This is a genomic window from Campylobacter sp. 2352 PW (assembly GCF_024723575.1).
GTDB lineage: Bacteria > Campylobacterota > Campylobacteria > Campylobacterales > Campylobacteraceae > Campylobacter_D.
This window is the reverse complement of sequence record NZ_JANQCX010000005.1, coordinates 57672-113196: the sequence shown is the minus strand read 5'-3', so window position 1 is coordinate 113196 and position 55525 is coordinate 57672. Positions and strand designations below refer to the sequence as shown.

Genomic DNA, 55525 nt, shown 5'->3' with positions numbered 1-55525 from the left:
TTTAGATTTATTTAGGAGTATTAATGTTTAATGATGTACATTTTTCCATCATGATAGCCACCGGTGTCATTTTTTTGCTTATGATAGCGATTTTAAATTCTATGCTCTATAAACCTTTGATTAAATTTATGGATTCTAGAGATTTAACCATAAAAAATGATGAAGAAAAAATGAAAAAAAATTCTGATGATGTTTCAAATGTAGAAAGTGAATTAGAAAAAATTCATATCCAAACAAGAGATGAAATCAATCAAATCAAAGCAAAAGCAATAGAAGAAGCTAAAATAAAACAAGAAAAAGAATTATCAACAAGAAAAAGAGAATTAGAAGATCAAATGCTTGTTTTTCTTAAAAGTCTAAGAGAAAAAGAAAAAGAATTAAAAGAAGAAATGCGTTTAAAAATGCCAGAATTTAAACAAAGCTTTAAAGACAGCTTGAGTAAAATTTAAGGAAGATAAATGTTGAAAAAAATTGCATTGTTATCAGTACTTCCTTTTTATGCTTTTGCAGCAGGTAATGGAAGTGGTGAGTATGATATTATTCCAAGAGCGGTGAATTTTGTTTTATTTGCTGCTATTTTGTATTATTTCATAGCAACACCTTTGAAAAATTTCTACAATGGTAGAATTGCAAAGATTGCATCTAGAATGAATGAAATTCAAGAAAAACTTATTGCAAGTAAAAATCATAAATTAGAAATGATGAAAAAATTAGATTTAGCCAAGCAAGAAGCTGTTAATGCAATTGCTTTTGCAAAAAAAGAGGCAGAAATTATTACTGAAAAAATCGAGAATGAAACAAAAATGGAAATTAAAGCTCTAGAAAAAACTTACGAAGAGCACAAAGAATATGAAATAAGAAAAATGGAAAAAGAAGTTGTGCAAGCAGTTTTAGAAGAAATTTTTGAAGATCAAAATTTACAGCTACAACAAAAAGAAATTTTAAATATCATGATGAAAAAGGTATCTTGATGGAAAAAGTAATTGCTAAAACATATGCAAAGGCAATATTAGAAAGAAATGATTTTGAAAATTTTTATTCTAATTTGTTAGAGTTAAGCTCAGCTTTTGCATCTAATAAATTTATAGATATTTTAAATTCATACGAAACAAAGCAAGACAAAAAATTAGAGTTAATACTTTCATTATTGAATAATCCAAGTGATGCTTTTAAAAATTTTATAAATTTGATTGTGGATAATAAAAGAGAAATGTTAATTCCAGAAATCACTAAAGAATTAAGTGAACAAAAAGCATCAAAAGAAAATACATTTTTAGGACAGGTTTACTCAAAAGAAAAATTAAGCGAAGAAGAAATTAAAAATTTAGAGGAAAAACTTAGTCTTAAATTTAATGCAAAAATTAGATTAGATAGTAAAATAAGTGATAATGACAGTGTAAAAATTAGCTTAGATGGACTTGGATATGAAATTTCATTTTCAATGCAAAGCTTAAAAGCTAAGATGAATGATTATATATTAAAAGCAATTTAAGGAGATTTGATGAAATTTAAAGCAGATGAAATTAGTTCTATTATAAAAGAAAGAATTGAAAAATTTGACTTTAATCTTGAAATAGAAGAAACCGGTAAAATTATTTCAGTTGCCGATGGTGTTGCTAAGGTATATGGCCTTAAAAATGCTATGGCTGGAGAGATGGTTGAATTTGAAAATGGCGAAAAAGGAATGGTTCTTAACCTTGAAGAATCAAGTGTTGGTATTGTTATCTTAGGTAAAGGACTTAGACTTAAAGAAGGAAGTTCTGTAAAAAGATTAAAAAAACTTTTAAAAGTTCCAGTTGGAGATGCGTTAATAGGACGTGTTGTAAATGCTTTAGGAGAGCCAATTGATGCTAAAGGCGTAATTGAAGCGAGCGAATATCGTTTTGTAGAAGAAAAAGCAAAAGGTATTATGGCTAGAAAAAGCGTTCATGAGCCATTACATACGGGTATTAAAGCTATTGATGCTTTAGTTCCAATTGGTAGAGGACAAAGAGAATTAATCATCGGTGATAGACAAACAGGTAAAACAACTGTAGCAATTGATACAATTATTAGTCAAAAAGGTAAAGATGTTATTTGTATTTATGTTGCAATTGGTCAAAAACAAAGTACTGTAGCTCAAGTAGTTAAAAAGCTTGAAGAATATGGTGCAATGGATTATACTATAGTGGTAAATGCGGGTGCATCAGATCCTGCTGCGTTACAGTATCTTGCGCCATATGCTGGGGTAACTATGGGTGAATATTTTAGAGATAATTCAAGACATGCATTGATCGTTTATGATGATTTAAGTAAACATGCTGTTGCATATCGTGAAATGTCTTTGATTTTACGTCGTCCTCCAGGTCGTGAAGCTTATCCAGGAGATGTGTTCTATCTACATTCAAGATTGCTTGAAAGAGCAAGTAAGTTAAGTGATGAGCTTGGCGCGGGAAGCTTGACTGCACTTCCTATTATTGAAACTCAAGCAGGGGATGTTTCAGCTTATATTCCAACCAATGTTATTTCAATTACAGATGGTCAAATTTTCTTAGAAACAGATTTATTTAACTCAGGTATTCGTCCTGCGATTAATGTTGGTTTATCTGTATCTCGTGTTGGTGGTGCTGCGCAAATTAAAGCAACAAAGCAAGTTTCAGGTACATTAAGACTTGATTTAGCTCAGTATAGAGAATTGCAAGCTTTTGCACAATTTGCAAGTGATTTGGATGAAGCTAGTAGAAAACAACTTGAGCGTGGACAAAGAATGGTTGAAGTTTTAAAGCAACCTCCATATTCTCCTCTTTCACCAGAAAATCAAGTTGTGATTATTTTTGCAGGCACTAAAGGTTATTTAGATGATGTTGCAGTTTCGAAAATTGGAGAATTTGAAGCAGCTTTATATCCATTTATTGAGGCTAAGTATCCAGAAATTTTTGAGCAAATTAGAACTAAAAAAGCTTTAGATAAAGATTTAGAAGAAAAACTAGCTAAAGCATTGAGTGAGTTTAAAGCAAACCATATATAAGGTTTTTAAATGTCTAATTTAAAAGAAATTAAAAGAAAAATAAAAAGTGTTCACAATACACAAAAGACAACCAATGCGATGAAGCTTGTCTCTACTGCTAAACTAAGAAAAGCAGAAGAGGCAGCTAAAAAATCAAAGGTTTTTGCTCAAAAAATCGATGAAGTTTTATCAGAAATTGCGTTCAAGATCAATCAATACGATGGGCTTGATGACAAACTTCCATTTTTTAGAAAAAAAGATAATATAGAAAAAATGGATATTATTTTTGTCACAGCCGATAAGGGTTTGTGTGGTGGATTTAATATTAAAACCATTAAAGCCGTAAATGAAATGCTTGAAGATTGCAAAACAAAAAAAATCAAGGTAAGATTAAGAGCTATTGGTAAAACAGGTATAGAATATTTTAATTTTCAAAATATAGAAATTTTGGAAAAATATTTAGATACAAGTTCAAGTCCAGATTATGATAAGGCTTGTGCTATTATCCAAAAAGCTGTTGATGATTTTGTAAATGGTGTGACAGATAAAATTGTAATCATTCACAATGGTTATAAAAATATGATTTCTCAAGAAATTCGTATTAATGAGTTGTTGCCAGTAGAAGCTATTGTTGGCAAAGAAGAACAAAAGTCTGAATCTTTAATGGACTTAGAACCAGAAGATGAAGAAATTTTAAACGATTTGTTAAAAACTTATTTTGAATATAACATGTATTTTTCTTTAGTTGATTCTTTGGCAGCTGAACATAGTGCTAGAATGCAAGCCATGGATAATGCAACCAACAATGCAAAAGCTAGAGTTAAGCAACTTAATTTAGCTTATAATAAAGCAAGACAAGAATCTATTACCACCGAGTTGATAGAAATCATCAGCGGTGTTGAGTCAATGAAATAAATTTAGGAGTGATGATGCAAGGTTTTATTTCTCAAGTTTTAGGACCAGTGGTTGATGTTGAATTTAAAGACTATCTTCCACAAATTAATGAAGCTATTATTGTTAATTATGAATTAGAAGGAAAAGAATGCAAGCTAGTTCTTGAAGTAGCTGCACATTTAGGTGATAATAAAGTAAGAACCATCGCTATGGATATGACGGATGGTCTTGTTAGAGGTTTAACAGCTGTTGCAACTGGAAATCCAATTAGCGTTCCAGTAGGCGAAAAAGTTCTTGGAAGAATTTTTAATGTAACGGGTGATTTGATTGATGAGGGCGAAGAAATCAATTTTGATAAACACTGGTCAATTCATAGAGATCCGCCTCCATTTGAAGAGCAAAGTACAAAAAGTGAAATCTTTGAAACAGGTATAAAGGTTGTTGATTTGCTAGCTCCTTATGCTAAGGGTGGTAAAGTTGGTCTTTTTGGTGGTGCAGGTGTTGGCAAAACCGTTATTATTATGGAGTTAATTCACAACGTTGCATTTAAACACAGCGGATATTCGGTTTTTGCAGGTGTTGGCGAAAGAACTCGTGAGGGTAATGACCTTTATAATGAAATGAAAGAAAGTAACGTATTGGATAAAGTTGCATTGTGCTATGGTCAAATGAATGAACCACCAGGAGCAAGAAATCGTATTGCGTTAACAGGTCTTACTATGGCTGAGTATTTTAGAGATGAAATGGGACTTGATGTTTTAATGTTTATTGATAATATTTTTAGATTTTCTCAATCAGGTTCAGAAATGTCAGCGCTTTTAGGAAGAATTCCTTCAGCTGTTGGTTATCAGCCAACCCTAGCTAGCGAAATGGGTAAGTTCCAAGAAAGAATTACTTCAACCAAAAAAGGATCTATTACTTCAGTTCAAGCAGTTTATGTACCAGCAGATGACTTAACAGACCCTGCACCAGCAACAGTTTTTGCACACTTGGATGCAACAACAGTTTTAAATAGATCAATTGCTGAAAAAGGTATTTATCCAGCTGTTGATCCACTTGATTCTACTTCAAGAATGCTTGATCCACAAATTATTGGTGAAGAGCACTATAAAGTAGCACGTGGAGTACAATCAGTATTACAAAAATATAAAGATTTGCAAGATATTATTGCTATTTTGGGTATGGATGAGTTAAGCGAAGAAGATAAATTGATTGTTGAAAGAGCAAGAAAAATTGAAAAATTCCTATCTCAACCATTCTTCGTTGCTGAAGTTTTCACAGGTAGCCCTGGAAAATATATCAGCTTAGAAGATACAATTGCAGGATTTAAAGGTATTTTAGAAGGTAAATATGATGATTTACCAGAAAATGCTTTTTATATGGTTGGTAATATAGATGAAGCTATAGCAAAAGCTGAAACACTTAAAGAAGTTAGCAGAAAAGACGTTTGTTTAGATAATTGTAAAGTGGATAAGGCTAAAAAAGGTTAATTTATGCAAGATTTAATATCTTTAGAAATCATTACACCTCTTGGTATGATTTATCAAGGGGATGCAAGATTGGTAGTTCTTCCTGGAAGTGAGGGTGAATTTGGTGTTTTAAAAGGACATGCATCTTTAATCTCTTCTTTAAAAGCAGGAATTATAGATATAGAAAAATCAGATTCAACTCATGAATTAGTTGCTATTGATTCAGGTCATGCAAAAGTTTCTGAAACTAAAGTAAGTGTTTTAGCAAAAGGCGCTGTATGGGTTGGAGGAAATAGTGATAGTGAAATAGCAAAAAGATTAGAAGAAGCAAAAGATTTAATTAAATCTATGAGCAGTGATAGTATTGCACTTGCTTCTACTTTTGCTAAAATGGATAATAATGTAAGGCAAAAATAGTGGATTTTCAAGCAATTTTTCATTTTTTTGAAAATACAAGCTTAATCACTTATATAGTATTAGCTTGGCTTTCGGTGTATTTTATACTTAGTTTTAGTATATTATTTTCAAGGTTGATGCTTATTAATAAATGGACTCAAAATGAAAGCCAAGCTTTAGAAGCTTTAATGAGAGGCGAAAAAGATTTAAGTCAAAGTGCATCAATTTTAAAAAAATGTGTTGAAGTTGATGAAACAAAGATGAATATTTATAAAAATTCTGTAGAAAAAAAAGCCACAATAGGATTAACTTGGCTTAGTATTATCGCTTCAACCTCTCCTTTTATAGGTCTTTTTGGCACGGTTATTTCTATACTTGAAACTTTTGGTGGCTTAGAGATGCAAAATTCTTTAAGCATTATAGCTCCTAAAATCAGTGAAGCTTTAGTGGCTACAGGTTGTGGAATTTTAGTGGCAATCCCTGCATATAGCTTTCATTTGATTATCAAACGCAAAGCTTATGAGTTGATTAATATCTTAGATAGTGAAATCAAGGTGCTGGTAAGTTCTATAAAGGCTTAATTTATGTTTTTAGAAGAAAAACCTGAACTCAATATTACACCTTTGGTAGATATTATGCTTGTGTTGCTTGCTATTTTAATGGTAACAGCACCAAGTATCACATATGAAGAAAAAGTTCAACTTCCTCAAGGTTCGCAAAAAACTTCAAGTGCGCCAAATATTAAAAGTTTGATTATAACAATTAATGCAAAAAAAGAAATTTTTATAGGAAAAGATAAATTTGATTTTATAAGTTTTGCGGATAATATGAATGCTTTAAAAGTTCAGTATAATACTCAAGAGACAGTTTTTATCAGAGCGGATAAGAATCTAAAATATGATGATGTAATGAGTGTTTTAAGAACAATGAAACATTTAGGTTTCCAAAAAGTTGCTTTGCAAACTGAGTAAAAAATGGAAGAAAATTCTACACATAATCTTAAAGCTTTTATTTATGCAACTTTAGTTTATTTTTTTGTTGTTTTTTTGGTATTTTTTAAGTTGGTTGAGTATAAACCAAAAGCCATTGAATATACTGATGATCCTAATAGTTTTATCAATATAGAACTTGGAGATAGCATAAATCAAAATCAAGTAAATATGATACAAGAATTACAAAAAGAAAATCTACAAAGTTTATTTGAAGAAAATCTTCTACAAAAATACACTACCAATAAAAGCGTTAACACCCAAAATATAGAACAACAAGCAAGTGTTTTTAATGAGTTGTTTGGTAAAATAGAAGACTATCAAGAAGAAAAAACGACTAAAGTGCAATCTTCTATGCCTTCAAAAAAACCTACTTTTGCCCAAAGAGAAAAAATCAATGATTTTTCTAAGCAACTCAATGAAAATTTAAAAATAAATCAAGAATTAGGTCAATCTGTCATGGAGCAAAAAGTAGGGGTTTATGATCAATTCTTAGGCGCTGTTAGAAAATATCTTGAAGATAGATGGAGGATTTATAATCCTAGTGGTAACTTAAGTATAGAAGTAGAATTTGTAATTGATAATAATGGTTATTTTTACCTGTTAAACACTACTAGTGCACATAGTGATAATTTTGATAAAAAAGCAAAAGAATTTTTACAAAATTTAGAAGGAAAATACATAACTTTACCTCCAAATGGTAAAATAAGAAAAATTAAAATGCAACTTAGTGATATAATTGAGTTTAAAACGGAGAAACAATGAAAAAAATACTAGTATTTTTATTTTTTTGTTCAGTATTATTTGGACAAGATGCAACAATATCTGTTGTTAATAAAGGTATGCAATTGCCAAAAATTTATATTAAAGATCAGTCTAAATTGAATGATTTAGATCTTAAAAAAAGTTTTTATAACATGCTTGTTAATGATATAAAAGTAAGTTCAAATTTTGAGATAACTCAAGATGAAAAACAAGGTGATTATATTTTTTCTTATATATTAAATAAAAACGGCAAACTTTTAGATATTGATGTTGAAATCTTAGCTGCAAATGAAACTAAAACAAGATTTTATGAACAAATTCTTTCCATCGAAGAGTATCCATTTTTAGCACATAGAAGTGTTGCTCAAATGAATAAAAAGTTAGGTTTTGCTCCGGTTGATTGGATGGATCATAAAATTTTAATAGCTAGAACACAAGGTAGTAAGCAAAGTGATATTTTATTAGCAGATTATACTTTAACTTACCAAAAAGTATTGATTTCAAAAGGTTTAAATTTGTTTCCTAAATGGGCAAATAAAGAACAAAATGCATTTTATTTTACTGCCTATGAAGATGAGATTCCAACTCTTTATAAATATAATATGAAAAATAAAAATATAACAAAAATTATTGCTAGCAAAGGTATGATGGTTGCTTCTGATGTGAGTGATGATGGTAAAAAAATTTTACTTACCATGGCTCCAAAAGACCAACCTGATGTATACTTGTATGATGCAGATTCAAAAAATCTGACACAAATTACAAACTATATGGGTATTGATGTAAATGGCAATTTTGTTGATGGTGATAAAAAAATTGTATTTGTGTCTGATCGCTTAGGCTATCCAAATATTTTTATGCAAAATTTAGATTCAAATTTAACAGAACAAGTTGTTTTTCATGGTAAAAATAATTCTTCGGTTTCTACTTATAAACACTACATGGTTTATTCTAGTAGAGAAGTAAATCAAAGCGGAGTTTTTAATCTTTATTTAATGTCAACCCAAAGCGATTACATAAGACAACTCACTGCAAATGGTAAAAATCTTTTTCCAAGATTTTCAAGTGATGGAGAAAGTGTTGTGTTTATTAAGTACTTAGGCTCTCAAAGTGCTTTAGGTGTTATTCGAATTAATGCAAATAAAGCTTTTCATTATGGCTTAAAAGTGGGTAAAATTCAATCAATTGATTGGTAAAATACTAAAATCATATTTTTTTTGTTATAATTAAATTATGATTTTTAAATAAACAAAAGGGGAAATCAATGAAAAAAATCATTTTTGCTTCAATTACTGCATTTGCTGTTATTGTAAGTGGTTGTGCTACTAAAAACACTAGCGTTAGTAGTTCAAGTAGTGTAGATGGCTCAAAAGGTAGCGGTGGATCTGATAGATTTGAAAATCTTGAATCTTTAAATTCTGTAGCAAATGTATATTTTGATTTTGATAAATTTAATGTTAGATCAGATATGCAAAAGGTTATTGCAAATAATGCTGAAATCTTTAATAAAGAAGCTGCTAATGCTGCAATAGTAGTTGAAGGAAACTGCGATGAGTGGGGGACTGATGAGTATAATCAAGCTTTAGGTTTAAAAAGAGCTAAAGCAGTAAAAGAATCTTTAGTAGCTCAAGGTGTTAGCGCAGATAGAATTAGCGTTAAAAGCTACGGAGAAACTAATCCTGTATGTACTGAAAGAACAAAAACTTGTGATGCTCAAAATCGCCGTGCAGAATTTAAATTATCAAAATAAGTTTTAAATAAATGAAATTAAAATTATTATCAGTAGCTCTTTTAGGAGCTACTTTTTTACACGCTGAAATTTCAGCTTTTGATGCAGGAAAAGTAGATACAAAAACACCTTATGGTTTAACTCAAAATGAAAAATTACAGTATGAAAATCAAGAACGCCTAAGAGCACTGAATGAATATTATACAAATTTAACAAGTAAAATAAATACAGCAGTAGAGAATATAGAAGGATTGCAAAGTGTAACAGAGGGTTTGAATGCTCAATATTCAAAAGCTAACACAAAATTGCTTTCATTAGAAGAAACTTATCAAAATTTTGACGCAAACATAACTCAAGAAATTCAAAATTTAAGAGCTTATGTGGAGGAAAATAGGCAAATTCAAGAAAAAAATCATCAAGAAATTCAAAAAGTTTTAAGTGAAATTACAACTTTGATTAATAAAATCAATGATGATTATATTTCAAAAGAAGATATGAATAAAACCATAACCTTCTTTCAGTCTGAAATAGCTAGAGTGCAAAATCAGACAAAAATTACTCCGGTTGTTCCTGTTGTAAGTGATGATAATAAAACCGAAGAAATCATTCAAGATGTAAATGAAACTCAAGATGAAGTGATTGAAGTAAAAGATGATAGTTGGAAAAAATTGCAATCTAGTGAAATTTTGAAAAAAGCGATAGAAGAAACTAATAAAAATCAATTTGAGGATGCAAAAGAAAAATTTGAACATCTAATAAGTATTCACTACAAACCTGCTAGATCTACTTTTTGGCTTGGAGAGATAAGATATAAACAGCAAGATTACGCAGGTGCTTTGGGATTTTATAAGAAAAGTTCTGCTATAAGCACTAAAGGCGATTATGTACCAAAATTACTTTATCATACAGCTATTAGCTTAGATAAGGTTGGGGATCCAAAAAATGCAAATAAATTTTATAAAGCTTTAAAGACAGCTTATCCTGATAGTCCTGAAGCAAAAGTTTCACCAGATAGAAAATAACGAAGGAGATAAAATGGCTATAGAGAAAAATAGTGTAGTTTCAATGTTTTATGAGTTAAAAGATGTAAATACTAATGAAGTTTTAGAATCAAATATTTATGCTGAACCTATTTCTTTTATTTTAGGTAAGGGTCAAATTTTAGAAGGATTAGAAGAAGAAATTCAAAAGCTTAATGCTCCTTGTAATGCTGATATTATGATAAAAAAAGAAAATGCTTTGGGTGAATATGATGCCAATGCATTACAAACTTTACCAAAAGAGCAGTTTGCAGGGATTGATTTGCAAGTTGGTATGGAGCTTTTTGGCGAAGGTGAAGATGGTAATACGGTAAGAGTAATTGTTAGAGAAATTACTGAAAATGAAGTTACTATTGACTACAATCATGCTTATGCAGGAAAAGACTTGTTGTTTTCAATCAATATCGTAGATGTTAGAGCTGCAAGCGAAGATGAAATTTTAACAGGAATTATTGCAGGTAGTAGAAGTTGTGGATGTGGTGGTGGAGGACATCATCATGATCATCATCACGGACATGGTGGTGGTGGATGTTGTGGTGGCCATGGGCATGGTGGCGGCGGTTGCTGTGGTGGTCATTAATGAATAGCGCATTTATTTTCCCAGGTCAAGGCTCTCAAAGTGTTGGCATGGGTTTGAGTTTTTATGATAATTCTAAAAAAGCAAAAGAATTATTAGATAATGCTAGTGATTTTTGTAAAATTGATTTTAAAAATTTGCTTTTTAAGGAAAATGAAAATTTAAATAAAAGCGAATTTACACAAATGGCCATAGTATTAAACTCACTAATGGCTTATGAAGCTTTGAAAGAGCAAGTTGATATAGAAGCTAAGTACAGCTTAGGTCATTCGCTAGGAGAATTCAGTGCTTTAGCAACCCAAGATGCATTTAGCTTTTTAGATGTTATAGCGCTTGTTAATAAACGCGGTAAGTTTATGCAAGAAGATTGCTCTAAAATAGAAGCTGGTATGATGGTGATTTTAGGACTTGAAGATAAAGTGGTAGAAGAACTTTGTCAAAAAGCATTGAGTGAGAAAAAAAACATTTTTGCGGCTAATTATAATTGTGATGGACAAATTGTAGTAGCAGGTTTAAAGCCTGATTTAGCTTCTTATGAGAGTGAGTTTAAAAATGCAGGAGCTAAAAGAGCTATGCTTTTGAACATGAGCGTTGCAAGTCATTGTCCATTATTAAAAAATGCGTCTTTGAAACTTACAAAAGAATTAGAACCTATTTTAAAAGAGGGCTTTAAAAGCGTAGTGTCAAATGTTAATGCAAAAGTGTATAATGATAAAAATCAAGCTCTAACGCTTTTAAGCGAGCAACTCATCAAGCCTGTTCTTTATAAACAAAGCATTAAAGCAATAGATGAAGAAGTAGATTTTTATATAGAATTTGGTGCAAGTGTGTTAAAGGGATTAAATAAAAAAATCACTCAAAAAGAAACTTATGCCTTAAGTAAAATAGAAGACATTGATGAAATTTTAAAGGTAATTAAATGAAAATAGCTATTTTAGGAGCTATGCCTGAAGAGGTTACTCCTTTACTAGAAACATTAAAAGAGTATCAAACGATAGAATATGCAAATAATACTTATTATCTTGCAAAATATAAAAATCATGAATTAATTATTGCTTATTCTAAGATAGGGAAAGTAAATTCCACTCTTAGCGCGACTATTATGATAGAAAAATTTAAAGCTGAGCTTTTACTCTTTACAGGTGTGGCCGGTGCTTTTAATCCTAGTTTAGAAATAGGGGATTTAATCTATGCTACAAAATTAGCTCAATATGATTTAGATATCACAGCTTTTGGACATCCGCTTGGCTATGTTCCTGGTAATGAAATTTTTATAAAAACAGATGATAAGCTAAATAATCTTGCCATAGAAGTTGCTAAAGAACTTGGTGTTAAATTACAACCAGGTGTTATCGCTACAGGTGATGAGTTTATTTGTGATGAGAATAAAAAAGTAAAAATTAGAGAAATTTTTAATGCAGATGCTTGTGAAATGGAAGGAGCTAGTGTGGCTTTGGTGTGCGATGCTTTAAAAATTCCATGTTTGATTTTAAGATCTATGAGTGATAAAGCAGGTGAGAAAGCTGAATTTGACTTTGATGAGTTTGTAGAAAAATCAGCTAAAATTTCAGCTAATTTTGTTTTAAAAATTTGTGAGAAATTATGATAAATCTTAGTAAAAAACTAATCAGAGAAGTAGCTAAAGCTAATGCTAAATTTTCTTTAATAGGAGACAATGATAAAGTTTTATTAGGGCTTAGCGGTGGGAAAGATTCGCTTGCCTTAGCACATCTTTTAAAGCGTATGCAAGCACATGCGCCTTTTAAATTTGAACTTAAAGCAGTAACTTTAAGCTATGGCATGGGTGAAGATTATACCAAACTCCATAATCACTGCAAAGAACATGATATTGATCATGAAGTGATTGATTCTAATATTTATGAAATTTCAGGTGATACGATTAGAAAAAATTCAAGTTTTTGTAGCTATTTTTCAAGAATGAGGCGCGGTGCTTTATATACTTATGCTTTGGAAAATGGTTTTAATAAATTAGCTATAGCTCACCATTTAGATGATGCGGTAGAGAGTTTTTTTATGAATTTTATTTATAATGGCTCTCTTAGGAGTCTAGCTCCCAAGTATAAAAGCAAAAGAGGTGTAGAGGTTATTCGTCCTTTGATTTTTGTAAGAGAAAGACAATTAAGAGAAAATGCTATTAATAATGAATTAGAAGTAATTGGTAATGAATTTTGTCCTGGCATGAAATTAAGTGAAAAAAATGTAAAATTTCCTCATGCAAGAGAAGAAGCTAAGCAGCTTTTAGCAAATTTAGAAAAAGAAAATCCAAAATTATTTACAAGTTTAAAAACTGCATTTGAAAATATCCACACGGATAGCTTTTTTTATGGTCAAGGATAATGGCTAATCTTTTAGTTGTTGTTGATTATCAAAATGATTTTATCGATGGTAGCTTGGGCTTTGAAGAAGCTACCAAGATAAAAGATAATATTCTTGCTCTTTTAAAAAATCATCAAGGTGATATTGTTTTTACTTTTGATACGCATGATGAAAATTATTTAAAAACTCAAGAAGGAAAAAATTTACCTACTTATCATTGCATTAGAGATACTTTAGGTTGGCAAATGCCAGGTGATTTTGATGTGTATTTAAAAAATGCAAAAAAAATATTTTATAAGAATGCTTTTGGTAGCTTAGAATTAGCCAATTTTTTAAAACAAAATTATTATGAAAGTATAGAATTTTGTGGTCTTGTTTCACATATGTGTGTATTTAGTAATATTATTTTAGCTCAAAGCGCTAGCATTAACTCAAAAATTATATTACATAAAAATGCAACAGCGAGTTTTAGTAGGTCTTTGGAAAATAGTGCATATGAAATTTTACAAGCTTATGGCATAGAACTTTTATAAAATGCAAGGGTATATTTTACACACTCAGAGTGTAAAAGATGAGGATTTAATCGTTTATCTTTTAAGTACTAAAAAAGTTATTAAAAGTTATAGATTTTATGGCATGCGTCATTCTAATATACTAAGTGGGTATAAGATTGATTTTGAGCTTGAAGAAAGTTCGAGATTTTTACCACGTTTAAAAGATGTTTTACATATTGGTTTTTCTTGGATTTTAGATAGAGAGAGAATGTTTTTTTGGCAGGAATTTATTAGACTTTTTTATTTGCATTTAAAAGATGTTGAAGAAATTGATAGTTTTTACTTTGAACTTTTAGAAGACTGTGCTAAGCGTTTTGAAAAGCAAGATTGCAAACGTGTTATAGTGGATGCTTATTTAAAAATTTTAGATTTTGAAGGGCGTTTGCATAAAAGTTTTGTATGTTTTTATTGTGATGAGTATATTCAAAAAAATGTTGTACTAGTAAGAGCTTTTTTACCCGCTCATAAAAAATGTGCTTTTGGTTATGAGTTTAATGCTAAAGATCTTGTAAAATTATATAGGAGTTTTAATTCATCGCATTTTAGCGATGAATATATTGATAATTTATATAAAATTATCAAAGAGGGTTTTTAAGGGTAATATCATACATCATAATGACTTCTTGTCTTAATCTTGCAATGATATTTGCACTATCTTTGTGTATATTTTTTGTGATAGTATCTTGGCTATTTTTAATATTTTCAAGCAAATTTTCAAGTTCTTTTTGAGAATTTTGTAAACAAGTTTTTATACATTTTGGTTGGGTTTGTTGTAAAACTTGCTCGAAATTTAAACTTTGATTGTTAAGCTTTGAAGCATGTGCTGCTAAATTATTTGCACTTGTTCTAATGCCACCTAATGCTTTGTAAATCCCTTTTGAATTGATATGAGCTGCCATGAACCTTCCTTGTTTTATGGTATCTCTTCATTCATATTGCTTGATAGTTTACAAGCAAAAATCATTCCTTATTGAAAAATTCTTGAATATATTTTCGCATAATTTCTGCATCATTAATGCGATTAACACAATCTCTAAAATTAGAAGCATCATCATAGCCCTTAGAATACTCATGTAAGTGTTTTCTAAAGATGCTTATGCCTTGTTCTTTATAATGCTTTAACATTTCTTCAAAATGTGCAAAAATGATTTTATTTTTCATAGCCTTTTCGATTTTTTTGCCAGTTTTTATCTCATAAAATATCCAAGGTTTTCCTACACTTGCACGCCCTATCATCAAAGCATCACAATTTGTTATTTTAAACACCTCTTTGGCATTATCTTCACTAATATCACCATTTGCAACTAAAGGAATTTTGATATTTTTTTTGGCTAAAGCTATGGCTTCATAATCAGCATTTCCACTATACATTTGTTTTCTAGTGCGACCATGCATACTGATAAAATCTACTCCAGCATTTTCACACGCTTTAGCGATGGCGATGGGATCTTTTTTATCAAATCCTAATCTTACTTTGACACTAGTTAGTTTTTTGTTGCTTGTTTTTTTGATAAGTTCTAAAATTCTTTGTAATTTATCAAGATCTTGTAAAAGAGCACTACCTGCACATTGTTTTATAACCTTATTTACAGGACAACCACAATTAAAATCAATCCCATCTATAAAATCAAAACGATTTAAAATTTCTACCGCTTTGCAAATTACACTTTCATCTGAGCCTGCAATTTGAACTATGTAAGGATTTTCAAGTTCAGCTTTTTCTAGCATTTTAAGAGTTTTTGAGCTCTCATATACTAAGGCATTGGAACTTATCATTTCACTAATAGTTACATCAGCCCCAAATTGTTTAACTAAATTTCTCAAAGGCAAGTCTGAAAAACCTGCCATAGGAGCTAAAAATAAAGGCTTTTTACTAAAATCTATCATTGTATTAATTTTTCAAGTTCTATTTTTTTATTATGTTCTCTTAAAAAGAGCAAGAGTCTAAAGTCTTTATGTTCATTTTGATCATTTCCTAATTCATTAAGCAATTCATCATACATACCAAATTCTGCCAAAGTATAAAAATAAGCTCTTAAAGCTTGAGAATAATTATCTTTTAACTTTTTAAATAAAGCAATTAATACTTGAGGTTCTATTTTTTTACAAAGTATTTTAGCACAGCGTAAATATGACTTATCATCTAAAGTATTCATACTAAGTAAAACTTCGATTTCAGCGTGATTTAATTCTAAGTTTTCTCTTTCAAATCTATCCAAAAGCAATAAAATATCATCTTGGTTTTTTTGAGCTTTTAGTGTTTTAATCTGACTATAAGGCGCATTTTCTAATACCATTTTATAAGCAAAAATTTCTAGCTCACTAGCTAAGGTATCTTTGTTTTTGATAAAAGAAAAAGCATAATTGCTATCATTTTGAAAGCGATTTTTTTCATTTAAAATGAAAATTTCATTATTTGAATCTAATTTGTATTTTTTTAATTCTACAAATTCTTTTTTTTCTAAGTGTTCAAAAATATCAATAATTTCATCTATTTTAGGATTTTGAATTTTTTCTTTAAAACAAAGAGCTTGCGTATCTTTTGCTATATTTTGAAATTCTTGAGTTTTAAATTTAACCTTGCTTGCTTTTTTTAAAAAAATATCAATAATAAAATTTTCATAATTTTTACTATCTTTAATTAGATTTTTATATTGTAAATGTTTTAAAAAGCCATAAAAACTCATATGTGCTAAAGCTAGTATCATCAAAAATAAAGCAGGCAAAACAACCCATAAGCTAATAGGCAAATTTAATTCAAAAGTGGAAATTGTAAAAGTATAATTTCCTAAATTTAGATTATAAACTAAAGCTGCGATGATTAGAAGATAAACTAAACTTGCAAAGAAAAATAATCTAATTTTCATAGCTCTTTCCTTTTTTCTAAATTTTCACGACAATTTATGCAATATTTTGCGTGAGGTTTAACCTTAAGTCTTTCAGGATGAATATCATCTTCACAATATTCACAAATACCATAAGTATTGTTATCTATTTTGCTTAATGAATGTTTAATTTCTTCTAGTTCAGCTTTTAAATTTTCATTGATTTTAAAGTCGATATGAGAGCTATTGTCAATTTGCTGTAAATCAACTTCATCCCTAGGTTCACTATCTTGTAGATTATGGATATTGTCTATATTGCCTTGAAGTTCTTGTAAAATTTCTTTTTGTCTTTGAAGTAATATATTTTTAAATTCTTCAAGATTTAATTCTTGCATAAACGCTCCTATTTGTGATATGGGTGATTTGTATTAATGCAAAATGCACGATAAATTTGCTCTAAAAGCATAGTTTTAGCAAATTTATGTACCAAGGTCATTTTGCTAAGAGCTATACTTGTATGCATATGTGCGATAAATTCTTGCTCAAATCCATAAGCACCGCCTATAAAAAATGTAATTTCATTTTTATCTTGCAATAATTTTGCAAATTCTACACTTGTAAATTCTTTACCCTTTTCGTCTAATGCTATACAAAAACCTTTTTTATAAGGACTTAGTGCATTTGTATAAGATTTTTTTGCTTCTATGGCGTTAGTGTTTTGTGCTTGATTAATTTTGTTATTAAAAACATATATATCATTAAAACTACAAAATTTCTTAATAAGCTTAGTATAATACTCATCTATCTTGCTAAATTCATCATTATTATTTTTTTGAATGCTCAAAAGATTAATTTGCATTTTTAGTTTTTAGAAAAAAATCTTAAAAAGTCTGCTATAAATTTTTTATGTTCACTTCTTTCTACAATCGCATCAATCAACCCATGTTCAAGTAAAAATTCAGCCTTTTGAAAGCCTTCTGGTAAATCAGCTCCTATGGTTTGTTTAATTACCCTAGCTCCTGCAAAGCCTACTAAAGCACCAGGTTCAGCCATGATGATATCTCCAAGCCAAGCAAAAGATGCGCTTACTCCACCCATAGTTGGATCAGTTAAGACTGAAATATAAGGAAGTTTTTCTTCTGCTAATAGCTTTAACGCTGCACTTGTTTTGCTCATTTGCATTAAAGAATAAGTGCTTTCTTGCATTCTAGCTCCACCACTTGCACTCACTATAACAACAGGGGTTTTTTTCTCAATAGCTCTTTCAATAGCTCTAAGAATTTTTTCACCTTCTACTGATCCTAAGCTTCCACCCATGAAAGAAAAATCAAAAACAACTAATTGAGTTTTTATCCCATCTATGGTGCATTCCCCGCTTATTATGGCGCTTTTTCTACCTGTTTTTTCTTCATTTTCTGCTAATCTTTTTTTATACGATTTGCTATCTACAAATTTAAGTGGATCGATTGCATGTAAGTCTTTATCCATTTCCACAAAAGAGCCTTCATCGCTAAGTAATTCAATGCGTTTTAGAGGGTTTAATCTCATATGAAAATTACATTTAGGACAAACATTATAACAAGTTTCTATTTCTTTATAATACATTAACGCATGACAAGAATTACATTTTACCCAGTGATTTGGAGCTTCACTTGGAGCGGCTTGCTTGCGTCTTATACTAGAAAAAATATCTAAAAAATTCATTATCTCTACCTAAAATAAAATTTCAAAATTATAGCAAGATTTTATTGCTTTTAAAATCTTGCACCCAACATAAACTCAAATTTGCTCAAATCGTCTTTTGAGCTAGTATTAAATGGCTTAGCAAAAACTAAATTTAAAGCACCTAGCGGGGTTAACCACTCAAAGCCAACGCCTGTGCTCCATCTTTGAATTTGACTTAAAGAACTCTCTCCTATAGCACCATAATCAAAAAATACACTACCTCTAAGTTTGATTCTATCAAAGATTGGAAAGCTAAGTTCTACAGAATTTGCAAAAGCCACTGTACCACCTGTTTCATCACCCCATTCATTTTTAGGACTCACGCTTCTTCTATCAAAACCTCTAATAGTTCCTATACCACCAAGATATAATTTTTCATTGATAGGTAAATAACCTTGATCCCATACTTTATAAAAACTTGCTTTATAACGATAAATCAAATCCCAACCTATAAACTCTTCCAAGCCTTGATAATAATTAAATTTAGTAGTAGAGCTTATAAATTCTTGATCCCCACCTAAGCCTGCATATTCAAGCGAAGTTGAGGCGATAAAACCTGATCTTGGCAAATAATAATCATCTGTATTGTTAAACACTATCGAAGGAGTGATGGAACTTTTATAAGTTTTTCCAAGTTTATATCCTTGAGCGATTAAGCGATCACTTAAATGATAAATATCACTTTGTTCAAGATTATAAGTTAAATCTATGCTTGTATATCTTCCTAAAGTTTTACCAACGCTTATGTCAAAACCATAGTTTCTCTCATCATAGCTATCCCATTCTAAACGATCTGAATATAATGATCCTCCAAGAGAATAATCACTATCATTTACTCTAGGATTTCTTAAAGATACTCTACCAGAAAGTGTATCATCACCTTTGTCTATACTCACACTTCCTTTCATACCAGAGCCTAAGATATTTGCATCAGATAATGAAGCGCTAAGTAAAATTCCATCACTAGTTCCATAGCCAATACCACCTGAAATGGCTCCAGTTGAAGCTTCCTTGACTTCTACTATCAAATCAATATGCGTATCATCTACTCTTTGTTCTTTAATATCTACATTTTCAAAATATGCAGTTCTTCTTAAGGCATTTCTTGAGTCTATTAAATCAGTTCTATTGTAAAGATTACCTTCGGTTAGGTAAAGCTCTCTACGAATAACTCTATCAACTGTTTTGGTATTGCCTGAAATTTCAACATTTCTAACATATACTTTTTCATTAGGTATGACTTTAAAAATAATCATAGCTTCATGATTTTCTTTATCTTTTTGTATATCAGGTATAACTTGTACAAAAGCATAGCCTAAATCTGCTGTTTTAGTTTCTATAGTCTTTATATCTTCTCTTAGTTTTTCTATATTAACTATTTTTCCAATACTTAATTTTAAATCATTTGCCAAAGCTTCATTTTCTTCATCACTAAAAATTGGATTAAAAATTTTAATCCCTTTAACTTTATAAACCTCACCCTCGTTGATAAAATAAGTCAAATCAGCTTGATAAGTATCTGTGTAAGTATTTAAAAAAGCAGGAGATACGCTTACATCAAGATAACCTTCTTTTAAATATACATCTGAAATTCTTGAGCTATCATTTGCTAAATCAAAGATTTTAAGCTTACCATCGTTAAAACCCCACATCCAGCCTAGGGCTTCTCTTTGTTTATTTGCTACCGCAGGTTCAATATCTGAATAGCTTAATTTTTTTGCACCACTTAAATGCACTTTTTCTATGATGATATTTTCCCCACGATTTACAACAAAAGTAAGTTTTAATGAACTTGAATTGCTTAATTTTTCATCTTTGATTTCTACAACAGTATCATAAAAACCTTTGGCTTGATAAAAAAGTTTGATTTTTTCAGCAGCTTCTTTAGCTGAATTTTCATCATATAAAATTCCAGGTTTTAAGCCAACAAGGCTTTCTATTTGTTTTCTATCGTTACTTGCTATACCTTGAATATCTATTTTTCCAATGGAAGGTTTTTCTACTACTTTAAAAATCAGCACCCCATTTTTTTCTTCTACTACTATGTCTTTAAAATAATTTCTATCAAAAAGATTTTTAATCGCTGTATCTATACTAGCAGGATCAATTTTTTGTCCTATTTTTAATTTAGAAATCGCAATAGCACTTTCTTTAGAAAGTTGCGATAAGCCTTCAAATTTTATATCTTTAATCGTAGCTGCACATAAAGAACTTGAGAGTGCAAAGAAAACAAACCATTTTTTCATCAAATCTACCTAAATTTTTATATACAAAATCGTTATAATACCAAAATATTTTTAACTAATGCTTTTTAAGGAAAATTTATGAAAGTAGGTATAATCGGACTTGGCTTAATAGGTGGATCTTTGGGTCTTAGCTTAAGAGAGAATAAATTAATAGATTTAGTTTGTGGATATGATATAAACAAAGAATTTGAGCAAATCGCACTAGAGCGAAAATTAATAGATAAAATTGTTTCTTTTGAAGAATTAAAAAAATGTGATGTGATTTTTTTAGCTATTCCTGTAAGAGCTATTGTAAAAATTTTAAAAGAATTTCAAGGTATTTCTAAAGATTGTACTATCATCGAGCTTGGAAGCACAAAAGAAGAAATTATTAAAAATTTACCTTCTTATTTGAAAAGTCAATTTATCGCAGCTCATCCTATGGCAGGAACTGAAAATAGTGGTCCAAATGCAGCTATAAAAGACTTATATAAAAATGCAGTTTGTGTTTTGTGTGATGTGCAAAATGCTGATCATATTCATCAAAAAAGAGCTATAGAAATTTTTTCAGATTTAGGAATGAAGCTTGTATTTATGGATAGTATCGCGCATGATCACCATGCTTCTATCATTTCACACTTACCTCATGTGATTAGTTTTTCTTTGGCAAATTTTGTGATGAAAGAAGAAAATAAAAAAAATATAGCTCACTTAGGAGGTCCTTCTTTTAAAGATATGTGCAGGATTGCTAAGTCAAACCCTCAAATGTGGAGTGGTATTTTTGAGCAAAATAAACAAAATTTATTAAATTCTATTGATTTATTTCAAAAAGAATTACAAGAATGTAAAAAAATGATAGAAAAATGTGATATAAATGAGCTTGAAACTTGGATTAAAAGTGCAAATAAATTAAGAGAAATTCTATAAAATTTTTTATAATTTACTCTTAATTTGCTAAAGAATAATATATTTTTAAAAAAATAGATTGAAAGTGAAAATATGGTTTTTGCGCGTAAAAGATCAAATAAAAAATGGATTTTTGTAGTTTTTTTAATACTTTTAGCCTTTGTGGTGTTTGTTTTAAATACAAAGTTGTTTGAAAAAAATCCTCCGTTAATTCAAACAAAATCAGATGTAATTTATAGTAATCTAACAGACCCTATATCTATAGAAATAAGCGATGAAAGTGCTTTAAAAGATGTTAAAGTCACACTATTTAAGGCAAATGAGTTAAATGGTGAAATACTTGTTAATGAACATGTTAAAGGCAATAAAAAAAGCATTCATTTTGACTTAAAATTACCAAAACCAGCTTATAAAGAAAAAGTCGATTCTTATAAACTTGTAATAGAAGCAAGCGATAGTAGTTTTTGGAATTTCTTTTTAGGAAATCAAGCGCTTAAAGAAGTAAAAGTTATTATTGATACCAAAAAACCACTTGTAGAAATTTTAGACAATTCTTACCAAATCGAACAAGGTGGAGTAGGTAGTGTGGTATTTAAAGCAAGTGATGAGAATTTACAAGAAGTTTATATCATAACCGATAAAGATAAAATTTTTAAAGCAACTCCTTATGTGAAAGAAGGATATTATGCTGCTTTGATTCCTTGGGAGGCGACTGATGAGCACTTTAGAGCTTATGTGGTGGCAGTAGATAAAGCAGGTAATGTAAACAAACAAAGAATTAGATATTATTTTACTAATAAAAAATACCGTGTATCAAATATAAAAGTAAGTGATAGATTTTTAGATGGCAAGATTGAATTTTTAGCACAAAAATATGCTCCAAAAGATAGAGAATTAAGTAGGCTTGAAAAATTTAAATTTGTGAATGAAGATTTAAGAGCTTCTAATGAAGTTATCATTCATGATATTACAAGCAAAGTTCCTGATACTATGATTAATAATTTTAAAGTTAATCTTTTCAAGCCTTTAAAAAATGGCCAAAAAGTAGCTGATTATGCTGATCATAGATTTTATTCTTATAATAATCAAGCATTTAGTAGCTCTTATCATATGGGGCTTGATTTAGCAAGCATAAAAGAAGCACCTATTATTAGTAATAACGATGGTGAAGTGGTATTTGTACAAGAAAATGGAATTTATGGATTAAATATTATTATTTATCATGGCTTTGGTATTTATACTCTTTATGGACACTGCACTAATGTGGATGTAAATGTGGGCGATAGAGTTAGAGCAGGTGATGTTATAGGCACTACAGGCACTACAGGCTTAGCACTTGGAGATCATGTGCATTTTGGTATTTTGGTGCAAGGTGTTGAAGTGCGTCCTGAGCAATGGCAAGATGCAAAATGGATAAAAGAAAATATCTATAATGTATTAGAGTCAAGCAAAAAAAGAATTTTGAGTGAATAAAAATGAATCAAACAACAATAGCAAAAGAAGTTAAAGGTGTTGGCATAGGTTTGCATAAGGGTGAGCCTATTAGCATAAAATTAGAGCCATTAGAAGCTGGCAGTGGTGTAGTGTTTTATAGAAGTGATTTGGGAATTTCTTATGAAGCAAAGCCTGAAAATGTCATCGATACGCAAATGGCTACTGTAATAGGCGATCATAGGGGTTATGTTTCTACTATAGAGCATTTAATGAGTGCAATTAATGCTTATGGTATTGACAATGTGCGTATAGTTTTAGATGCTAATGAAACTCCTGTAATGGATGGTAGCAGCATAGGCTTTTGTATGATGCTTGAAGAAGCAGGCATAAAAGAGCTTGACGTGGCTAAAAAAATTTTAGTGATTAAAAAAATTGTAGAAGTAAAAGAAGGTAATAAATTTGTGCGTTTAAGTCCTACGGATATGCCTATTATAAACTATACAATCGAATTTGATAATCCTATTATAGGTAAGCAAAATTATTGTTTTGAATTTAGCAAACAAAACTACATAGAGCAAATAGCAAGAGCAAGAACCTTTGGCTTTTTAAAGGATGTTCAAGCTTTAAGAGCTATGAATTTAGGTCTTGGTGGAAGCTTAGAAAATGCTGTTGTAATTGATGATAATCGTATTTTAAACCCTGAAGGTTTGCGTTTTAAAGATGAATTTGTGCGTCATAAAATTTTAGATGCCATAGGTGATTTAACCTTGCTTGGATGTAGAGTTTTTGGAGACTATACTTCTTATGCAGGTTCGCACAAACTTAATCATCTTTTAACCAAAGAACTTTTAAAAGATCCTAGTGCTTATGAAGTGATAAGTTTAGAAAAAAGTGCATATAAAGTTTATGAAAAGGTTTTTGCATAAAAAAGGTTACTTTACTTTTAAATGCCATAGCAAAACCTTTAATGCTTGGTATTTATGAAAATGATGTATTGATAAAAACCATTGAGAATGATTTAAAAGTTAGTGAAGTTTTGCCAAAAATATTGCAAGATTTACTTTCACAATATGAGTTTGAAAAGCTTATTTATGTGCATGGACCAGGCTCTTACATGGGTATAAAAATTTCTTATGTTTCTTTTAAAACCCTAGCCATAGTTAAAAATATACCTTTAAAAGCTATTAGTGCTTTTGAACTAAATGATAACGCTCCTATAGCCGCTAACAAGCATTTGTGTTTTGTAAAAAAAGATGATGAGATTGTTTTAGAAAAGACACAAGCGGGAAGTTTTTTTATGCCCCAAAGTTTAAAAGGTTTAAATTTCAGTAAAGAAAATACACCTTTTTATGTTTTAGATGCGATTAATTAAGGTAAAAAATGAAGATTTTAGTTCCTGCTACAAGTGCAAATTTAGGTCCTGGTTTTGATTGTTTGGGTTTGAGTTTAAAATATTTTAATCAAACTATAGTTGAAAAATCTAAATTTTTTAGCATTAGCATACACGGAGAAGGTGAAAATAATATCTATCTTAAAAAAAACAATAGTTTTGTCAATATTTTTTATGAAATTTATCAAAGACTTAGTGGTAAAAAAGATAATTTCCGCTTTGTTTTTCAAAATAATATCCCTTTAGCTAGAGGCATGGGAAGTTCTTCTGCTGTGATAGTTGGAGCTATTGCTTGTGCTTATGAATTAAGTGGATTTAAAGCGGATAAAAATACCATTTTAAATGAAGCCTTAAAATATGAAAACCATCCAGATAACATAGCTCCAGCAGCTCTTGGGGGTTTTGTGTGTGCATTAACTCATAATGAAAAAGTTTTAGCTATAAAAAAAGAAGTGGACAAAGACTTACAAGCTGTTATAACCATACCAAATGTAGCGATGAATACTCAAAAATCAAGAGCAGTTTTAGCTAAAAAAATCAACCTAGAAGATAGTGTTTTTAATCTTTGCCATGCTTCATTTTTAACTGCTTGTTTTTTAGAGAAAAAATATGATTTATTAAAATATGCAAGTTTGGATAAACTTCATCAAAATCAAAGAATGAAGCTTTTGCCAGAACTTTTTGAGGTGCAAAAACTAGCTTTAGATAACAATGCTCTCATGAGCACGCTTTCAGGCTCAGGCTCAAGTTTTTTCACTCTAGCTTATAAAGATGATGCCAAAAAAATCAAAGAAAAAATCAAAAATAAATTTGCTAAATTTAGAGTTGAACTTTTAGAATTTGATGATGAGGGCTTTAAAATTTGCTAAAAATTCCAAAAAAAAGATATAATTTTGAAAAATCATATACCCATTAGAATGTGCATTGTTTGCAAAGGCCGTTATGAAAAGCAAAGTTTGCATCAATTCCAAATAAAAAATTCTCAAATTATCACTAAAGTGGAATTTGGTAGGAGTTTGTATATTTGTAATTCATGTTTTGATAAAGATGAAAAAACGTTGCAAAGGGCTTTTATGAGAGCTTGCAAAGGCAATTTTCATGGTAATATAAATCAGCAGGATTTAAAGGAGATATTTTTTAATGGCAGATGTAAAGATTAGCGAGATCGCTCAAGAGTTAGGATATACAAGTAAAGAAATTATAGAAAAAGCTAATGAAATGGGCTTAGAAGATATCAAATCCCCTAACAAAAAAGTATCTTCTGAAATCGCAGAAGCGATTTATCAATACGTTCAATCTGGTGAAATACTAGATGTAGTAAAAAAAGTAGCCAAACCTAAAAAAGAAAGTACGGCAAAAAAAACTACTAAAAAAGAAGAAAGTAAAAAAGAAGAGAAAAAAACTACTACTAAAAAAGAAAGTAAAAGCCTTACTAAAGCAGTAAGTGAAAAAAAAGATGAAATAAAAAAAGAAGAAAAACAACCTGAAAATCCTATAAAAAATGAAGTATTAGAAGAGAAAAAAGAAGAAATTAAACTTGATGAAAAGCTAGGTTCTAATTTAAATTTAGCCAAAAGAAGAGGCTTGGTCATCGTTAAAAAGAAAAAAGAAGAAAGCAAAGAAACTCAAATAAACAAAGAAGAAAAAGTTAGTACACAAGCTACTCAAGGTTTAAGCCTTAGTATGATTTTTTCAAATTCAGATGAGAATTTAAAAAGAAAGAAAAAAGAAAAGAAAAATCATCCTGTAGCAAGCAAAAAAGAAAGTACTACTAAAATGGATCTTTTGGGAGATAAAGACTTTGCTGATATTTCTTTAGAAGATGATGATATGGTGGTTTTACCTGATTTTAGTGTAAAAGAAAACAAACCAGCACAACCAGCAAACAAAAAACAACCAAATATCTTAAAGCAATCTTTAAATAATTCTATCAATCCATTTGGCGAGGGTGGTATACAAAGAAGAAGTCGTAAAAAGCCACCTAAAAAGGTAGAGAAAAAAGAAAGCGAAGCGATCACAAGCGTAAGTATACCTAAAGAAATTCGTGTGTATGAATTTGCTGAAAAACTTGGTAAAAACACCGGAGAAGTTATCTCTAAACTTTTCATGCTTGGCATGATGACGACTAAAAATGACTTTTTGGATGAGGATGCTATAGAAATTCTTGCAGCTGAATTTGGCGTGGAGATTAATATCATTGATGAGGCTGATGAGTTTGATTATGTAAAAGACTATGATGAAAATCAAACAGAAGAAAATTTAAGCCAAAGAGCTCCAGTTATCACTATCATGGGGCATGTGGATCATGGTAAGACTTCTTTGCTTGATTATATAAGAAAATCACGCATTGCAAGTGGTGAAGCAGGTGGGATCACTCAGCATGTTGGTGCTTACATGGTGGAAAAAAATGGTAGAAAAATCACTTTTATCGATACTCCAGGCCATGAGGCATTTACTGCTATGCGTGCAAGGGGAGCTAGTATAACGGATATTGTTATTATCGTAGTAGCTGCAGATGATGGGGTAAAACCACAAACTAAAGAAGCGATTAATCATGCAAAAGCAGCTAATGTACCTATCATCATTGCTATTAATAAAATGGATAAAGAAAACGCAAATCCTGACATGGTAAAAACCCAGCTAGCAGAAATGGACATCATGCCAGTAGAATGGGGTGGAAGTCATGAGTTTGTACCAGTTTCAGCTAAAAAGGGTGATGGTATAGAGGATTTACTTGAAATTGTATTATTACAAGCTGATATTTTAGAGCTTAAAGCAAACCCAAAAGCTCATGCTAAAGCAAGTATTATAGAATCTTCAGTGCAAAAAGGTAGAGGTCCTGTGGCTACTATCATCGTACAAAATGGTACTTTAAGAGTGGGAAATACAGTCGTAGCAGGGGAAGCTTATGGTAAAGTGCGTGCTATGAGTGATGATCAAGGCAAAGCTTTAAAAGAAATAGGCCCAGGTGAGTGCGGGGTAATCATAGGTCTTAGTGAAGTAGCTGATGCAGGAGAAACTTTAATAGCCGTAGATAGCGATAAACAAGCAAGAGAATATGCTAATAAACGCCATGAATACAACCGCCAAAAAGAACTAAGCAAATCCACTAAAGTAAGCATAGATGAGCTTGGTGCAAAAATTAAAGAAGGTAATTTAAAAGCCCTTCCTGTGATCTTAAAAGCAGATGTACAAGGTTCACTTGAAGCGATTAAGGCGAGTTTAGAAAAACTCAAAAACGATGAGATTAAGGTTAATATCATCCATAGTGGAGTAGGTGGGATTACTCAAAGCGATATAGAGCTTGCAAGTGCTAGTGAAAACTCTATCGTTTTAGGCTTTAATATACGCCCAACTGGTGAGATCAAAGAACGCGCTAAAGATAAAGGCGTAGAGATAAAAACTTATAATGTTATTTACAATTTGCTTGATGATGTAAAAGCCTTGTTAGGTGGTATGATGAGTCCTATCATCTCTGAAGAACAACTTGGTCAAGCTGAAATTCGTCAAGTGATCAATGTGCCAAAACTAGGACAAATCGCAGGTTGTATGGTAACAGAAGGTACGATCAATCGTGGTGCGAAAATCAGGCTCATTAGAGATGGGGTTGTGGTATTTGAAGGTAATGTAAGCTCACTCAAACGCTTTAAAGATGATGTAAGAGAAGTTGCAAAAGGCTATGAATGCGGTGTAGGCATAGAAGGTTGTAATGATATGAGAGTGGGGGATTATATAGAAAGTTACAAAGAAGTTGAGGAACAAGTAAGCCTATGAACACAGCTGAAATCAAAAAGCTACGCACAGAAAGCATTTTAAAAGAACTTATACCAGAAGCTTTAGCAAATTTAGACAACGAAGCTTTAAAAAATTTGTGCGTAGTGGATGTGGAGTGTAAAAAAGGCAGATATGATGCTTTTGTGTATTTAGATAAAATGTTTTTTAACACTCAAGACCAAGAAATCATACTTAATCAACTTAAAAAAGCTGCCCGTGCTTTGCAAAATTACTGCATGAGCGAGCAAGGGTGGTATAGGTGTCCGAATTTTCACTTTAAATTTGATGATAGATTAGAGTATCAAAACCATATGGATGCTTTATTTGAAAAAATCAAAAAGGAACAAAATGAATCTTGAAGCACTTTGTAAAGAAGCAGAGCTTAGCTTTTATGATGATGAGCTAGTAAGTGAAAATGGTAGAAAGATTTATAGAATTTATGTGCAAAAAGAAGGCGGGGTAAATCTTGATGATTGTGCTAGGCTTAGTGAGATTTTATCGCCTATTTTTGATGTAGAGCCACCTGTGAGTGGGGAGTATTTTTTAGAAGTATCAAGCTGTGGGCTTGAAAGAAAACTTAGTAAAATCGAGCATTTTGCAAAAAGCATTAATGAGCTTGTAAAAATCACAACTAGTGAAAAAGAAAAAATCGAAGCAAAAATCATCGCCGTAGATGATGAAAATATCACTTTAGAAAATTTAGAAACTCAAGAAAAGACTACTATAAATTTTAGCGACATAAGAAAAGCTAAAACCTTCATACAATGGTAAAAATTTAGAAATCTGAATTTTTACTTATTTTTTATATAATTAAATTTAAATACATTATTTTGTAATTTATTATAAAATAAAATAGGATTTAGATATGAATATTAATTTAGATGAGAAACAAAAAGAAAGTAATAAATTTTTAGAATTTCAAAGAATTTGGACTTTAGAAAAAGTTAAAAGTATGAGTCTTGAAGAATATACAAATCTTAAACATGAAAACCCAAATTATTATTGTTATTGGTTAGATGTTTTATTAAAAGAATATGCAGGATTTGGAGGAAATGATGCTGGAAAATTTGGAATTTATCGTTATAAAAAACCACCTAAAAAAGATGATTATTTGTATGATAATAGATATGCTTGGAGAAAAAATCTTGGAAATACTAAAGATGAAGTTTTTGAAAAAGTAAAAAAAGAAATAGTTAAAGTTATAGAATATTCGCAAAATAATAATTTAAAATGCATTGATAAAGAAATTTTAAATGAAATTTTACCTTTTGGTTTAAAATGGAAGATAGCATTTCATTATCAAAATCCAAATGATATTAAGATTGTTAATATATTTAAAAAAGATATATTAGAAGCAATATGTAAAAATGAATTTGAAAGCAATTTAGAAATTTATGAATTACATAAAAAGTTGTTAAAAGATAAAATTTATACACTCGATAGTATGAGAAATGAGGTTTCGGTTCCATTATGGGAGCATTATTCAAATTTGAATACTAAAACAATCGAACAAAATAAAATTAATTTTTCTATATACTTAAATAAAGTTACTAAAAAAGATGGTAGCAAACTAAGTGAAGGAACTAAAGAAAATTATATAGAAGATATTTCTCGAATTTCTACCAAATATTTGAATGTAAATCTATATAAATGTGATATAAAACAATTTGATCTTAAATGTAAAGAATTAGAAAATAATAAAAAATATTTAGATCAGAATTCTACAAATAAAAATAGATATTCAAGTGCTATAAAATATTATAGAGATTTTCTGATTAATTCTTCTGATAAAGAGTTTTATAATAACAAAGAAACAAATAAAGGATTGAATGTAGAAAATCCACCTTTAAATCAAATTCTTTATGGGCCTCCAGGGACAGGAAAAACTTATCATACTATAGATAAAGCTTTGGAAATCTTGGGTGAAAATTTAGCAAATAAAGATAGAGATGAGAAAAAAACAAAATTTGATGAGTATGTAAAAAATGGGCAAATAATTTTTACTACTTTTCATCAAAGCTATGGATATGAAGAATTTGTAGAAGGTATAAAGCCTCGTATAGATAGCAAAGAAAATTCTAAGGAAGTAGAGTATGAAATAAAAGATGGAATTTTTAAAGAACTTTGTCAAAAAGCTTTGGATAATTACAAAGCATCTTTATTAACACAAGAAGAATTTGTAAAGAGTGAAGATTTAGAAAACAAAATAGAATTTTTTTTAGATGAATTAGTAGATCAACAAAAATTTATAGAAAAAACTCAAAGTGGTGGATTTAAATTAGAAGAATATAATGAAAAATATAGAATTATCACAGATGATACTAATGCAAATTTGTATTTAAATTTAGAAATTTTTAAAACGCTTTTGGAAAATAAAGATAAGATTATAAACGGAAGAAGCATTAAACAAATTTTAAATCATAAACATAGAAGACAAATTGATAGTTATTATTTTCAGCTAGTTAAATTATTTATAGAACGAGAACAAGATTATAAAGTAGATAATAATTCTAGTAAAAAGCCGGATTTAAAACCTTACATAATCATCATAGATGAGATTAATCGTGGAAATGTAAGTAAGATTTTTGGTGAGCTTATAACCTTGATAGAGCCTAGCAAAAGAATAGGTGCTGATGAAGAGTTAAAAGTAATTTTGCCTTATAGTAAAGATGAATTTGGAGTGCCTAAAAATGTTTATATCATCGGCACTATGAATACAGCTGATAGAAGTATAACTTCTCTTGATACAGCTTTGCGAAGACGCTTTGAATTTGTCGAGATGATGCCTAAACTTAATGTTTTGTCTGATAATTGCAAAGGTGTAAATTTGCAAAAATTACTAGAATTTATCAATACGCGTATAGAATACTTGCTAGATAGAGAAAAGACTATAGGACATGCATTTTTTATAGGCATTGATAGTTTAGAGAAATTAAAAAATGTTTTTCAAAATAAAATTATCCCATTATTGCAAGAGTATTTTTATAATGATTATGCATTGATTGATGCGGTTTTAAACAAAAATGGTATGTTAGAAAAACAAGATATAAATAGTGATTATTTGAAAAATATGAAAGATTTTATAGAAAGAGATAATGGTATTTATAAATTTAGTAATAGCAAAGATTGGAATAAAAGCACTTTTATAAAAATATATGAAAATGATAAACAATAATACCTTTTCTATTATCGAGCATCAAGCTTTTTCTAAAGAAGATTTAAAAGAAATTTTCAAAGAAAAAGCTGAAATATTTTATAAAGAGCTAGAAGACTTTGCAAAAAATAATGAAAGTCTTCTAGGCTTTAAAAACAAAAACACTTTAAAAGCTAAAAATTATGTCGGCATTATACAGACTAAAAGCGGTGTTTTGGAGATCTTGCCAAAATGTACGAATTTGGATAGCTATAAGGAAAAAAAAGATAAATCTTTGAAAGTTTCAAAGAGTAAGTTAAATTACGCCTATACAATAAGTAATGATAATAAATTATATACTAATTTTAGCTATTTTCAAGAATATAAAATTGTGAAAAACATTAAAGTAAAGAAATGGTATAGTATAAAAGAGATAAATTTCAACCCCAAAAATCTTTTAATCAACATGCTAAAAACCTTAAAAAATTCTCCCTTTAAAAAATCTCAAATTTCATCTTTGCAAATTGCCAAAATGCCTTTGTTTGAAGTGTTTATCACGATGTTTTTAGATGAATTTGATAGTGTGTATAAAAAAGGTTTGATGAGATCTTATGTAAGTAGCGAAGAAAACAGAACTTTTTTAAAAGGAAAATTACTATTTAATGAGCATATAAAATCAAATTTAATACACAAAGAAAGATTTTTCACAAGTAGCGATGAGTTTGTTTTAGACATAGCACCAAATCGTTTGATAAAATCAACGCTAAATTTTTTAAAATCCAAAACAAGCTTGAGTAAATTTAAAATCATCAAAGCTATGCAAATGCTTGATGAGGTAGAATTTTCTAAAAATTATGAAAAAGATTTTAGTTTTAAAATTTCAAGACATTTTGATTATTATGAAAATATACTTTCTTGGTGTAAGGTATTTCTACAAAATCAAAGCTTTGCTCCATATAAAGGTAAAAAAGAAGCCTTTGCTTTGCTTTTTCCTATGGAAAAACTTTTTGAAAACTATGTAGCTTATATGTTTAAACTTGCTAATCCTAGCAAAAATATAAAAGCCCAAAGTAGTGGAAAGTATTTAATCTCAAAAAATGATGAAAAATGTTTTATGTTAAAGCCTGATTTATATATAGAAAATAAAATGATCTTAGATACCAAATGGAAAATTCCAGATGATAGTGAAGATGAGAAAAAGCATGGTATATCGCAAAGCGATTTATATCAAATGTTTGCTTATGCAAATAAATACGAGATAAAGGAAATTTATCTTATTTATCCTCTATGTGAGAGAACTTTTGATTTAAAAGAGAAGTTAAAGACTAAAGATATTAAGTTTTTAGCACAAGGTTTTTTAAAAGCTTGCGATGAACATGTAAAGCTTAAGGTATTTTTTGCACCTTTGCCTTTTTAGGAAGTAATATGAATCACGAATTTTATATGAATTTAGCCATAGATGAAGCTTGGAAATATCAGCTTTTAACCTACCCTAATCCAGCCGTAGGCTGTGTGATCTTAGATAAAAATGGCAAAATTTTAAGCATAGAAGCACACAAAGAAGCAGGTAAGGCTCACGCAGAGCTTGAAGCAGTGAGTAAAGCCTTAAAAGTGCTTAATCCAAATTTAGATTTACCACAAAATGCAAATGATTTGCATGAGTTTATTTGTCAAAATCATCAGGGGTTATTAAAAGGTGCTAGTGCTTATGTGAGTTTAGAACCTTGCAATCATCATGGCAAAACCCCACCTTGTGCAAAGCTTTTTAGTATGCTTGGTTTTAGCGAAGTTTTTATCGCCACTAAAGATGAGCATAAGCTCGCAAGCGGTGGAGCAGAGTTTTTAAAAGATCAAGGCATAAAAGTTCACATGGGAATTTGTGAACAAAGAGCTAAAGAGCTTTTAAAGCCTTTTTTAAAATGGCAAAAATCAAGCTTTAAATTTTTTAAACTAGCCCTTTCTTTAAACGGCTCTGCTTATGGTAAAATCGTAAGTTCTAAAGCAAGTAGAACCTATGCTCATGCATTACGCTCAAAGCTTGATTTGCTTGTAGTGGGCGGAGAAACTATAAGGCATGATAGGCCTATTTTAGATGCAAGGCTAGCTCAAGCTAAAGCACCAAATTTATGCATACTAAGCCGTCAAAATTTAGAAAGCTTTGATCCAAACATTCCTTTATTTAGCGTAGCTGAAAGAGAAATTTTTACAAGCATTCCTAGTGAAGCAAAGCTCATCATGTATGAGGGCGGGGAGAATTTTTTAAAAACCTTTAAAGATGAGTTAGATATGCTTTTGATTTTTTCAAACTCAAATTTAAATACCTTTGAAAATGTTAAGTTAGATTTAAAGCTAAAGCCTTTATACAAAGGCTTTTTAGAAAATGATACTTATGGATTTTATGAGATTATTAAATCTTAGTAGATTTTTTGTGAGCTTATTTGTGTGAAAAATTGCGCTAAAGTGTTAGCAAAAAAGCTAGCACTTTGCTCTTCTAATCGTTTTAAAAACTTATCTATGGCATCTTCTTTTTGCCAGATAGGATTTTGTACTTTAGCTAACTTTTCTAACTCTTTTTTAGCTTGCTCGTAATTGCCTATTTTATCAATGAGTTTTAATTTTAAAGCCTCGTTTGCTAAAAATACTTTCGCATCAGCCCATGAGCTTGTTTGGTTTAAGTCTAGCTTGCGATTTTTAGCGACAAATTGTGTGAAAAGCTCATAACTTTGATTAGCTAAATTTTGTAAAAAGTCTTTTTCATCTTCGCTCCATTTACGCATGAAAGTCCCTGCTTCTTTATAGCTTCCTGCTTTGATAGTTTGCTCATTTATACCAAGTTTTTGTGCAAGCTCACTTACTTCAAAGCCTTGCATAATTACCCCAATAGATCCTATAAAGCTAGCAGGATTAGCGATGATCATATCAGCTCCCACCGCGCTTAGGTAGCTTCCGCTTGCTATAGTTCCACCTGCATAGACTACCACAGGTTTTTTAGCTTTAAGATCTTGTATAGCTAAAGCTATTTCCATACTTGGTGCAAAAGCTCCCCCAGGGCTATCTATAAAAAGCAAAACCCCTTTGATAGCTTTATCATCTTTGACTTTGTAAATTTGTTCTAAAAGATTGCTCGCATCGCTAATTTCGCCTTTAAGATTAATTTGAGCTAAGTTTGCATTAGAAAGCTTGGCATTATCCCCGCTTGGAGCAAGGATTAAAAACACGATAAACAAAAACACAAAGGTTTTAAAATAAGTGTTGATATAAGAGATGATTTTTCCAATTCCTTTAAAAAATGATTTTATAATTTGCATTCTTTTCCTTCTATAAAAAGTTTTAACACTTCTTTGCTTTGTAAGATAAATTGCAAAGGAAGTTGTTTTAAATTTACACTATTTGGTAAAACAAAAAGACTAAAATCTGCTATTTTGCCTTTTTGAATTTGGCCTAGGTTTAAATTTAAAGCTTTTGCGGCTTTGTTTGTTGCCATTAAAAGCAATATTTTAGCAAAATTTTCTAACTCAAAATCATCATGTATAAGTAAATTTGCTCTCATTTCATCAAGCATACTTAAAGAAGTATTTGAGCTTAAGCCATCGGTTCCTAGATGGATATTAACACCATTTTTTAAAGCAGATTTTAATTTAAAAGTATTTTTACTCAAAAGTCTGTTTGAAAAAGCACAATGCGTGATCGAGTGTAAATTTTTATCTAGCAAATCCCATTCTTTAAAATACACACAATGTGTAAATAAAGTCCTTTGATCTTTAAAAAGCTCTAAAAAGCTTTGTGGGGTGTAAAATGGCATAGGGTTTTTGTTAAATTTAGCCAAGCTCTTTTTAAAACCACCTTTTTTAAACCTTAGCCAGTTGTTTTCTTGATTACTTTCAAGAAAATGCGTGCTTAGTAAATGATCATTTTCTCTAGCAAGTTTTATAGCAAATTTGGCAAGCTCTGGGTGAGTTGAGTAGGGTGCATGTACTGAAATAGCAGGGATAAATTTAGAAGTTTTAAAACTCATACTTTTTTCATAACGAGTTAAAAATTCTTCTTTTTTAGCTTGGATAAAATTTTCACTTGAACCTAAAATTTCATTAAAAAATACCACTCTAGCTTGTGAATTGACACAAGGGTTTAAATCGCTTCCAAAGCTTGAAATTTCTCCTATGGTAGCAGTGCCACTTTTTAGCATTTTATGGATATTTTGTGAGATTAATTTTTCTTTGGCTTTTTCGTTTAATTGCTCGCGGTTATTAAAAACACTATCAAGCCATTTTAAAAAGTCTCCAAAGACTAAATTTCCATTATTTGCACTAAATTCCAAATGCGTGTGTGGATTGATAAAAGCAGGTAAAAGTAAGGTATCTTTTGGAGTTGGTATAAGCTTAGCTTGTGGGTAGGATTTTTGTAAATTTTCTAAGCTATCAATTTCTAAAATATTATCATCAAAAAGAACTGCTTTGTTTTCTAAAATATTAAAATCATCATCGCAAGTTAAGATGATTTTGGGTGCTATTATAAACATTTTACCTCCTTTAAAAAGGGAAATTGTAGCTAAAATTTAGCTTTAAAATGCTATAATATAGTAAATTTTACTAAATAAAGGTTAGATTATGAAAGTTATGGTGATACAAGGACCAAACATCAATATGCTTGGTGTAAGAGAAACTCATATTTATGGCAATATGAAAATGGAAGATATCCATGAGCAAATGAGACAAGCTGCAAAACAAGCTAATGTAGAGATTGAGTTTTTTCAAAGTAATTTTGAAGGTGAGTTAGTTGATAAAATTCAAGAATGCTTAGGTAGTGTAGATGGAGTGATTATTAATGCAGCTGCTTATGCACACACTTCTATAGCAATCCGCGATGCGATTGCAGCGATTAATATGCCTGTGATTGAAGTGCATATTAGCAATACTTATAGAAGAGAAGAATTCAGACAAAAAAGCATGATAGCACCAGTTTGCGCAGGTAGTGTGGTAGGTTTTGGTCCTTTTGGCTATCATATGGCTTTAATGGGACTTTTCCAAATTTTTGATCAAATCAATGCATATAAAGCAGCTCAAGCAAAAGCACAACAAGTAAATCAATGAATTTTATCTTAAAAAACGAAAATGCACTTTTTTATGAGTGTGGCTATTCTTGCGATAATGCTTTGTTTTTAAAACTTGAAGATGAAGCATTTTTCATCACTGATGCAAGATATAACTTTGAAGCTAGCGAAATGATAAAAAATGCTAAGGTAGTTTTAGCACAAGATCTTTTTGCTAGTGCTAGAGAGCTTTTAGAAAAAGCAGGAATTGATAGGGTGTGTTTTGACCCAAAAGACTTTAGCTATTTTGAATTTAAAGAACTTAGTAAAAGTGCAAATATCGTTTTTGAAGAAAAATTAGACTTGAGTAAAAACAAGCGCATTATAAAAAATGCTAAGGAATTACAACTTTTGCAAAAGGCTGTAAATTTTGGCAAAGAATGCTTTGAAGAATTTGCTAAATTTATCAGCCAAGAAGGCCATGGAAAAAGCGAAAAAGAATTACATTTTAAAGCATGTGAAATTTTTCAAAAAAAAGGTGCTTTAGGACTTTCTTTTTCACCTATTGTGGCTATTAATGAAAATGCGGCTAAAGCACATGCTTTACCTAGTGATAAATGTTTAGAATATGGAGCTTTGTTATTAGTTGATGCGGGTGTGGTTTATCAAAGGTATTGTTCTGATCGCACAAGAACGGCTTGTTTTGATGAGAGTGGCATAGTGTTTGATAAAAATAAGCCAAATTTTAAAGACAAAGAAATTATACAAATTTATGAGGTGGTTAAACAAGCTCAGCTTCAAGCTATAGAAAAAGCACGCGTTGGTATGATGGTAAGTGAGCTTGATTTTATCGCAAGAGAAGTGATTAAAAACGCAGGTTTTGAAAAAGAATTTATTCATAGTTTAGGACATGGAGTGGGACTTGATATACATGAGTTACCAAACATTAGTCCAAGAAGTGATTATGAGCTAAAAGAAGGTATGGTATTTACCATTGAACCTGGAATTTATATCAAAGATAAACTAGGCATTAGGATAGAAGATATGGTCTATCTTGATAAAGAAAAGGCAGTGGTGTTATAATTTGCTGGTTAAAGGAGCTAGAAGGTTAGAAAAAATTCGTTTTTTTCCTTTTTATTCAAAGGCAGATAAAAAAGGAAAATACATAGCCATTATAGGACTTGGAAGCAATATAGAAGATGAAAAAAAACGCTTTCGGGGTTTATTTAGGCTTTTAATGCAAGATAAACGCTTGCAAGTATTGCAAACATCGCCATTTTTGATTAATAAAGCTTTTGGCTTTGAAGAGCAAAAAGACTTTACTAATGCAGTGATGGTTGTAAGTACAAGTTTGCATGCAAGAGCACTTTTAAAAGTTTTGTTTTTTTATGAGTTTAAATTCAAAAGAAAAAGAACTTTTAAAAATGCTCCTAGAACGCTTGATTTGGATTTGTTATATTTTTCAAAAAAAGCGCGTAAAGATGAGTATTGCACAGTGCCTCATGTGGGGGTAAATGATAGAATTAGCGTAACTTTGCCTTTGGGCTTGTTAAGATAAGGAAAAATATGGGACAATTGATTCATACTTTTACAGTTGAAAGCACAGATGAGATTATACCTAAGGTTAAGCAAGATTATGGCGATAAGGCTTTGATAGTAACTAATAAGCAAATTCGTCCAAAAACTATCAATCAAAAGCCTTTGTATGAGGTTATAGTAGCGATTGAAGAAGCTGATTATGAAGAGCATTTAAAACAAAATAATTTGCCTATGCCACCAAAGAAAAAACCAAACACAGCAAGTTTTCCTGAGGCTAAAATTCAAGCTCCAAAACTTGAAGATGAAAAAAAAGAAGAAGATGTAGTGCTTGATTTTTCTTCAAAAGCTAAGCAAAAACCTATTAATCCTTATTTAAATACAAGCAAAAAAGATGATAATTTTTTAAATTTAAAAAATAAACTTTCTCAGGTTAGTTCAGAAATTAGCAAGGTTTCAAACTATCAAGATTTTTCTATGCCAAATCCAAATTATGATAAAAAAATTGAAGCCTTTGAAAAACAAATGAACAAGCTTAATGATAAAATGAATTTGCTTGTGGATATGATGTGGGATGATAAGGCAGATTTACGCAAAGAACTAGCTATACCACCTGAGTTTGCAAGTATTTATAAGCAAGCTAAGGCAAGTGGTATGCAAGAAGCGCATTTAGAAGCGATTATGAAAGCAACTATTGAAAATATGCCAAGCACTATGAAAGCAAATCAAGAAGCAGTGCAAAGGTATTTTTACTCACTTTTGCGTAATATGCTTCCATGTCGTTTAGAAAGTGAAATTAAAAAGCAAAAAATCATGATGTTAGTAGGCCCAACAGGAGTGGGCAAAACTACTACTTTAGCTAAACTTGCTTTTCGCTATGCTTATGGAGATAGACGCTATAAAACCGGTATTATAACTCTTGATACTTATAGAATAGGTGCAGTAGAGCAACTTTTTCAATATGCTAAGATGATGAAACTTCCTATTATTGATAGTATAGAGCCAAATGACTTAGATGATGCGATTAGAAGTTTAAATACTTGTGAGGTTATTTTAGTAGATACAACCGGAAATTCACAGTATGATAAGGCAAAACTTGAAAAAACAAAAGAATTTTTATCGCATTCTAATGCACAAATTGATGTGAATTTAGTGCTTTCAGCAAATACAAAATATGAAGATTTATTAGAAACTTACAATAATTTTTCATTTTTAAATATAGACACTTTAATCATTACAAAATTTGATGAAACAAAAGTATTTGGAAATGTATTTTCTTTGCTTTATGAAACTAGCACTCCGATGAGCTTTTTTTCCATAGGTCAAGAAGTGCCTGATGATATAGAAGTGGCTAATAGTGACTTTTTAGTGCGTTGTGTGTTAGAAGGTTTTAGAAGGGATGAAAATGAGTAATCAAGCAGAAAAATTAAAAGATCTAGTAAAAAATGAAAACTCAAATGTAAAACATACTCATTTTATCGCAGTTACTAGCGGTAAAGGTGGGGTTGGAAAAAGTACTTTTAGCGCAAATTTGGGCAACATCCTAGCTAAAAATGGTTATAAAGTAGGGCTTTTTGATGCAGATATTGGGCTTGCAAATTTAGATGTGATTTTAAATGTGCGTGTAGAAAAAAACCTTTTACATGTTTTAAAGGGTGAATGCTCACTAGAAGATATTTTAATAGAAGTAAAACCAAATTTATGGCTTATCCCAGGTGAAAGTGGCGATGAAATTTTAAAATATAATGATAAAAACATTTATGAGAGATTTTTAAATCAAACAAGTATTTTAGATGATTTAGACTTTTTAATCATTGATACAGGAGCAGGTATAGGTGGTAATATAGGAAATTTCTTAGAAATGTCTGATGAGGTTATTGTCATAACTGTGCCTGATCCTGCTGCGATTACCGATGCTTATGCTACTATAAAAACTACTTCAAAGACTAAAGAGAATTTATTAATGGTGTTTAATGTTGTTAAAAATGAAAATGAGGCTTTGAGAATTTTTGATAATATTAAAAAAGTAGCAGATATTAACATTAAGCATAATTTAAATTTAGAATTTTTAGGATTTTTAGGTCAAAGTAAAGATATTAGTTCTAGCATTAAAAAAAGAACTTTATTTAGTGATGATGACACTAATGCAAGTGATGAGCTAAAAACCATAGCTTCTAAGCTTTTATATAGGTTGGAACAAAAAGTGCTTAATAATGTGGGAGATAAAAGCATTATGAGTTTTTTCAAAAAGCTTTTGGATCGTTTTTAGATTGAGGGAAAAAGATGAGACCAGAGAATTTTGTTGCTTTTTTTACTGTTTGTGGTTTTTTTATAGGATTAATGTTTACCATAGTTAATATAGAAGATGCAGTAGAGATAGTTGTATATACTTGTTTGATTACTTTTGTATTTTATGTGTTAATCCATATAGTAATTATGATTTTTGTAGATGTTAATAAAATTAGCGGTAGAAGCTTTAATAAAGAAAAATATGAAAATGAAAATAATAGTTTTATAGCAGAATTAGCCGCAAGAGAAAAGAAAATGGATTACTTGCTTGAAAAACTTCAAGAAGAGCGTGAAGACCTTAAAAAACTTGAAAGCTCTTCAAAAAGAAAAGTAAAACATGCAGCCGCATAATGCCTATGCTTCTACGCTAAAAAAAGAGCAAGATGACTTAGTTATCTCTTATATGCCGGCATTAAGAGCTATGGCTTTTAGACTTAAAGAGCGTTTGCCTGCAAGTATTGATGTAAATGATTTAATTAGTATTGGTGTAGAGGAAATGATCAAACTCTCACGCCGTTATGATAAAGAACAAAATGATAATTTCTGGGGCTTTGCAAGAAAAAGAGTTAATGGAGCTATGCTTGATTATCTAAGAAGCCTTGATGTAATGAGTAGAAGCAATAGAAAAATTATCAAAGATATTGATGCTATTATAGATGAGTTTTATCAAGAAAATGAAAAAGAACCCGATGATGAGTATTTAGCACAAAGACTAAATTTAGAAGTAGAAAAGGTAAAAGAAGCAAGAGCAGCTCATGCTATATCGCTTGTTATGCCTTTGGATGAACAGCTAAATTGCTTTAATGATAGCAATATCATAGAACAAATAGAAAAAGAAGAATTAATAGAAAAAATCAATGCAGTTTTAGAAGAATTTAAAGAAAGAGAAAAGCTTGTAATACAGCTTTATTATTATGAAGAATTAAATTTAAAAGAAATCGCAGAGATTTTAGAGATTAGCGAGTCAAGAATTTCACAAATTCATAAGCGTTTGCTTAAGAAGATTCGAGAAAGGCTAGTTTAATGGCTGAGATACTTTCCCAAGAAGAAATTGATGCTCTTTTAGAAGTTGTTGATGATGATAGTGATGAAAGTGCAGCTTCTTCGAAATTAGAAGAGCTAGAAGATAAAAGAGATATAGTAGTATATGATTTTAAGCGTCCAAACAGGGTTTCTAAAGAACAACTTCGTTCTATTAAAGGGATTCATGATAAATTAGCAAGAAATCTTGCTTCGCAAATTTCATCTATGATGAGAAGTATAGTTGAGATTAAACTTCACTCGGTGGATCAAATGACTTATGGTGAGTTTTTGATGTCTTTGCCTTCGCCAACAAGCTTTAACGTTTTTTCAATTAAACCTTTAGATGGAAACTGCGTTTTAGAGATTAATCCAAGTATTGCTTTTCCTATGATAGATAGACTTTTAGGTGGTCAAGGAGAGAGTTTTGATACCTTAAGAGAGCTTACAGAAATCGAGCTTAATTTGCTTGATTCTATTTTGCGTATTATTATGCAAAGACTTAAAGAAAGTTGGATGAATGTCACTGAAATTTATCCAAGTGTTGAAGCAAAAGAATCAAGTCCAAATGTTGTGCAAATAGTTTCTCAAAATGAAATTGTTATCATGGTGGTAATGGAGATTATCATCGGAAATTCAAGTGGTATGGTAAATATTTGCTATCCGGTTGTGCATTTGGAAAGTATTTTGAGTCGTTTGGCAAATCGTGATATTATGATGGGTGAAACTTCGGCTAAAAAATCAAGAAATAAAGAACTTAAAACCTTGATCGGTCGTGCTGAGGTAATTTATGAAGCTATGCTTGGTAAAACTTTTATCAATGTAAATGAATTTTTAGATTTAAAACAAGGAGATATTTTAAAGCTTGATAGAAGCGCAGATGATAAAGCTATAGTAGCTATTGATAAAAAAGAAGTATTTTTAGCTCAAGTGGGACTTCATAGATTTAGAAAGTCAATTAAAATCTTAGAACTTATCAAAACTGATAAAGATGAGATTAAAGAAATGCTTGAAAAATATGAAGATGAAAGAAGAGCAAAAGCAAATTCGTATGATGATAATGAAGAACTAGAAGAGGAAGACGATGATCAATGATTTTTTAGGCATATTCGTCAATGAATGTGTAAGTACAATAGAAGGTTTAACAGGAAAAAGTGCTGAATTTAGTGAGTATTATGAGTATGATGTAAATTCTCAAGATTCTATGACTCCACCATTAGTTAGTGCTACTTTTAGCGTTAATAATGAAATGAAAATTAAAATCCTAGCCAGTGCAGTTTTAATGAGTGCAATTGGTGAGTGGATGATGGGAGAAGAAGAAATCTCCAAAAACAGTGAGCTTAATGAAGATGAAATGGACGCTGCTAAAGAAGCTATACAAAATATCATCTCAGCATTTTCTACAACCTTAGGCGCGCAAAAAGAAATTCCAAAAATGGAGTTTAGTCTAGAAAATTGTGAATTTGTTGCAGATAGCTTAGAACTTGGTGGTTTTCATAAACTATATTTATACAATGTAAAAATAGCTGATTTAGAAGAAAAAATTTCTTTGGTTTTTGATGAAAAAATTTATAAGATTTTAACCAAAACTGACTTAGAAGAAATCGTAGCAACAAATGAAGATCATGCACAAGATCATAAAGCCTTAGCTAATGTAGAAGAGCTAAGAAATATCGGTTTGATCATGGATGTGCGTTTGCCTATAAGAGTGCGTATAGGTAGTAAAAAAATGCTTTTAAAAGATGTTTTAACCATGGATATAGGTTCGGTTATCGAGCTTGATCAATTAGCAAACGATCCTTTAGAAATTTTAATAGGCGATAAAAAAATCGCTTATGGGGAAGTAGTTATCGTAGATGGAAACTTTGGAGTGCAAATTACTGAGATAGGCTCTAAAAAAGAAAGATTAGAGCAACTAAGATGAAAGAATATATTATTGAAGATATTGCCTATCTTAAAGAATTAGAAAAAATTCAAAAAGGCATAACTTTTTTTGGTTCTGCACGCTTAAAAGAAGATAATGAGTATTGTATTTTGGCTTCAAAATTAGCCCAAAAATTAGCAGATCTTGGTTATAGTATCATCAGTGGTGGTGGCGGTGGTATTATGCAAGCTGCAAATTATGGGGCTATGCAAAGTCAAGCTTCACATTTAAAATCTTTTGGATTTAATATACATTTACCATTTGAGCAAAAAGCAAATGACTTTTTAGAGTATAATATCACTTTTAAGAGCTTAGCCATTCGCAAAATGGCTCTTATTCAAAAGAGTCTAGCTTTTGTGATTTTCCCAGGCGGCTTTGGAACATTAGATGAATTTTTTGAAATTCTTACTCTTAAACAACTTAGTTTTAAAAAGGATGTTCCTATTATTTTAGTTGGGCAAAAATTTTGGCAACCTCTTGATGAATTTATCAAAACTTCTTTACTAGGACTTGGAACTATATCTAAAAATGATGAGTTAAAGTATAGTATAAGTGATGATTTGGATGAAATTATAAGAATGATAAAGGAAAAAGATGAAAATTCTTGTTGCAATGAGTGGGGGTGTAGATAGTACTGTAACTGCTTATAAGTTAAAACAAGCAGGACATGAGATTATAGGTTGTTATATGAAGCTTCATGGAAAAGCTAATTATCATGAAGAAAATATACAAAAAGTTGAAAAAGTTGCTAAATTTTTAGACATCAAATATCATATTTTAGACTTACAAGAAGATTTTAAAAATCAAGTTTATATGCCTTTTGTTAATACCTATAAGGAAGGTAAAACGCCAAATCCTTGCGCTTTGTGTAATCGTTTTATCAAGCTTGGCAAGCTTTTAGAATTTGCTAAGAGTTTAGGTTGTGAAAAATTAGCCACAGGTCATTATGTAAGGATAGAAAATGGTTTGATTAAAACTGCGGTTGATGAGAGTAAGGATCAAAGCTATTTTCTAGCAAATGCAGATAAAGAGGCTTTGGAGTATTTGATTTTTCCTCTTGGAGAGATGAAAAAAGAAGATGTGAAAAAATTTGCTTCTACAATCGATGTTTTAAAATCTTTTGCAACACAAAAGGAAAGTTCTGAAATTTGTTTTGTGGAAGATACTTATGTGCAAGTTTTAGATCAGTTTATGGATACCAAAATTCCAGGTATTGTAAGAGATAGTAGTGGAAAAGAAGTAGGAAAACACGAAGGTTATATGCACTATACCATAGGTAAAAGAAGAGGTTTTGAGGTACGCGGGGCTCATGAGCCACATTTTGTATTAAAAATTGATCCTAAAAAAAATGAAATCATAGTAGGTAAAAAAGAAGAACTTAAGATAAGTGAATTTAACCTTGATAATATTAATTTATTTATCGATGCTAAAGAGTTAGATTGTGAAGTAAAAATACGCTATAGATCAAGATCAACCCCATGTAAAGTTTTGATTAATGAAGATAAGAGTGCAAAAATCATCTTACAAGAACCTGTTTATGGGCTTGCTAGCGGACAAATGGCAGTATTTTACGATAAAGATTTAGTGCTTGCAAGTGGATTTATAAATTAATGCTAAAGGTTTTTCCTTTGGCGTTCACCCTTTATACTAACTTTTTTTAAAAATTAAAATTATTTTATTGTAATAAAAAATAAGAAAATTGTAGTTGAGGTTTTTCTAAGATAGATTAAGTAAATCTTATCTTAGAAAAATTATATTGCATTTGATAGGTTGATTTTATTCAGTCATATCAACAATTGCTCCACGATCTTCACATCTTTCTTTATTCCATTTTCTTGTATCACACATGCCATAAACTATTTTATGTTTATTCAAATCGCCATTTTTATAGTTGATATAAACAACATCGCCATATTGTATTTGTCCATTTGCAACTTCTTTAGCTAATTCATTTTGAGTCGGTTTTATCTCTTCAAAATCTTCAGCTACTTCAGGGTGTTTTTCTTTTAAAGCATTTAAATCAACATCTTTAAGGCTTTTTATCACAACATTAGAGCCATAATCTTTTTTTAAAGTTTTAATGAATAAATCATAACCACCTTTAGAACCTCTACTTGGATCATATTTATAATCTACTCCATTAGCACATGCTATAAAAGAAATTAATGCTAAAGCACCAAACATTGTTTTTTAATCATTTTTTATCCTTTTCGTTTTAGTTTGTGAAGTTTATCATAAATGAAGTTAAATCAAAAAATTACGAATTAAAATATCTCCATAATACTTATATCAAACCATAAAAGATCAAATTTAAGTAAAATTCCATAAATCACAGCACTAAATAATCCTGCGAAAATTCCTGCTAAAACATCATCTAGCATTACACCCAAACCGCCTTTGGTTTTTTTGTCAATTTTACCTATGATAGAAGGTTTTGTGATATCAAAAAATCTAAATAAAACAAAAGAAAGCAAAAAAGTAAAAACGCTTTGCCCGCAAATTGCCAAAGCTAAAAACACTCCTACAACTTCATCTATTACAATATGCTTATCATCGTGTATACCTGTTTGTTTTTCGTATTGATCGATGATTTTTATAGAGATTAAAAAAAGCAAAATTGCAAGTAAGATCAAGGTTCCTATACCCAAATACCTTAAAATAAAAAAAGCAGGGATTAGCGCTGCTATTGTGCCAAAAGTTCCTGGAGCTTTATTAACACTACCTGAATAAAAAAAAGTTAAAAATAATTTTTGCATGATTACACCATATATGACATTTGATGGAGTTTTATAAGTTGCTCATAAAATTCTTTATCGCCTCTATATTCTAAAATACCATGCGTAGGGAAAAGATTGCTATAGATATTTTGTTTATTATGGAAACGATTTGGAAAAAGCTCTGATAAAATCAAAGCAGAAATTTCTCTTCTTATAAAAACTGCTGGTGGAATGATACCAAGTCTGAGTAAATTTTTTAAAGAATCGCCATGATATTTCATATGATGATGAGCTCCATGTGGGCATGATTTGGTGCTTACTATCATTTTACACTCATCACAAAATACAAATTCAGGAAGTATAGTTACTTCTATATTATAATCTTTTGCAAAATCATCAAGTACAGTAAAGGCTCTGTTTTGATTAAAATACATTCCAAGCCCTGCGTGATTTTGTCCTACAAACAGTTTATTACAATCAAAACTTTTAGCCAAAGCACACTCAAGCACCGGATTTAAATGCGAGGCAAAAATTTTGATATTATGTAAAGGTATGAGTAAAACTCTAGAAGATGGTAAATAATTTTGCGCAAAAATATCAAAGCAACGCTTTTTAAGTTTTAGGTTTAAACCATTACTTTCATAAGATTCTATAAGGAAAATAATTACTAGATCAGATTGCTCTATAGCCCATCTTAAAATTCTCTCATGTGCTCTATGAAAAGGATCAAAGCTTGAAACAATAGCAGTGATATTAGAAGGGTTTAATCTTTTTTTGATTTTTTCAAAATCTTCTTTTATAGCCTTGATACGATTGTGATAAATTTCAAATTCACCACTAATGCAAATTTCTCCAAAATCATCAATCAAGCATGTATTAGGTGTAAAAATATCATTAATGTTTTTATCGTTTTTAAATTTACTTTCTAAGATGATGTGGCCTACTATTTGATCATTACATACAAAATCTATTTTGTCTTTAACTTTGGCATTTTCTATGATTTTTTTGTTTTCATTGTGTGGAGCAAAAGTTAAGGCGTAGGGAAATTTATATCCGTTTATTGCTTCATTTTTTAAAAATTCATCTCTTTCTTGTTCGTTCATCAATTTTGTAAAAGAACCAAAAATTCCTTCTTTAATGAAACATAAAACTTCGTATTCTTCTTCTGAGATTATAATGCTATTTTTTCTTTGTAATGCCATATTTTTTCCTTTTTTCCCATAAAGATTTTCTTGAAATTCCTAATTTTTTGGATAAATCCGTATCAGGAAAGATATTTTGATAACTAATAATAATATGCTTAACATAATCATCAATGGTTAAAATTCCATTACTTTCAAAACTTTTTTCATCTTCACCTAGCTCTAAAATTTGAAAATTGCTATGCTCAATATTCGTACTTGTATGTATAATAACAGCCTTTTTTAAAGCAAGATTTAATACCTTTTCTTTTTCTAAAGGTTTTAGGGTTTGAAAATTAACCAAATAATACAAAGAATTGTCTTTGAAAATTTTATCTAAATTTTGCTGGTGTGAAAGATCTATATAAACATTTGCGATGTTGTGTTCGTTAGTATAATTAAATACAAAATGATCAGCAAAAATTTGATTATTAGTTTTTAAAATCAAAGGTAGTTTGAATTTTTTATAATCAAAAGTTGGTAGTTTTGCTGTTTCAAATTTATGTTTTAAATATGCTTGATAGGTGCTATTTAGCATGGTGATTTTTTTAAATTCTTGAAAATGCTTAATCTTGCGCATTAATTCTTCTATCATGAAAGGTTTTTGTATGTAATCACTAGCACCAGATTTTAAAGGAGCTAAAACAGTATCTGAACTTATGTAAGATATGAGTAAAATAATGATTTTATGCTTAAAAATTTCTATAATATGTTCAAAATTAGCCATACTAGTAGAAAGCAAAATGATTTCATAATCATGATGAGTCAGCTCATTAACATTTGCGATAATATCACAATCATAACCTATAGAATTAAGCTTTGATCCTATGCTTTGGGCTAAATAAAATTCATTTTCTACTATTAAAACTTTCATAATTTCATCCAATCAAAATATTTTAAATTTACACTTGCTAAAACAGCAATCCCTTCTTTCCTTCCTACAAAACCTAGATGTTCTGTAGTGGTGGCTTTGATATTGATTTTATTTGGTGTGGTTTTTAATGTTTTAGCGATATTAAAAGCAATAGCTTCTTTAAAATCTTTCATTTTAGGTGTTTGGGCTATGATGGTAATATCAGCATTTACAAGCTCAAAACCATAATTTTGCACCAAAGTATAAGCATTTTGCAATAAAAGCATAGAATCGGCGTTTTTGTACTGCATATCATTATCTGGGAAAAGTTCGCCAATATCTCCAAGCCCTGCTGCACCCAAAAGCGCATCAATTAGCGCATGAGCTAGCACATCTCCATCAGAATGAGCTTTTAAACCCATATTTTCATGCACTTTTACTCCACCCAAAAGCAAGGCTCTTTGCTCTCCAAATTCATGTACATCAAAGCCATTTCCATTAAAAATATCCCAAGATGGTTTTGGTAAATTTAAGCTTTTTAAATCTTCTTTAAAGGTAATTTTTTTAGCTAACTCATCACCTTGCACATACCAAATTTTACCACCAATAGCTTGTATAGCTGTGCTATCATCGGTGAAGTTTGAGCTTTGTTCTAAAGCTTTTTTTAGCATACTTGTGCGCGAAAGTTGAGGGGTTTGTATGAGTTTGATTTTATCTCTATCAATAGCTTCTTGAGCATAAATTGTAGTATCGCTTACTTTTAAAACAGGTGTAATACAATCAGCTTTGTCGTGATTTTCTATAATATTGTTAAAAAGATTTTTAGAAATCAAAACTCTTGCAACATCACTAACTAAAACATATTCACTCTCAACCATACTTAAAGCATTGAGTAAAGATTGTGCTCTAGTTGTACCACCTTGGACAAATTTATATTCAGGGGCAAATTTTTTCATATAAGAAATATTACCAGAAGTAACAACTATTTGTTTAAAAGGATAAAAAGAACTTAAATTTTTAGTAGCATAAAGCCATAAAGGTTGTTCGCCTAGTCGTAAAAACTGCTTTTTTACCGGAGCATTAAATCTTGATGATTCTCCCGCAGATAGCATAATCAAGGAAATATCTAACATTTGTTACACCTTAATTTCTTATTAATGTTACGATATTATACACCATAAAAGCCAAAATTTATATTTATGTTAGTAGAATTAATCATTTTAAATAACAAGGAGAAAAATTGAAGGAAAAAATTGAAGAAAGACTAAAACAAGTTATATATCCAGGTTTTAAAAAAGATATAGTTAGTTTTGGTTTTGTAAAAAAAATTGAATCAAACGAAAATCAAGCTCATATAGTAGTTGAAATCGTTTCAGCTAATGCTCAAATCGCACAAGAGCTTAGACTAAATATTGCAAATGCTTTAAAAGATTTAAATTTAGAGCTTAATTTAGAAATCATTCAACCAAAAATTCCTGAAGAAAAAAGCAATTCAAGAAGTGGTAAAAATATCGCTCCACAAATTAAAAATTTCCTTATGATTTCAAGCGGTAAAGGTGGGGTAGGTAAAAGTACTACAACTTTAAATTTAGCGATTTCTTTAGCTAAAATGGGCAAAAGAGTAGGGCTTTTAGATGCGGATATTTATGGGCCAAATATACCAAGAATGCTAGGTGAGAGTAAAAGCAAACCTGAAATTGTAGGTCAAAAAATTCGTCCTATTTTATCTCATGGGGTTTATATGATGAGTATGGGTGTGCTAATAGAAGAAGGTAAAGGTTTGATGTGGCGTGGTTCTATGATTATGAAAGCAATTGAGCAACTTTTGGCTGATGTGCTTTGGCCTGAACTTGATGTATTATTACTTGATATGCCTCCAGGAACTGGTGATGCACAAATTACCCTAGCTCAAAGTGTGCCAGTGAGTGCAGGTGTGTGTGTAAGTACTCCTCAAGTAGTGTCTTTAGATGATAGCAAAAGAGCGCTTGATATGTTTGAAAAATTACACATTCCTGTTGCAGGTATTATAGAAAATATGAGTGGCTTTTTATGTCCTGATAATGGCAAAGAATATGATATCTTTGGTAAAGGCACCACAGAAGAAATGGCAAAAGCTTATAAATGTGAAGTTTTAGCTCAAATTCCTATCGAAATGAGTGTAAGAGAAGGTGGAGATAGTGGTAAGCCTGTAAGTTTTTATATGCCTGAGAGTGTAAGTTCAAAAAGATATTTGCAAGCTGCTGAAAAAATTTGGGAATTTATAGAAAAGGTTAATCAAGAAGGTAAAGTAGATAATTCAGCTATTCAACCTATAATGAATGGCAAAAGTGCGTGCTCGCAATAAGGAGAAAATATGCCAATAGAAAGTAAAGAAGAATTTTTAAATTTAATCAAGCAAATCGAACAAAGGATTAATTATAAAAAACCTAAAGCTTTTGCTATAGCAAGGCTTGATCTAAGTCAAGTTGATCCTAGTAAAAAACTTCAAGCCAATTTTGGTGTGATTAATTTTGAGCAAAATTATGCTGCTGCAGCTGTTATGTTTGAAGCTTTTTTTAGAAGAGGTGTTGATGTTGACTTTAACGAAAGTGAGTTTGTGGCTACTTTGATTAAAGAAGATTTGGATTTTGCACTTGAATGTTTTGCGCCATTTTTGCAAGAGCAAGGCCATAAAAATATAGAAGCAATCAAAGCAGCAAAGGAAAATTTTAGAGAAAATGCTTTTTCTTTTGTTTGTATTTTTGAAGATGAGGCACCAAAAAGTTTAGAAAGTGTGTATTTAAAACTTTACTTGCTTTCCAATAAAAAAGTACCTTTAAGAAGTTTAAATTTAACAGGCGCTTTTGGGATTTTACCAAATGTTGCATGGAGTGACAATAAGCCTATTGATTTGGACTTTTTAAGAGAAAATGAGATTGATTTAAAAATGAGTGGAAGGTATCCAAGGATTGATTATGTAGATAAATTTCCAAGATTTTTAGCTCATGTTATTCCTGAGGATAATACTAGAATTTTAGAAAGTTCTAAAGTGAGAATGGGGGCGGTTTTAGCTGCAGGTACTACTATAATGCCAGGGGCTGCTTATGTGAATTTTAATGCAGGTACAACTGGAGCTTGTATGGTAGAAGGACGTATTAGTTCTTCAGCTGTTGTGGGTGAAGGTAGCGATGTAGGAGGCGGTGCTTCTATACTTGGTGTTTTAAGTGGTACAAGTGGTAATGCTATTAGCATCGGTAAAGCTTGTCTTTTGGGTGCAAATTCGGTTACTGGAATTCCTTTAGGGGATAATTGTATCGTTGATGCGGGTATTGCTGTTTTAGAAGGGACTAAATTTGCTTTAAAAAATAAAGAAGAACTTCAAAAAATCAACCCTAATTTTAAATTTGATAAAGATATATATAAAGGTTTAGAATTAGCAGGATTAAATGGCTTACATTTTAGACAAGATTCTCAAAGTGGAGTGATGATAGCAGCTTTTAATAAAAAGGCTGTAAAACTTAATGAAGACTTACATTAATTCTTAGCCCTTATGGGTTAAGAATTTTAAATAATTCATGCAGTTTATAAATACACACGCTAGGATGATGTTTAATGCTTCCTGTGTGTAGTAAAATCTCCTTGCTATCTTTCTTATAAAGCTTTTGCACAAAATTAAAATTCCACCATTTGTAAGTTTTGAAATTTAAATTATGGGTGGTATTTATATGAAAATTTATATAAGAAAGATTTTGAAAGTTTTGGTTTAAACCAGGTGCTTGAAAGGCATAGACTTCTTTTACCGCGCTAGGAAAGGTTCTTGCAAAAGCTTGAGCTAGATATCCTCCTAAAGAATGTCCTATAATGATGAGCTTTTTATCAATGGTGTATTTTTGTTTAAGTTGATTGTAAAAATACTGCATGGATTGAATCTGGCCTTTTGGAGTTTTGTTAAGTAAAATCAAAAAATCACTATAAAGATCTTTAAAATCAAAACACAAAGGATTTAAATCACTCCCTGCAAAGGCTAAAATATAGTTTTTTCTTTTTTTATCATAAATAAAACTAGCCCTAAAACCCATTTTAGATTGAGGGTGTGTTTCGTTGATGTGTTCAAGTATTTCATAATTTTTTACAAATTTTAAAGCTAAAAATGCATTGTTTAAACCACCTACGGGGATTTTTTCTTTTTTATAAAAAGGATTAGTTAAAGCTTTTATAATGGCTTTGTGTTTTTGCAAGCCTTCTTTTTTTAAGCTTTGATTTAAATATGCATTAGCACAATAAGCTACCAAACTATAATCATATAATTTTTGCAATAAATCGATATTTTTTTCAAAATGAGTATGAAGTTTTAATAAGAGTAGTTTTTCTTGGGAAGTTAAATTTGTTTTTTGACTTAAAGCAATAAAGCTTTGTAAGTCAAAAAACATTATAAATTCTTACATAGAGCAAGTATTTTGGATAGTTGAATTAAGCATCCAAAGAACTTTTTCATATTTTGCAATATTTTCTTGAGCAAATGCTGCTGTTGTAGTATCACTTGCTTTTTCAGCTTCTTCATTTAACTTTTTAAATTCAGCCAAAAGATACTTATAATCTTCTCTAATAAGCTCTAAAACTTCTACTGGAGTAAAACAATCTTTTTGAGCCTTAGGTGCTTTTGCATTTTCTAGTAATGTTTTTGAACAAACGATAGCTTTTTCTCCTAGTTGTAAAGCTCTCTCAGCACAATCATCAAAAAGTTCTGCCATTTCTTCATAAGCTTTTTCTGTATATTCATGAATTGAGAAAAACTGTAAACCTTTTACATTCCAGTGATAATTATGAAATTTAATCCATAAACTATGAGCATCCGCTTGTAATTGTAATAATTGTTTTGTTACTGACATGTTATCTCCTTTTTTATTTTTAAAATTATAACATAAAATTCTTAAATAATAATAATTATTATCTAATAAATTTTAATGTTAGTAATTATTATATTTTCATTATACTCTTTTTTTACAATAATGCAAATTTATTTACTTAACATATTTTTAAGTATTAATTTTCCTACCTCTACGCCAGGTTGATCATAAGTATTAATTCCAAGCATAATGCCACATGCAGAAGTAAATAACTCATAATAATACATCAAATACCCACAATGATAAGCATCTAATTTTTCAAGTTCTATGACATCAACACTTAAATTTTCAGCAATTAATGCATGCATGGTTGCATCGCATTGCGCGTTTAAAAGATCATGCAAATTAACTTCATTAGTAAAATCACAATTTTGTAAATGATTAAAGCTTATATTTGGGATACTAGGAGATTTTTGACTATCTTTGATTTTTAAAAAAGTAACAGTTTTATCTTTGGGCCCATCCATGATAAGTTGTAAAAAGCTATGCTGATCTCTAGCGCCAATTAAAGCAATAGGAGTTAAACCTATGCGTTTAAAGCCTTGTTTTTTACCTAGACTTTCAGCAATTAGTTGAATATACCATTCATTAAAACCTTTAAAAGCATCTCCATAAGAAAAAAGCACATTAATATGTGCACTTTTATGCGTGCAATAATGATAAGCTTTTTGTAAAATTTGATCACATTTTTTCTCAAAAAAATCCACATAACAAGCTTTTGCACCTTCTAATAAGGCTTTAGTATCATACCCACAAAAGCTCAAAGGAACAATACCAATAGCAGATAAAACACTAAATCTACCACCGACATTTTTAGGTATAAAAAAGCATTTTATGTTTAATTCTTCACCTAGTTTGTGAAGTTTTGACTCAAAATCAGTAATAAACACAAAGTTTTCATGCAAATTTTCATTTTTAAAATCAAAATGAGCAATGATGAGTTTAAATAAAGAAATCACTTCTATAGTTGTACCTGATTTACTTGCTATGATGAAAAGTGTTTTTTGGGGATTTATTTTTTGCATAGTTTGGGTAAAAGTATGTGAGGAGGTATTATCAATAATAAAAAGTTTTTTTTCTTCTACTTGATCAAATAAAAGCTCTTTTAAAGCTTTAACCCCACAACTTGATCCACCCATGCCCACTAAAACGATATTTTCTATATGTGTTTTAGTAGCGATAAATTCTTTACTTTCTTTGATTAAATCAAAGCTCGTATCTACTAAGTGATAATACCCTATATCGCCACTTTCTAGCTCATCATTCATTCTATTTGCATAAGCGGTGATTTTTTTAAAATCTTGGGTTTTAAAAAATAAAGTATTATTTAGCATTTTTACTTTTCTCATAAAAATAATTTGTCGCTTCCACAAAGCCTTCTACGCTTCCACAATCAAATCTTTTTCCTTTAAATTTATAAGCTAAAACCATATTATTAGTTGCTTGTGAAAGTAAGGCATCAGTTAGTTGAATTTCTCCATTTTTACCTGCTTTGGTATTTTCTAAAATGCCAAAAATATCAGGTGTTAGAATGTATCTTCCTATGATAGCTAAGTTACTTGGAGCATCTTTTGGATCAGGTTTTTCTACCATAGAATTTACCATGATTAAATCCTCTTCCACAGCATTTCCAGCTATAACCCCATAGTTTGAGACTTGATCAGCTTCAACTTCCATCACAGCTATAACAGAGCAGCGGTATTTTTCATAAATTTTTACCATTTGAGCTAGGACATTTACCCCATCTTCATTTACGCATAAATCATCTGCTAAAATTACCCCAAAAGCTTCATCTTGCACTAAAGGTTTTGCTTTTAAAACCGCATCTCCTAAGCCTTTCATTTCATTTTGTCTTGTAAAAGTAAAGGTACAACGATCTATGAGTGTTCTTATTTCACTTAAAAGATATTCTTTTTTAGTGCCTGCAATTTGGTGTTCAAGTTCATAAGAAATATCAAAATAATCTTCCAAAGCTCTTTTTCCACGCCCTGTAACAAAGCCCATAGTTTCCATACCAGCTTCTAAAGCTTCATCCACACCATAGTGAATTAAAGGTTTTGTCAAAATTGGTAGCATTTCTTTAGGTAGGGTTTTTGTAGCTGGTAAAAATCTAGTACCATAACCTGCTGCAGGAAAAATACAAGTTTGAAGCATAGTTTATCCTTAAATTTTTATAAGTTGTTTTGATTATAATTTTATTTAAATATTATAGCTAAATTAAGGAAAATATGAAAACCATTGATCAAATTTATCAAGCAAAAATAGAAATCAAAAAATCAACTTTTTTGTCTTTTTTATGTCCTTTTGAAGATTTTCAAACTTTAATACAAAAGCTAAGAAATGAGCATTTAAAAGCCGTGCATTTTGTATATGCTTATCGGTATTTAAATGAATTTGATCAAATTATAGAAGATAAAAGCGATGATGGTGAGCCAAAAGGAACTTCTGCAATGCCTTGTTTGAATGTCTTAAGAGGAGCTTTGCTTGTTAATTGCGCGGTGATTGTGGTGCGTTATTTTGGAGGGATTAAACTTGGTACAGGTGGTCTTGTAAGAGCTTATAGTGAAGCCGCAAATGAAGCTATTTTAAATGCAACGCTTTTAGAATTTGAAGCTAAAAATATTTTAATTTTAAACATTCCTTTTCATCTTTATGCAAGATTTGAGCATTTTTTAAATAAAAATAACATTTCATTTGAAAAAAAATTTCAAGAAAATGTTGAACTGGTTTTAAGTGTTAATGTAAAAGAAGAGGAGGAATTTAAAAAATTTGCAAAAGAGTTTGAATTTAGCGGACTTGTTTGGAAGTAAGCGTTTGCTTACTTCATTTTTATAAAGAACTTAAAAGATCTTTTACCATATCTTTTTGTGGTTCTTGTTTTTCTTCTATATTAGCTTGCATAGGAGTTTCGTTTTGTCCTCTAAAACGATAATTATAAATAT

Annotated in this window: 64 protein-coding genes (1 of these 64 running past the window's edge); 45 read left to right on the top strand and 19 right to left on the bottom strand. The window is 30.2% G+C overall.

Annotated features, from left to right (window positions below; translation table 11 throughout):
- The first annotated feature begins 23 nt into the window (after window positions 1-23).
- From CAMP5121_RS04255 to recO, 19 genes are all read left to right on the top strand, one after another.
- On the top strand, window positions 24-449 hold the full coding sequence (locus CAMP5121_RS04255) for a FoF1 ATP synthase subunit B' (RefSeq protein WP_257927995.1): 426 nt from the start codon (window positions 24-26) through the stop codon (window positions 447-449).
- 9 nt (window positions 450-458) lie between these two features.
- Window positions 459-971, top strand: coding sequence for a F0F1 ATP synthase subunit B (locus CAMP5121_RS04250; protein ID WP_337214879.1), 513 nt, complete (start codon window positions 459-461; stop codon window positions 969-971).
- Window positions 971-1492, top strand: a complete 522-nt coding sequence (locus CAMP5121_RS04245; RefSeq protein ID WP_337214878.1) for a F0F1 ATP synthase subunit delta — start codon at window positions 971-973, stop codon at window positions 1490-1492. Before CAMP5121_RS04250 ends, CAMP5121_RS04245 begins: the two co-directional genes overlap by 1 nt.
- 9 nt (window positions 1493-1501) lie before the next feature.
- Window positions 1502-3007, top strand: a complete 1506-nt coding sequence (gene atpA / locus CAMP5121_RS04240; RefSeq protein ID WP_337214877.1) for a F0F1 ATP synthase subunit alpha — start codon at window positions 1502-1504, stop codon at window positions 3005-3007.
- A gap of 9 nt (window positions 3008-3016) precedes the next feature.
- The gene (gene atpG / locus CAMP5121_RS04235) at window positions 3017-3901 is read left to right on the top strand and encodes an ATP synthase F1 subunit gamma (protein WP_263663543.1); all 885 of its coding nucleotides are present in this window, start codon (window positions 3017-3019) and stop codon (window positions 3899-3901) included.
- A 14-nt stretch (window positions 3902-3915) separates the two neighbouring features.
- Window positions 3916-5370, top strand: a complete 1455-nt coding sequence (gene atpD, locus CAMP5121_RS04230) for a F0F1 ATP synthase subunit beta (protein WP_039667925.1) — start codon at window positions 3916-3918, stop codon at window positions 5368-5370.
- A 3-nt stretch (window positions 5371-5373) separates the two neighbouring features.
- Window positions 5374-5766 carry an ATP synthase F1 subunit epsilon gene (atpC, locus tag CAMP5121_RS04225; protein ID WP_012660943.1) on the top strand — a complete coding sequence of 131 codons (393 nt, stop codon included), beginning with the start codon at window positions 5374-5376 and terminating at the stop codon, window positions 5764-5766.
- On the top strand, window positions 5766-6326 hold the full coding sequence (locus CAMP5121_RS04220; RefSeq protein WP_263682553.1) for a MotA/TolQ/ExbB proton channel family protein: 561 nt from the start codon (window positions 5766-5768) through the stop codon (window positions 6324-6326). The genes atpC and CAMP5121_RS04220 overlap by 1 nt, the downstream gene beginning before the upstream one ends.
- Before the next feature lie 3 nt (window positions 6327-6329).
- Window positions 6330-6716 carry an ExbD/TolR family protein gene (locus tag CAMP5121_RS04215; RefSeq protein ID WP_012660945.1) on the top strand — a complete coding sequence of 129 codons (387 nt, stop codon included), beginning with the start codon at window positions 6330-6332 and terminating at the stop codon, window positions 6714-6716.
- A 3-nt stretch (window positions 6717-6719) separates the two neighbouring features.
- Window positions 6720-7499: a Tol-Pal system subunit TolA gene (locus CAMP5121_RS04210; protein WP_039667927.1), complete on the top strand. Its 780-nt coding sequence runs from the start codon at window positions 6720-6722 to the stop codon at window positions 7497-7499.
- Window positions 7496-8695: a Tol-Pal system protein TolB gene (gene tolB, locus CAMP5121_RS04205; protein ID WP_263678393.1), complete on the top strand. Its 1200-nt coding sequence runs from the start codon at window positions 7496-7498 to the stop codon at window positions 8693-8695. The genes CAMP5121_RS04210 and tolB overlap by 4 nt, the downstream gene beginning before the upstream one ends.
- Before the next feature lie 68 nt (window positions 8696-8763).
- The gene (gene pal / locus CAMP5121_RS04200; RefSeq protein WP_263678394.1) at window positions 8764-9249 is read left to right on the top strand and encodes a peptidoglycan-associated lipoprotein Pal; all 486 of its coding nucleotides are present in this window, start codon (window positions 8764-8766) and stop codon (window positions 9247-9249) included.
- Between the two features lie 11 nt (window positions 9250-9260).
- A complete protein-coding gene (locus CAMP5121_RS04195) occupies window positions 9261-10250 on the top strand; it encodes a tetratricopeptide repeat protein (protein ID WP_337214876.1) in 990 nt (329 codons plus the stop codon).
- A gap of 13 nt (window positions 10251-10263) precedes the next feature.
- Window positions 10264-10848 carry an FKBP-type peptidyl-prolyl cis-trans isomerase gene (locus tag CAMP5121_RS04190; RefSeq protein ID WP_337214875.1) on the top strand — a complete coding sequence of 195 codons (585 nt, stop codon included), beginning with the start codon at window positions 10264-10266 and terminating at the stop codon, window positions 10846-10848.
- The gene (gene fabD / locus CAMP5121_RS04185) at window positions 10848-11768 is read left to right on the top strand and encodes an ACP S-malonyltransferase (RefSeq protein ID WP_264289029.1); all 921 of its coding nucleotides are present in this window, start codon (window positions 10848-10850) and stop codon (window positions 11766-11768) included. The genes CAMP5121_RS04190 and fabD overlap by 1 nt, the downstream gene beginning before the upstream one ends.
- Window positions 11765-12451, top strand: coding sequence for a 5'-methylthioadenosine/adenosylhomocysteine nucleosidase (locus CAMP5121_RS04180; RefSeq protein WP_337214874.1), 687 nt, complete (start codon window positions 11765-11767; stop codon window positions 12449-12451). Before fabD ends, CAMP5121_RS04180 begins: the two co-directional genes overlap by 4 nt.
- Window positions 12448-13203, top strand: coding sequence for an ATP-binding protein (locus CAMP5121_RS04175; protein WP_337214873.1), 756 nt, complete (start codon window positions 12448-12450; stop codon window positions 13201-13203). The genes CAMP5121_RS04180 and CAMP5121_RS04175 overlap by 4 nt, the downstream gene beginning before the upstream one ends.
- Entirely contained in the window at window positions 13203-13715 is a 513-nt protein-coding gene (locus tag CAMP5121_RS04170; protein WP_337214872.1) for a cysteine hydrolase family protein, read from the top strand. The genes CAMP5121_RS04175 and CAMP5121_RS04170 overlap by 1 nt, the downstream gene beginning before the upstream one ends.
- 1 nt (window position 13716) lies before the next feature.
- Window positions 13717-14331: a recombination protein RecO gene (gene recO / locus CAMP5121_RS04165; RefSeq protein WP_263682563.1), complete on the top strand. Its 615-nt coding sequence runs from the start codon at window positions 13717-13719 to the stop codon at window positions 14329-14331.
- Here the strand turns inward: recO and CAMP5121_RS04160 are convergent.
- From CAMP5121_RS04160 to bamA, 7 genes are all read right to left on the bottom strand, one after another.
- Complete coding sequence (locus tag CAMP5121_RS04160) at window positions 14315-14635, bottom strand: hypothetical protein (RefSeq protein ID WP_070256278.1); 321 nt, start codon at window positions 14633-14635, stop codon at window positions 14315-14317. The genes recO and CAMP5121_RS04160 overlap by 17 nt on opposite strands.
- Window positions 14636-14696: 61 nt before the next feature.
- Complete coding sequence (locus CAMP5121_RS04155) at window positions 14697-15623, bottom strand: tRNA dihydrouridine synthase (RefSeq protein ID WP_337214871.1); 927 nt, start codon at window positions 15621-15623, stop codon at window positions 14697-14699.
- The gene (locus CAMP5121_RS04150; protein ID WP_337214870.1) at window positions 15620-16603 is read right to left on the bottom strand and encodes a hypothetical protein; all 984 of its coding nucleotides are present in this window, start codon (window positions 16601-16603) and stop codon (window positions 15620-15622) included. The genes CAMP5121_RS04155 and CAMP5121_RS04150 overlap by 4 nt, the downstream gene beginning before the upstream one ends.
- Window positions 16600-16956 carry an RNA polymerase-binding protein DksA gene (gene dksA, locus CAMP5121_RS04145; RefSeq protein WP_012660959.1) on the bottom strand — a complete coding sequence of 119 codons (357 nt, stop codon included), beginning with the start codon at window positions 16954-16956 and terminating at the stop codon, window positions 16600-16602. Before dksA ends, CAMP5121_RS04150 begins: the two co-directional genes overlap by 4 nt.
- Before the next feature lie 8 nt (window positions 16957-16964).
- On the bottom strand, window positions 16965-17420 hold the full coding sequence (locus CAMP5121_RS04140) for a 23S rRNA (pseudouridine(1915)-N(3))-methyltransferase RlmH (protein ID WP_337214869.1): 456 nt from the start codon (window positions 17418-17420) through the stop codon (window positions 16965-16967).
- 2 nt (window positions 17421-17422) lie between these two features.
- The gene (gene accD / locus CAMP5121_RS04135) at window positions 17423-18265 is read right to left on the bottom strand and encodes an acetyl-CoA carboxylase, carboxyltransferase subunit beta (protein WP_012660961.1); all 843 of its coding nucleotides are present in this window, start codon (window positions 18263-18265) and stop codon (window positions 17423-17425) included.
- 50 nt (window positions 18266-18315) lie between these two features.
- Window positions 18316-20532, bottom strand: a complete 2217-nt coding sequence (bamA, locus tag CAMP5121_RS04130) for an outer membrane protein assembly factor BamA (RefSeq protein WP_337214868.1) — start codon at window positions 20530-20532, stop codon at window positions 18316-18318.
- A 78-nt stretch (window positions 20533-20610) separates the two neighbouring features.
- Between bamA and CAMP5121_RS04125 the strand changes: the two genes are divergently transcribed.
- The 12 genes from CAMP5121_RS04125 (at window position 20611) to ribD (ending at window position 33566) form a co-directional block, all read left to right on the top strand.
- On the top strand, window positions 20611-21438 hold the full coding sequence (locus CAMP5121_RS04125) for a prephenate dehydrogenase (RefSeq protein WP_263702711.1): 828 nt from the start codon (window positions 20611-20613) through the stop codon (window positions 21436-21438).
- A 72-nt stretch (window positions 21439-21510) separates the two neighbouring features.
- On the top strand, window positions 21511-22890 hold the full coding sequence (locus CAMP5121_RS04120; protein WP_337214867.1) for a M23 family metallopeptidase: 1380 nt from the start codon (window positions 21511-21513) through the stop codon (window positions 22888-22890).
- 2 nt (window positions 22891-22892) lie between these two features.
- Window positions 22893-23777 carry a UDP-3-O-acyl-N-acetylglucosamine deacetylase gene (gene lpxC, locus CAMP5121_RS04115; RefSeq protein WP_337214866.1) on the top strand — a complete coding sequence of 295 codons (885 nt, stop codon included), beginning with the start codon at window positions 22893-22895 and terminating at the stop codon, window positions 23775-23777.
- A gap of 41 nt (window positions 23778-23818) precedes the next feature.
- Entirely contained in the window at window positions 23819-24223 is a 405-nt protein-coding gene (locus CAMP5121_RS04110) for a tRNA threonylcarbamoyladenosine biosynthesis protein TsaB (RefSeq protein WP_337214865.1), read from the top strand.
- A gap of 8 nt (window positions 24224-24231) precedes the next feature.
- Complete coding sequence (gene thrB, locus CAMP5121_RS04105; RefSeq protein ID WP_263663569.1) at window positions 24232-25110, top strand: homoserine kinase; 879 nt, start codon at window positions 24232-24234, stop codon at window positions 25108-25110.
- Between the two features lie 48 nt (window positions 25111-25158).
- On the top strand, window positions 25159-25401 hold the full coding sequence (locus CAMP5121_RS04100) for a DUF448 domain-containing protein (protein WP_069099694.1): 243 nt from the start codon (window positions 25159-25161) through the stop codon (window positions 25399-25401).
- Entirely contained in the window at window positions 25382-28015 is a 2634-nt protein-coding gene (gene infB / locus CAMP5121_RS04095) for a translation initiation factor IF-2 (protein ID WP_337214864.1), read from the top strand. Before CAMP5121_RS04100 ends, infB begins: the two co-directional genes overlap by 20 nt.
- On the top strand, window positions 28012-28374 hold the full coding sequence (gene rbfA, locus CAMP5121_RS04090; protein ID WP_337214863.1) for a 30S ribosome-binding factor RbfA: 363 nt from the start codon (window positions 28012-28014) through the stop codon (window positions 28372-28374). The genes infB and rbfA overlap by 4 nt, the downstream gene beginning before the upstream one ends.
- The gene (gene rimP, locus CAMP5121_RS04085) at window positions 28364-28786 is read left to right on the top strand and encodes a ribosome maturation factor RimP (protein WP_337214862.1); all 423 of its coding nucleotides are present in this window, start codon (window positions 28364-28366) and stop codon (window positions 28784-28786) included. The genes rbfA and rimP overlap by 11 nt, the downstream gene beginning before the upstream one ends.
- 94 nt (window positions 28787-28880) lie before the next feature.
- Complete coding sequence (locus CAMP5121_RS04080; protein ID WP_337214861.1) at window positions 28881-31190, top strand: McrB family protein; 2310 nt, start codon at window positions 28881-28883, stop codon at window positions 31188-31190.
- A complete protein-coding gene (locus CAMP5121_RS04075; RefSeq protein ID WP_337214891.1) occupies window positions 31177-32565 on the top strand; it encodes an McrC family protein in 1389 nt (462 codons plus the stop codon). Before CAMP5121_RS04080 ends, CAMP5121_RS04075 begins: the two co-directional genes overlap by 14 nt.
- A gap of 8 nt (window positions 32566-32573) precedes the next feature.
- A complete protein-coding gene (gene ribD, locus CAMP5121_RS04070; protein ID WP_337214860.1) occupies window positions 32574-33566 on the top strand; it encodes a bifunctional diaminohydroxyphosphoribosylaminopyrimidine deaminase/5-amino-6-(5-phosphoribosylamino)uracil reductase RibD in 993 nt (330 codons plus the stop codon).
- On the opposite strand, the gene sppA is transcribed toward ribD, so the two are convergent.
- Window positions 33563-34456, bottom strand: a complete 894-nt coding sequence (gene sppA, locus CAMP5121_RS04065; RefSeq protein ID WP_337214859.1) for a signal peptide peptidase SppA — start codon at window positions 34454-34456, stop codon at window positions 33563-33565. The two genes, ribD and sppA, sit on opposite strands and share 4 nt — an antisense overlap.
- Entirely contained in the window at window positions 34444-35667 is a 1224-nt protein-coding gene (mqnF, locus tag CAMP5121_RS04060; protein ID WP_337214858.1) for an aminofutalosine deaminase family hydrolase, read from the bottom strand. Before mqnF ends, sppA begins: the two co-directional genes overlap by 13 nt.
- A gap of 88 nt (window positions 35668-35755) precedes the next feature.
- On the opposite strand from mqnF, the gene aroQ reads away from it, so the two are divergent.
- From aroQ to mnmA, 11 genes are read left to right on the top strand one after another with little or no spacing between them, the layout of a single operon-like run.
- Window positions 35756-36238 carry a type II 3-dehydroquinate dehydratase gene (gene aroQ / locus CAMP5121_RS04055; RefSeq protein ID WP_337214857.1) on the top strand — a complete coding sequence of 161 codons (483 nt, stop codon included), beginning with the start codon at window positions 35756-35758 and terminating at the stop codon, window positions 36236-36238.
- On the top strand, window positions 36235-37260 hold the full coding sequence (locus CAMP5121_RS04050; RefSeq protein ID WP_337214856.1) for a M24 family metallopeptidase: 1026 nt from the start codon (window positions 36235-36237) through the stop codon (window positions 37258-37260). Before aroQ ends, CAMP5121_RS04050 begins: the two co-directional genes overlap by 4 nt.
- 1 nt (window position 37261) lies before the next feature.
- Window positions 37262-37735: a 2-amino-4-hydroxy-6-hydroxymethyldihydropteridine diphosphokinase gene (gene folK / locus CAMP5121_RS04045; RefSeq protein WP_337214855.1), complete on the top strand. Its 474-nt coding sequence runs from the start codon at window positions 37262-37264 to the stop codon at window positions 37733-37735.
- An 8-nt stretch (window positions 37736-37743) separates the two neighbouring features.
- A complete protein-coding gene (gene flhF, locus CAMP5121_RS04040; protein ID WP_039667960.1) occupies window positions 37744-39126 on the top strand; it encodes a flagellar biosynthesis protein FlhF in 1383 nt (460 codons plus the stop codon).
- Entirely contained in the window at window positions 39119-39982 is an 864-nt protein-coding gene (gene flhG, locus CAMP5121_RS04035) for a flagella biosynthesis ATPase FlhG (protein WP_039625269.1), read from the top strand. The genes flhF and flhG overlap by 8 nt, the downstream gene beginning before the upstream one ends.
- Window positions 39983-39996: 14 nt before the next feature.
- Window positions 39997-40353, top strand: coding sequence for a hypothetical protein (locus CAMP5121_RS04030; protein ID WP_039617428.1), 357 nt, complete (start codon window positions 39997-39999; stop codon window positions 40351-40353).
- Entirely contained in the window at window positions 40340-41026 is a 687-nt protein-coding gene (locus CAMP5121_RS04025) for an RNA polymerase sigma factor FliA (RefSeq protein ID WP_039627867.1), read from the top strand. The genes CAMP5121_RS04030 and CAMP5121_RS04025 overlap by 14 nt, the downstream gene beginning before the upstream one ends.
- A complete protein-coding gene (gene fliM / locus CAMP5121_RS04020) occupies window positions 41026-42117 on the top strand; it encodes a flagellar motor switch protein FliM (protein ID WP_039667962.1) in 1092 nt (363 codons plus the stop codon). Before CAMP5121_RS04025 ends, fliM begins: the two co-directional genes overlap by 1 nt.
- A complete protein-coding gene (gene fliY / locus CAMP5121_RS04015; protein WP_214099022.1) occupies window positions 42107-42946 on the top strand; it encodes a flagellar motor switch protein FliY in 840 nt (279 codons plus the stop codon). Before fliM ends, fliY begins: the two co-directional genes overlap by 11 nt.
- Window positions 42943-43578, top strand: coding sequence for a TIGR00730 family Rossman fold protein (locus tag CAMP5121_RS04010; protein WP_337214854.1), 636 nt, complete (start codon window positions 42943-42945; stop codon window positions 43576-43578). Before fliY ends, CAMP5121_RS04010 begins: the two co-directional genes overlap by 4 nt.
- Window positions 43541-44557, top strand: a complete 1017-nt coding sequence (gene mnmA / locus CAMP5121_RS04005) for a tRNA 2-thiouridine(34) synthase MnmA (protein WP_337214853.1) — start codon at window positions 43541-43543, stop codon at window positions 44555-44557. The genes CAMP5121_RS04010 and mnmA overlap by 38 nt, the downstream gene beginning before the upstream one ends.
- A gap of 165 nt (window positions 44558-44722) precedes the next feature.
- On the opposite strand, the gene CAMP5121_RS04000 is transcribed toward mnmA, so the two are convergent.
- From CAMP5121_RS04000 to CAMP5121_RS03980, 5 genes are all read right to left on the bottom strand, one after another.
- The gene (locus CAMP5121_RS04000; RefSeq protein WP_337214852.1) at window positions 44723-45130 is read right to left on the bottom strand and encodes a hypothetical protein; all 408 of its coding nucleotides are present in this window, start codon (window positions 45128-45130) and stop codon (window positions 44723-44725) included.
- A gap of 80 nt (window positions 45131-45210) precedes the next feature.
- Window positions 45211-45702, bottom strand: a complete 492-nt coding sequence (locus CAMP5121_RS03995; RefSeq protein WP_133319620.1) for a phosphatidylglycerophosphatase A family protein — start codon at window positions 45700-45702, stop codon at window positions 45211-45213.
- Between the two features lie 2 nt (window positions 45703-45704).
- Window positions 45705-46865 carry a sulfate adenylyltransferase gene (locus tag CAMP5121_RS03990; RefSeq protein WP_337214851.1) on the bottom strand — a complete coding sequence of 387 codons (1161 nt, stop codon included), beginning with the start codon at window positions 46863-46865 and terminating at the stop codon, window positions 45705-45707.
- Complete coding sequence (locus CAMP5121_RS03985; protein WP_039667971.1) at window positions 46843-47718, bottom strand: response regulator transcription factor; 876 nt, start codon at window positions 47716-47718, stop codon at window positions 46843-46845. Before CAMP5121_RS03985 ends, CAMP5121_RS03990 begins: the two co-directional genes overlap by 23 nt.
- Window positions 47715-48830: a bifunctional 2-C-methyl-D-erythritol 4-phosphate cytidylyltransferase/2-C-methyl-D-erythritol 2,4-cyclodiphosphate synthase gene (locus tag CAMP5121_RS03980; protein WP_263726339.1), complete on the bottom strand. Its 1116-nt coding sequence runs from the start codon at window positions 48828-48830 to the stop codon at window positions 47715-47717. Before CAMP5121_RS03980 ends, CAMP5121_RS03985 begins: the two co-directional genes overlap by 4 nt.
- Window positions 48831-48937: 107 nt before the next feature.
- On the opposite strand from CAMP5121_RS03980, the gene CAMP5121_RS03975 reads away from it, so the two are divergent.
- The gene (locus tag CAMP5121_RS03975; protein WP_087700675.1) at window positions 48938-50041 is read left to right on the top strand and encodes an Mrp/NBP35 family ATP-binding protein; all 1104 of its coding nucleotides are present in this window, start codon (window positions 48938-48940) and stop codon (window positions 50039-50041) included.
- Window positions 50042-50050: 9 nt separating this feature from the next.
- Entirely contained in the window at window positions 50051-51214 is a 1164-nt protein-coding gene (locus CAMP5121_RS03970; RefSeq protein ID WP_337214850.1) for a tetrahydrodipicolinate N-succinyltransferase N-terminal domain-containing protein, read from the top strand.
- 10 nt (window positions 51215-51224) lie between these two features.
- Here the strand turns inward: CAMP5121_RS03970 and CAMP5121_RS03965 are convergent, their stop codons facing one another.
- The 4 genes from CAMP5121_RS03965 to galU form a co-directional block, all read right to left on the bottom strand.
- The gene (locus CAMP5121_RS03965) at window positions 51225-52106 is read right to left on the bottom strand and encodes an alpha/beta fold hydrolase (RefSeq protein WP_337214849.1); all 882 of its coding nucleotides are present in this window, start codon (window positions 52104-52106) and stop codon (window positions 51225-51227) included.
- A gap of 9 nt (window positions 52107-52115) precedes the next feature.
- Complete coding sequence (locus CAMP5121_RS03960; protein WP_039667974.1) at window positions 52116-52565, bottom strand: Dps family protein; 450 nt, start codon at window positions 52563-52565, stop codon at window positions 52116-52118.
- 128 nt (window positions 52566-52693) lie between these two features.
- Entirely contained in the window at window positions 52694-53917 is a 1224-nt protein-coding gene (locus tag CAMP5121_RS03955) for a glucose-6-phosphate isomerase (RefSeq protein ID WP_263692529.1), read from the bottom strand.
- Window positions 53907-54737 carry a UTP--glucose-1-phosphate uridylyltransferase GalU gene (galU, locus tag CAMP5121_RS03950; RefSeq protein ID WP_039667975.1) on the bottom strand — a complete coding sequence of 277 codons (831 nt, stop codon included), beginning with the start codon at window positions 54735-54737 and terminating at the stop codon, window positions 53907-53909. Before galU ends, CAMP5121_RS03955 begins: the two co-directional genes overlap by 11 nt.
- Before the next feature lie 74 nt (window positions 54738-54811).
- On the opposite strand from galU, the gene CAMP5121_RS03945 reads away from it, so the two are divergent.
- On the top strand, window positions 54812-55393 hold the full coding sequence (locus tag CAMP5121_RS03945; protein WP_337214848.1) for an IMPACT family protein: 582 nt from the start codon (window positions 54812-54814) through the stop codon (window positions 55391-55393).
- Window positions 55394-55412: 19 nt separating this feature from the next.
- Here the strand turns inward: CAMP5121_RS03945 and CAMP5121_RS03940 are convergent, their stop codons facing one another.
- On the bottom strand, window positions 55413-55525 hold the end of the coding sequence (locus CAMP5121_RS03940) for a hypothetical protein (RefSeq protein WP_039617460.1). It continues 220 nt past the right edge of the window; the window shows 113 of its 333 coding nt (coding positions 221-333); its start codon lies off the right edge, out of view; it ends in the stop codon at window positions 55413-55415.

Excerpts from the sequence above, each read along its gene's own strand:
- CAMP5121_RS04215 (WP_012660945.1), top strand. The coding sequence starts at position 6,330 with ATGTTTTTAGAAGAAAAACCTGAACTCAATATTACACCTTTGGTAGAT.
- CAMP5121_RS04190 (WP_337214875.1), top strand. The coding sequence starts at position 10,264 with ATGGCTATAGAGAAAAATAGTGTAGTTTCAATGTTTTATGAGTTAAAA.
- galU (WP_039667975.1), bottom strand. The coding sequence starts at position 54,737 with ATGCTTCAAACTTGTATTTTTCCTGCAGCAGGTTATGGTACTAGATTT.
- rimP (WP_337214862.1), top strand. The coding sequence starts at position 28,364 with ATGAATCTTGAAGCACTTTGTAAAGAAGCAGAGCTTAGCTTTTATGAT.
- CAMP5121_RS03945 (WP_337214848.1), top strand. The coding sequence starts at position 54,812 with ATGAAAACCATTGATCAAATTTATCAAGCAAAAATAGAAATCAAAAAA.
- CAMP5121_RS04125 (WP_263702711.1), top strand. The coding sequence starts at position 20,611 with ATGAAAGTAGGTATAATCGGACTTGGCTTAATAGGTGGATCTTTGGGT.
- atpG (WP_263663543.1), top strand. The coding sequence starts at position 3,017 with ATGTCTAATTTAAAAGAAATTAAAAGAAAAATAAAAAGTGTTCACAAT.
- sppA (WP_337214859.1), bottom strand. The coding sequence starts at position 34,456 with ATGCAAATTATAAAATCATTTTTTAAAGGAATTGGAAAAATCATCTCT.
- atpD (WP_039667925.1), top strand. The coding sequence starts at position 3,916 with ATGCAAGGTTTTATTTCTCAAGTTTTAGGACCAGTGGTTGATGTTGAA.
- CAMP5121_RS04080 (WP_337214861.1), top strand. The coding sequence starts at position 28,881 with ATGAATATTAATTTAGATGAGAAACAAAAAGAAAGTAATAAATTTTTA.
- fliY (WP_214099022.1), top strand. The coding sequence starts at position 42,107 with ATGATCAATGATTTTTTAGGCATATTCGTCAATGAATGTGTAAGTACA.
- mqnF (WP_337214858.1), bottom strand. The coding sequence starts at position 35,667 with ATGTTTATAATAGCACCCAAAATCATCTTAACTTGCGATGATGATTTT.
- CAMP5121_RS03955 (WP_263692529.1), bottom strand. The coding sequence starts at position 53,917 with ATGCTAAATAATACTTTATTTTTTAAAACCCAAGATTTTAAAAAAATC.
- CAMP5121_RS03970 (WP_337214850.1), top strand. The coding sequence starts at position 50,051 with ATGCCAATAGAAAGTAAAGAAGAATTTTTAAATTTAATCAAGCAAATC.
- fliM (WP_039667962.1), top strand. The coding sequence starts at position 41,026 with ATGGCTGAGATACTTTCCCAAGAAGAAATTGATGCTCTTTTAGAAGTT.
- thrB (WP_263663569.1), top strand. The coding sequence starts at position 24,232 with ATGAAGATTTTAGTTCCTGCTACAAGTGCAAATTTAGGTCCTGGTTTT.
- recO (WP_263682563.1), top strand. The coding sequence starts at position 13,717 with ATGCAAGGGTATATTTTACACACTCAGAGTGTAAAAGATGAGGATTTA.
- atpC (WP_012660943.1), top strand. The coding sequence starts at position 5,374 with ATGCAAGATTTAATATCTTTAGAAATCATTACACCTCTTGGTATGATT.
- mnmA (WP_337214853.1), top strand. The coding sequence starts at position 43,541 with ATGAAAATTCTTGTTGCAATGAGTGGGGGTGTAGATAGTACTGTAACT.
- ribD (WP_337214860.1), top strand. The coding sequence starts at position 32,574 with ATGAATCACGAATTTTATATGAATTTAGCCATAGATGAAGCTTGGAAA.
- lpxC (WP_337214866.1), top strand. The coding sequence starts at position 22,893 with ATGAATCAAACAACAATAGCAAAAGAAGTTAAAGGTGTTGGCATAGGT.
- CAMP5121_RS04250 (WP_337214879.1), top strand. The coding sequence starts at position 459 with ATGTTGAAAAAAATTGCATTGTTATCAGTACTTCCTTTTTATGCTTTT.
- CAMP5121_RS04075 (WP_337214891.1), top strand. The coding sequence starts at position 31,177 with ATGATAAACAATAATACCTTTTCTATTATCGAGCATCAAGCTTTTTCT.
- CAMP5121_RS04210 (WP_039667927.1), top strand. The coding sequence starts at position 6,720 with ATGGAAGAAAATTCTACACATAATCTTAAAGCTTTTATTTATGCAACT.
- CAMP5121_RS04255 (WP_257927995.1), top strand. The coding sequence starts at position 24 with ATGTTTAATGATGTACATTTTTCCATCATGATAGCCACCGGTGTCATT.
- bamA (WP_337214868.1), bottom strand. The coding sequence starts at position 20,532 with ATGAAAAAATGGTTTGTTTTCTTTGCACTCTCAAGTTCTTTATGTGCA.
- CAMP5121_RS03960 (WP_039667974.1), bottom strand. The coding sequence starts at position 52,565 with ATGTCAGTAACAAAACAATTATTACAATTACAAGCGGATGCTCATAGT.
- CAMP5121_RS04030 (WP_039617428.1), top strand. The coding sequence starts at position 39,997 with ATGAGACCAGAGAATTTTGTTGCTTTTTTTACTGTTTGTGGTTTTTTT.
- aroQ (WP_337214857.1), top strand. The coding sequence starts at position 35,756 with ATGAAAGTTATGGTGATACAAGGACCAAACATCAATATGCTTGGTGTA.
- CAMP5121_RS04050 (WP_337214856.1), top strand. The coding sequence starts at position 36,235 with ATGAATTTTATCTTAAAAAACGAAAATGCACTTTTTTATGAGTGTGGC.
- CAMP5121_RS04120 (WP_337214867.1), top strand. The coding sequence starts at position 21,511 with ATGGTTTTTGCGCGTAAAAGATCAAATAAAAAATGGATTTTTGTAGTT.
- fabD (WP_264289029.1), top strand. The coding sequence starts at position 10,848 with ATGAATAGCGCATTTATTTTCCCAGGTCAAGGCTCTCAAAGTGTTGGC.
- CAMP5121_RS04110 (WP_337214865.1), top strand. The coding sequence starts at position 23,819 with ATGCTTGGTATTTATGAAAATGATGTATTGATAAAAACCATTGAGAAT.
- CAMP5121_RS04100 (WP_069099694.1), top strand. The coding sequence starts at position 25,159 with ATGTGCATTGTTTGCAAAGGCCGTTATGAAAAGCAAAGTTTGCATCAA.
- CAMP5121_RS04155 (WP_337214871.1), bottom strand. The coding sequence starts at position 15,623 with ATGATAGATTTTAGTAAAAAGCCTTTATTTTTAGCTCCTATGGCAGGT.
- flhG (WP_039625269.1), top strand. The coding sequence starts at position 39,119 with ATGAGTAATCAAGCAGAAAAATTAAAAGATCTAGTAAAAAATGAAAAC.
- CAMP5121_RS03995 (WP_133319620.1), bottom strand. The coding sequence starts at position 45,702 with ATGCAAAAATTATTTTTAACTTTTTTTTATTCAGGTAGTGTTAATAAA.
- CAMP5121_RS04000 (WP_337214852.1), bottom strand. The coding sequence starts at position 45,130 with ATGTTTGGTGCTTTAGCATTAATTTCTTTTATAGCATGTGCTAATGGA.
- CAMP5121_RS03985 (WP_039667971.1), bottom strand. The coding sequence starts at position 47,718 with ATGAAAGTTTTAATAGTAGAAAATGAATTTTATTTAGCCCAAAGCATA.
- CAMP5121_RS04010 (WP_337214854.1), top strand. The coding sequence starts at position 42,943 with ATGAAAGAATATATTATTGAAGATATTGCCTATCTTAAAGAATTAGAA.
- atpA (WP_337214877.1), top strand. The coding sequence starts at position 1,502 with ATGAAATTTAAAGCAGATGAAATTAGTTCTATTATAAAAGAAAGAATT.
- CAMP5121_RS04160 (WP_070256278.1), bottom strand. The coding sequence starts at position 14,635 with ATGGCAGCTCATATCAATTCAAAAGGGATTTACAAAGCATTAGGTGGC.
- pal (WP_263678394.1), top strand. The coding sequence starts at position 8,764 with ATGAAAAAAATCATTTTTGCTTCAATTACTGCATTTGCTGTTATTGTA.
- CAMP5121_RS04195 (WP_337214876.1), top strand. The coding sequence starts at position 9,261 with ATGAAATTAAAATTATTATCAGTAGCTCTTTTAGGAGCTACTTTTTTA.
- CAMP5121_RS04025 (WP_039627867.1), top strand. The coding sequence starts at position 40,340 with ATGCAGCCGCATAATGCCTATGCTTCTACGCTAAAAAAAGAGCAAGAT.
- CAMP5121_RS03990 (WP_337214851.1), bottom strand. The coding sequence starts at position 46,865 with ATGGCATTACAAAGAAAAAATAGCATTATAATCTCAGAAGAAGAATAC.
- tolB (WP_263678393.1), top strand. The coding sequence starts at position 7,496 with ATGAAAAAAATACTAGTATTTTTATTTTTTTGTTCAGTATTATTTGGA.
- CAMP5121_RS04170 (WP_337214872.1), top strand. The coding sequence starts at position 13,203 with ATGGCTAATCTTTTAGTTGTTGTTGATTATCAAAATGATTTTATCGAT.
- CAMP5121_RS03965 (WP_337214849.1), bottom strand. The coding sequence starts at position 52,106 with ATGTTTTTTGACTTACAAAGCTTTATTGCTTTAAGTCAAAAAACAAAT.
- CAMP5121_RS04245 (WP_337214878.1), top strand. The coding sequence starts at position 971 with ATGGAAAAAGTAATTGCTAAAACATATGCAAAGGCAATATTAGAAAGA.
- CAMP5121_RS04150 (WP_337214870.1), bottom strand. The coding sequence starts at position 16,603 with ATGAAAATTAGATTATTTTTCTTTGCAAGTTTAGTTTATCTTCTAATC.
- CAMP5121_RS04180 (WP_337214874.1), top strand. The coding sequence starts at position 11,765 with ATGAAAATAGCTATTTTAGGAGCTATGCCTGAAGAGGTTACTCCTTTA.
- flhF (WP_039667960.1), top strand. The coding sequence starts at position 37,744 with ATGGGACAATTGATTCATACTTTTACAGTTGAAAGCACAGATGAGATT.
- accD (WP_012660961.1), bottom strand. The coding sequence starts at position 18,265 with ATGAATTTTTTAGATATTTTTTCTAGTATAAGACGCAAGCAAGCCGCT.
- dksA (WP_012660959.1), bottom strand. The coding sequence starts at position 16,956 with ATGCAAGAATTAAATCTTGAAGAATTTAAAAATATATTACTTCAAAGA.
- rbfA (WP_337214863.1), top strand. The coding sequence starts at position 28,012 with ATGAACACAGCTGAAATCAAAAAGCTACGCACAGAAAGCATTTTAAAA.
- infB (WP_337214864.1), top strand. The coding sequence starts at position 25,382 with ATGGCAGATGTAAAGATTAGCGAGATCGCTCAAGAGTTAGGATATACA.
- CAMP5121_RS04140 (WP_337214869.1), bottom strand. The coding sequence starts at position 17,420 with ATGCAAATTAATCTTTTGAGCATTCAAAAAAATAATAATGATGAATTT.
- CAMP5121_RS03980 (WP_263726339.1), bottom strand. The coding sequence starts at position 48,830 with ATGTTAGATATTTCCTTGATTATGCTATCTGCGGGAGAATCATCAAGA.
- CAMP5121_RS04175 (WP_337214873.1), top strand. The coding sequence starts at position 12,448 with ATGATAAATCTTAGTAAAAAACTAATCAGAGAAGTAGCTAAAGCTAAT.